This window comes from Pseudomonas sp. NPDC087358, from assembly GCF_044900785.1.
Classification (GTDB): Bacteria; Pseudomonadota; Gammaproteobacteria; order Pseudomonadales; family Pseudomonadaceae; genus Aquipseudomonas.
This window is the reverse complement of the sequence record NZ_JBJDOA010000006.1, coordinates 230,687-271,479: the sequence shown is the minus strand read 5'-3', so window position 1 is coordinate 271,479 and position 40,793 is coordinate 230,687. Positions and strand designations below refer to the sequence as shown.

The window sequence follows — 40,793 nt, the reverse complement described above, 5'->3', positions numbered from 1 at the left end:
CTAGTGAACATAGTTGATTGCGTAGGCCAGATGACGACGGCCCCAAACTTCCAGACGGTGGATCTTGCCGCCGTCTTCTTCGATCAGCTTGGTGTAACGCTCAACCATGCCGCCGACTTGCTCGCTCTGGTCCGGGTGAACCAGAAAGATGATTTCGTAATGACGCATGAATGCTCCTTACGGGTTGTAGCCTGCCGCCAGGGCGGTCAGACAAGGAGTGAATAACACTGGTTTATCTTGCACAGGGACAGGCACATGAGCGCCTGCCATGACAGCAAGGGGCGCAATTGTAGAGAAGGGGCACTGGCGGCGCAAGGCAATTGGTGAATATTTGAACAGCGCCGTTGTAACACTTGCAGCAGCCCGGGTTGCCGGCGGCAGCGATCTCAAAATGCGCTACCGCCGGCAAGCCGGACTGCTACAGGGAATCGATCACGGCTTCTTGGCGGCTGCCTTGGCGCTACGCTGACGCATGGCTTCGAACAGACACACACCGGTGGCCACGGAGACGTTGAGACTGCTGACGCTGCCCGCCATCGGCAGACGTACCAGGTAGTCGCAGTGCTCACGGGTCAGACGACGCATGCCCTTGCCTTCGGCACCCATGATCAGGATGGTAGGCCCGGTCAGGTCCTGCTGATACAGCTCCTGCTCGGCCTCGCCAGCGGTGCCGACGACCCACAGGCCGCGCTGCTGGAGTTTTTCCAGGGTGCGGGCGAGGTTGGTCACCGCCACCAGCGGAATCACTTCTGCCGCACCGCACGCCACTTTGCGCACCGTCGGCGTCAAGGTCGCTGATTTGTCCTTGGGAACGATGACTGCCAGCGCACCCGCAGCGTCTGCAGTGCGCAGGCAGGCACCCAGGTTGTGCGGATCGGTCACGCCATCGAGCACCAGAATCAGCGGTGCGCCTTCGCTACGATCGAGCAGCTCGTCAAGCATCGCCTCACCCCAGACCTGGCTTGGACTGACGTCCGCTACCACGCCCTGGTGCACGCCCTCGACCCAGGCGTCCATTTCACGCCGCTCGGCCTGACCGACCGACACCCGGTTCTGCGCCGCGAGATCGACCAGCACCTGAACTCGCGGGTCACTGCGCCCTTCGGCCAGCCAGATCTGCTTGACCCGCTTGGGGTGGTGACGAAGTAACGCTTCTACGGCATGCACGCCGTAGATCTTTTCCAGCTGACTCATGACTTGGCCTTAGGTTTACGAATCCCGCCGCTTTTCGCAGCTGGAGCCGAGCCCGATTTTGGCGGGCCCTTACGGTGCTTGCTCGGTTTTGCGGACTTGTCGGTCGGAGCGGAATCACTCCTCGCCGGCTTTCCCGACGATGCCTTGCTACCGCCCTTCGCTTCTGCCAGCAAGGCTTTCTTCAACTCACGGCTCTTGCGCACTTCGGCGTTTTTCGCAGCCGCATCGCCTGGACGATAAGCTTCGGCCACCGGCTCCTTGGTCGCACTGCGACGACTTGGGCGCGAGGCAGTGGCCTTTTCCTTCTCGGTGTCCTTGCCCTTCTCGGCAGCTGCCGAGGGCTCGACAGCCCTGCGCTTGCGACCGATCGGCGCGCTCGTGGTTTTTTCCGACATTTCGAAGTCGATCTTGCGCTCGTCCAGATCGACGCGCATCACACGCACTTCCACGGTGTCGCCCAAACGGAAGCTGCGTCCGGTACGTTCACCCGCCAAACGGTGGTGAACCGGGTCGAAGTGGTAGTAATCGCCCGGCAGCGCGGTGACGTGGACCAGACCCTCGACATAGATATCGGTCAGCTCGACGAACAGACCAAAGCCAGTGACGGCGGTGATCACACCGGGGAACGACTCGCCTACGCGGTCTTTCATGAACTCGCATTTGAGCCAGTTCACCACGTCACGGGTCGCCTCGTCGGCACGTCGCTCGCTCATCGAGCACTGCTCGCCCAACTGCTCCAGAGACGCTTCGTCATACGGGTAGATGCGCGCTTTGGGAATCGTCGCAGCGCCGGCGCGGCGAACGTGCGGCGTGTCCTGTTTGGAGCGGATCACGCTGCGGATGGCGCGGTGAGTCAGCAAGTCCGGATAGCGACGAATCGGTGAGGTGAAGTGCGTATACGCCTCGTAATTCAGGCCGAAGTGACCGTGATTGTCGGAGCTGTAAACCGCCTGGCTCAGGGAGCGCAGCATGACGGTCTGGATCAGATGGTAATCCGGACGGTCCTTGATGGTTTCCAGCAGCGCCTGGTAATCCTTCGGCGATGGGCCGTCTTTACCCTTGTGCAGAGACAATCCCAACTCGCCAAGGAAACCACGCAGCTTTTCCAGACGCTCAGGCGGCGGACCGTCGTGAACGCGGTACAGAGCAGGAATCTCGTGTTTCTTGAGGAATTCGGCAGTGGCCACGTTGGCAGCCAGCATGCACTCTTCGATCAGCTTGTGGGCATCGTTGCGCGTGGTAGGGCGGATTTCCGCGATCTTGCGCTCGGTACCGAAGATGATGCGGGTTTCCTGGGTTTCGAAGTCGATTGCACCGCGGGTATGGCGGGCGCCCAGCAACACCTTGTACAACGCGTACAGTTGCTTGAGGTCAGGGACGACTTCGCCGTATTGACCACGAAGCTCCTTGGCCTCGGAGGTTTTCGGATGCTCCAGCATCGAGCTGACTTTGTTGTAGGTCAGACGCGCATGGGAGTGAATCACCGCTTCGTAGAACACGTAGTCGGTCATTTCGCCGGTTTTGGAGATGGTCATCTCGCAGACCATTGCCAGACGGTCCACGTGCGGGTTCAGCGAGCACAGGCCGTTGGACAGCTGCTCAGGCAGCATTGGCACAACGCGCTCGGGGAAATACACCGAGTTGCCGCGCACTTGCGATTCGGTGTCCAGGGCAGAGCCGATCTTCACGTAGCTGGAGACGTCGGCAATCGCCACGTAGAGTTTCCAGCCGCCCGAGAACAGCCGCAGCTTGCCCGGCTTGGCCTCGCAGTAAACAGCGTCATCGAAGTCGCGAGCGTCTTCACCGTCGATGGTGACAAACGGCAGGTGGCGCAGATCGACGCGGTGTTCCTTGTCTTTCTCCTCGACTTCAGGCTTGAGCTTGGCGGCTTCCTTGAGCACGGCCTCCGGCCAGACGTGGGGGATGTCATAGGTGCGCAGCGCGACATCGATTTCCATGCCCGGCGCCATGTAGTTACCCACGACCTCGACCACGTCACCTTGAGGCTGGAAGCGCGGGGTCGGCCAGTGGGTGATCTTCACCTCGACGAACTGGCCGATCTTGGCGTTGGCAGTGCGGCCCGGCGTGACCAGCACTTCCTGCTGGATCTTCGGGTTGTCGGGCATGACGAAGCCGATGCCGGCCTCTTCGAAATAGCGACCGACCAGGGTTTCGTGGGCGCGGGAGATGACCTCGACGATCACCCCTTCGCGGCGGCCACGACGGTCAAGACCGGAAACCCGCGCCAGAGCGCGGTCGCCGTCGAATACCAGACGCATCTGCGCCGGACTCATGAACAGGTCGTCCGAGCCATCGTCGGGCACCAGGAAGCCAAAGCCGTCACGATGACCGCTGATACGACCCAGGATCAGGTCCAGCTTGTCGACCGGCGCGTAGGTGCCGCGACGGGTGTAGATCAACTGCGCGTCGCGCTCCATGGCACGAAGACGGCGGCGCAGGGCCTCGATCTGATCTTCAGTCGTCAGGCCAAATTCTTCCACCAACTGCTCGCGGGCCGCTGGCGAACCGCGGTCGGAGAGGTGGGCCAGAATCAGCTCACGGCTAGGGATGGGGTTTTCGTATTTTTCCGCTTCACGAGCGGCCTCGGGATCGAGGGACTGCCAATCGGCCATTGGAATGAGTTCACCTTATCTGTATGCAATTAGTTTGGCATATACCAGATTGAAACGCGAAGACAGCGTTTGCTGAGTATTTTCGCTATTTCAAAAAAAAATCCTGGCAGGGGGTTTACAGCCCCGATTCTCATCCGTAAGATGCGCCCCACAACGACGGCACTGCCAAGTTGTAGTTGAAATCAAGCGGCTTTTTTTACGATAAGTCGAATGAAATCAACGCTCTGCCCAGATGGTGAAATTGGTAGACACGCCAGCTTCAGGTGCTGGTGACCGCAAGGTCGTGGAAGTTCGAGTCTTCTTCTGGGCACCAATTAAACAAAACCGAGCTTAGGCTCGGTTTTGTGCTTTCTGCGGTTTGAAAAAATCTTTCGCCGTACAAAACAGCCATCAGCGTAGATCAGTTCTCCGGCCCTGTCCTCCCGTCACCGAATCCCTGCGCATGCCCGCAAGAGTGAGCTTTGCTCGCGATCAAGCGCTGCCAGCGAGCAAATCCGTATGAGAGAACCCCCGATCGCGAGCAGGCTCACGCCTACAGGTGGGTCGCCGGACTCAGGGCTTGCTTACCCTCTATCAAAAAATCCGAAAATTCAGTTGCATTCATACGAAAAATCTAATTAAATCAGCGCCATGCCCAGATGGTGAAATTGGTAGACACGCCAGCTTCAGGTGCTGGTGACCGCAAGGTCGTGGAAGTTCGAGTCTTCTTCTGGGCACCAAACAAACAAAACCGAGCCAAGTGCTCGGTTTTGTGCTTTTTGGCGTCTCACTTTTTTACCTGCCGTGAGCCCGCGCGTTACGCCCTGCTCATCGCTTCATGCCAAAGCCGTGTGCGGTGCCTCCACTCTTAACCCCTAAAATGTCGAAATCATCCAACTCCTTCAACTCAAAGCTTGGATAAACGAACGCAATCCTGGTGGGGCCCAGAGGCTTGCGCTTACCGGGAGTAGACGTCCACACCAAAGGAGTCTTGCCCTCGATCAACTCAAGCTGCAGCGTGCCACCGGCGTCCGCGCGCATTCTTTGCCATTCCGCCAAACTCGGAATCGTAACCCCAAGCTCCACCGCCCTTTTGTTACTCAAAAAGTAGATGTTGAAGTTCAGCCCGATGAGTTCCAGAATTCCCTTGATCACAACTTCGATATTCATCACCAACCCGTTCGCGTCCGTAACCACGATGTAGGTCTTGCCATTGCCCCTTGCCATCACCAAGCCGTTGGCGTCCACCTCGGCGACATTGGGGTCGGCGCTTCTATAAGTGTACGGCTGCGTACCGCCGGTAACGGAGATGAGCTGGCTCGACCCTGCAGGCGCCGGGCCACCGTTTTTAGAATAAGCGGCGCTTAGGTTCACATCCGCCACGTCAGCGATTAGCACACCCTCGTTACCCGACGATGCACCTGCACCTGCACCTGCACCTGCACCATCAGCGGGTTTCGCCTGTTTGATGGTGACCGTGGCTACGGGAAACGCTTCGGCATATTCATCGCTGAAATCACCATCGTGAGTCAACGATGCGAACACCTTGAGAGCCGAACCGTCCTTGAAGGCTTCCAGTTTTGCCCGCTCGATGTTGACCCTTACGCCATTTTTTACGTCATCGGCCGACAATGCACGCGCCACCCAGATGACGGTCTGAACCGGATTGCCGTCCTTGCCGGTGCCCTCGATGCGCAACCAGACCCGCTGGCCGGGTGCGATGAAAGGCCACTTGCTGATCGCCACACTGAGGTCGCCTTTTGCGGTACCGAGATCAAGGGTTCCGCCGACGGCTTGCTCTACAACCGGCTCAGGCAAATCGTCGTGACCCAGCAGGTCCACGCCAATGACCGTGTCGTCGGATTCGATTGGCTCAGGCAAGCCAGCTCGTGTCACTTCGTAGTAAACCCAGACCTCTTCAGACCCGATACTGGCGCCGACCGCCGTACCGGGCACCGTGAACTCCAATGCCTTGGCCACATCGCTGACGGTCTGCTCGGCAATGTCAGGCGCCCCTGCGCCGTCCGGGCCAATCCAGAACACCTTCACCTTGTCACCCACCGCAATCGTTGGATAAGGCGCAATCTTCACCAGCGTGCCGTTGATGCCATCCATAGGATCAAGCCAACCGCCTTGTGCCGCGGTAACCAGCGGCGCAGGCAGTTGCGCCGATGGCGCCAGTGCCCCCACGGAGAACGGCAGAGATGTTGATCTGAACTGCTGGGGCTTGCCATCAGGCCCTTTGCGGCTGATCACGTAGTAACCAATGACTTTCTTGTTGAGCGCCGGTTTGATGAGGGTAGCCGGAATCGCGAATGAAAGATCAGCGCTGACATTGGAAGAATCGACCTGTTTGGTTTCAAGCGCGGTCGGCTTCGCTTCACCCACCACCTGCCAGTAGGCGGTGACGCTATCGCCCTCCTGAGTCTCGGCAAAAGGCACAACCATGTCTGCGCCTTTTTCCGCCAGGGACTCGTCCATCACCTCATTTTCTACACCGGCAATCGCCGGAATTGCGAGCGCACGGCCGTCTGCCGCGTCTTTCTCTTCCTGGTTACCGACGAAGAACTTGTAATCAGCAGAGCGATAAGTGGCTTTTTTACCGTTCGCAAGGGTGCGCTCAAGCGTATAGAAAACCGTGACGACCTTGCCCCGGTTCAGGTTGATGGGATTATCCAGATAGATATCGAAGGACAGGTCACCATCGACATTCTGTTGAGTAACGGTCGCGAAATCGGTGAAACTCTGCTTGGAGCTATCGCTCCAGTACAGCGTGATTTTGTCGCCAACGACCGTGCCAGCCGAGGGAATGTGAAGATTGACCGAGTCGGCGATCTGATCGGGATCCAGCAGGGAATTGTGCACCTCGTTAATAAACGGAGGCAGACCCGCGAGGCTCGGCCCCACGCTGAAAACGCGCTTGGGTGAGGTGTACCAGATGCCGTCTCGGTAAACCTTGTAGTAGATCGTCATCACGCCATTGATGAGCGGCTTGATATCCGTGTCATTCCAGGTGATGGTCATCGGCCGGCGCTGAAGATTCGACGCACTGATGGGTCGATCCTTATCGGTAAAGTTGATCGCCTTCTGATTCGCGTCTACGCCCTCGCGCACCAGGCGAACCGTATCGCCCACCGCCATGTCCGGATAATCAAGCTGAACGGTGACGTAGTTCAGTTTGGCTTTGCTGCTGATTTGATCAGGGTCGATGGTGTCGCCAATGGCCTCTACCAGGACGGGCGGCGACAAGGCAATCCCACGCACTTCGAAAATGACCGAGTCGGAGAGTCTGAGCTTGGATTTGCCTTGGGCATCTGTAGACCTGACGGTGTATTTCAACGTCGCTGTCTGGCCGGCCAGCGCCTTGAGCTTGTCAGAGGGTACATAAAATGTGCGCTGATCGGTTGCCGTGGGCACGGTATAGCCTGGACCCCAGCCGACCGCAGTACCGTTACCCGAAACGCCGCGCAGGGTCAGCCGCACCTGCTCATTGGCGCGAAAGTTCAGGAAGTTGCTCGAACCATATTCCGCCGACAGCTGCACTGGCAGATCCCTGTCGCCTAGATAACTCAGGTCCTCGGGTGAAGGCGGTACCTTCGGTTTATCCGGATAGCCCAACTTGATGAACTTGACCTGATTACTGTCAACTTCGGTTTTGACATCAGGGGCCGCCGGCACACTAAATAGAACTTTATCATCAGCCATCGCAATATCCTCTCCTTGGAATGGGTGCGAGCACGAACAATGCGCTCGACCAAGGCAGGTTCACCTGCCTGGGGCCGACATCGACCCCCGGAGATCATGCTAAAGCGTCCACTGACGCTGTCTACTGTCAGTAATGACAGTAGACAGCGTCAAAGCCAGCGGGCAACGATAAAGATTTTTTCAAGCATCATGCCGATATGACCAAAGACCGGCCTGGGGAACAATCTTCATCGCGGTTTCCAATAACTTAGAACCGATCGCGATAGTGACCAGGCTATCGGCCTTGCATGTCATGCGCAGCCAATGGATCACGCGCGAAACTGCCCAAGACTGGCCTTCAACTGCGCCGCCAGTTTATCCAGGGTCTTGCCGCTGGCAGTTGTTTCGATCACCGCCTGTGCCGCTTTCTCTGCCTGCGCGTGAATGACTTCTACCCGCCCCCTCACCGCCTGGGCGCCTTGCGCTTGATGCTCCGCCGCGCGGGTGGCCAACCCGATCGCCGCATGTACTTGCTCGACCGACACTTGTACGGTTTGCTGCAGACGCGCGCTGTCCCGCAGCACGGCAAGCCCTTCCTTGGCCTGACGCCCGGCCAGCCCGATCGTTGTCACGGCTTCTTTGGCGCCGGATTGCAGCTTGGCAATGTGCTCCTGGATATCACCGGTCGAACTTTGCGTTTTGCTGGCCAAGGCCCGCACCTCGTCTGCCACCACGGCAAACCCGCGGCCGGTCTCACCCGCACGCGCTGCCTCGATAGCGGCGTTGAGCGCCAACAGGTTGGTTTGCTCGGCGATGCCGTGGATCACTTCCAGCACAACTTCGATCTGCTCGCTTTGCTGGGCCAGGCGCTCAATGACAAGCGCACCCGCTTCAACCTGACCCGCCAGCGCCTCGATCAGGCTACCGACCTGGTTGGAGGTACGGGTGTTCTCGTCAGTCGCCTGACGAATATCGACCACCTGCTGCAATGCCGCCTGCATGGCTTGGCTCTCGGCCTGCGCCTCGTCGGCCATTTGCGCCAGCGCCTGAAGGCTCGCCGCCACCTCGTCGCGCTGCAATTCGGCTGCGGCGCCCGCACCGGCGTTACGCTTGCTCATGGCGCCGATCTCGACGCCGGTCTGCTGCGCAACGTCTCCGGCCTCGCGCACGATGGGCTGCAGCTTGTCGACGAAGCGATTCACCGCCGCCGCCATGTCGCCGATCTCGTCATTGCTGTTGAGTTTGACGCGCTTGGTCAGATCGCCCTCGCCCGCCGCCAGATCATCAAGCGCACGACTGAGCAGCTGCAGACGCAATACGACACGACGACCCAATACCACTGCCAGCGCCAACAACACGCCAAGCCCCACCAATGCCAGGCCGACACCAATCCTCCAGCGCAGCGTCTGCGCCGCATCCTGGACAGTGGAACTGGTATTGGTGGCCATCGCCGACGCGGCTGCTTGTGCCGCTTGCAGCCGGGAGCGCAGTGCCGCCGAGCTCTCGGCTGCGGCGCCGCCCAGGCTGTCGGAGACCAGTTGCTCGCCATTGCCGATCAGCGCCGTGAAGCGCTTGTCCAGCGCAGCCAGGTCCGTTTCAACGGTCGCCGTCGAGACCCCCATGCGTACTTTGCCGATCTCGACGCCGTTGGGGCTGATGGAAGCTTCTACGTAGTACACCGATGAGTCTTTCTGGGCCGCGTTCAGCACCTTGTCCATCGCCCGCTCGCCTTCGCCTTTGGCCAGCAACAGCTTGATGGAGTCGTTATCGCGATTGAGGTAACGCGTCAGGTGCTCGCCCTGAGCGTCGTCGTACACCACGAACAACACGTTAGGGTTGCGCTGTGCACGACGGGCGAACTCAGACAATGTCGGCGTATCACCATCCCACATGGCTCGCGGCGCGACCGCTGCAAGAAGCTCTGCCATATCGGTGGCCGAATCCTTCAGGTCTTTTTCAAGGGTGGCGCGCAGTTGCTTCTGCTCATCCTTGAGGCGCGCCGACAATCCGGCACTCAGGCGCTGACGGGTGTTTTGCGAAAGCGTGTCCAGACTCGCCGTTACGTCACGGCTTGCCTGCTCCAGTTCGCCCGACAAGTGTTGCGAATCTACACCCAGGCGTGTGGCCAGATCAGCCTCGAGCGCGGTGACAGTGCTCCGGGTCAGGGCGACCGCCACCAGCACTTGCACCAAAAGGGCAATGCCAAGGGCAATGAATACGGGGCGCAGCAGACGGCTGCGAAGAAGCGAAAGGACAGCTGACACAGGAGATTCCCCCACAACAAACGCCATTAAAATGATGGCATCTTTTATGAAGGTATTTACAGCAAGGGCCGTGCCGATCTTGCGATGCTGATCAAGCAGATAAAACAAAGGGCCGCATCAGCGACCCTTTGTTTGTTTTTCAACGACTTATCAAGCGAACGGGTGACGCAGCACGATGGTTTCGTTGCGATCCGGGCCCGTCGAAATAATGTCGATCGGCGCACCAACCAGCTCTTCCAGACGCTTGATGTAGGCGCGAGCGTTGGCTGGCAGCTCTTCAAGAGTCTTGGCGCCCAGGGTCGATTCGGTCCAGCCCGGCACTTGTTCGTACACCGGCTCCAGGCCGATGTAGCTGTCAGCGTCGGTCGGAGCCTCGATCACGGCGCCGTTCTCGTTCTTGTAACCCACACAGATGTTGATGGTTTCAAGACCGTCGAGTACGTCCAGCTTGGTCAGGCAGATGCCCGAGATGCTGTTGACGTCGATGGCACGACGCAGGATGACGGCGTCGAACCAGCCGCAGCGACGAGCACGGCCGGTGGTCGCACCGAACTCGTGGCCACGCTTGGCCAGGAACGCACCGACGTCGTCGAACAGTTCGGTCGGGAACGGACCAGAACCGACGCGCGTGGTATAGGCCTTGGTGATGCCCAGGATGTAATCCAGGAACATTGGTCCTACACCGGAACCTGTGGCGATACCGCCGGCAGTGGTGTTGGAGCTGGTGACGTACGGGTAGGTACCGTGGTCGATGTCCAGCAGCGAACCCTGGGCACCTTCGAACATGATGTCTTTGCCGGCACGACGCATGTCATGCAGCGTCGCGGTGACGTCGAGCATCAACGGCTTGAGCAGCTCTGCGTATTCCATGCACTCGTCGAGTGTCTTCTGGAAATCGATCGCTGGCTCTTTGTAGTAATTGACCAGAACGAAGTTGTGGTAATCCAGCAGCTCGCCCAGCTTGGCGGCGAAACGCTCACGGTGGAACAGATCACCGATGCGCAGGCCGCGACGTGCAACCTTGTCTTCGTAAGCCGGGCCGATGCCACGACCGGTGGTGCCGATCTTGTGCTCGCCACGGGCTTTTTCACGGGCCTGGTCCAGCGCCACGTGATAGGACAGGATCAGCGGGCAGGATGGGCTGATACGCAGGCGCTCGCGCACCGGAATGCCTTTCTCTTCCAGCTTGGTGATTTCGCGCATCAGCGCGTCGGGCGCCACAACCACACCGTTGCCGATCAGGCACTGAACGCCTTCGCGCAACACACCGGACGGAATCAGGTGCAGTACGGTTTTCTCGCCATCGATCACCAGGGTGTGACCGGCGTTGTGGCCGCCTTGATAGCGAACTACCGCGGTAGCATGTTCGGTCAGCAGATCAACGATCTTGCCTTTGCCCTCATCACCCCATTGGGTGCCCAGGACTACGACATTCTTACCCATAACACTTGTCCTCATTCACGCAAACTTGGCGCCGGCAGCGGCCGGCTGGAAAACTCAAGAGGCCAGCGGCATTACCTGCCAAAGCTCGCCATGCTGAATCAATTGCCGATCACAATCGGCTTCTTTCGCCGCCGCGGCCTGCTGGCCTGGCAACGCCTGAACCACGCGCTGACCTTCGCTGCGCAGCTGGCAGACTTTCTGCCAGAGTGCCGCATCGGTGCTGTCAGGCATCCAGATACCGCCAGACGGTAGCTCGATCCGGGCCTGCCCCAGCGTGACCAGGGTTTTCAAATCGGTGGAAAAGCCCGTTGCCGGACGCGCACGACCGAAGTCCGCACCGATGTCATCGTAACGACCACCTTGGGCGATCGATTGACCAACGCCAGGGACGAAGACCGCAAATACCACACCGGTATGGTAGTGATAGCCGCGAAGCTCGCCCAGATCGAAGTACAACGGCAGATCCGGGAAGCGTGCCGACAGACGTTCGGCGATTTCCACCAGATCCTCCAGCGCCTCGATCACCGGCGCCGGTGCATTGGCCAGACGATCACGCGCAGCAGCCAGGACTTCACGTCCACCGCAAAGATCAACCAGCGCGCGCAACATGTCGGCAAGGTCAGCCGGCAGGTTTTGGGTCAGGACCACGACCTCGTCGATTGCCTTGCGCTGCAACGCATCAAACAGCTGTTGCTCGACTTCGCCCGAAAGACCGGCCGCACGGGCCAGGCTTCGGTAGATGCCAACATGACCCAGATCCATATGGACGTCAGGAACGTCAGCCAGTTTCAGCATAGCCAGCATCAGGCTGATGACTTCAACGTCGCTGCTCGGGCTGGCATCGCCGTACAACTCGGCGCCCAGCTGTATCGGGCTGCGCGAGGACGACAGCGCTCGCGGCTGTGCATGCAGCACGCTACCGGCGTAACACAGACGGCTCGGCCCTTCACGACGCAAGGTATGTGCATCTATACGGGCGACCTGCGGAGTGATGTCCGCGCGGAAACCCATTTGCCGACCCGATTGCGGATCGACCACTTTGAAGGTACGCAGATCCAGATCCTGGCCAGCACCTGTGAGCAGTGATTCAAGGTATTCGATGTGTGGGGTGACGACGAACTCATAGCCCCAGCTCTGAAACAGATCCAACACCTGACGACGCGCCACTTCTATGCGCGCAGCTTCCGGCGGCAGTACTTCTTCGATGCCATCCGGCAGCAGCCAGCGGTCAACCGTTGCCATTACGCCTTTCCCCTATGATCCGGGCGGCCAACCCTTGGGCAAGCCTTGAGTGAAGCAGACGGTGGTCATTCGGTCACATGCCAGGGACCTTTGGCTCCCGGACAATGCAACTGACGATAGCGCGATCACCGTCCTCGAAAAAACTGCCGCGCACGAAACACGCCACGGCCAATCAATCGTGTAGACGCAAAAAAGCCGGGAATTTCCCGGCTGCCGCATCATACACACGTTTTGGCGTGTGATCACCCCGCCGGACAGTTTTGCCGCCCGGCGGAGCGCTCAGTCACAGTGTGCGATTACGGTTTGGCCTTTTCCAGATAGCGGAAGAATTCACTGCCCGGGTCCAGAACCATTACGTCACTTTTGTTGGCGAAGCTTTCACGGTAGGCACGCAGGCTGCGATAGAACGCGTAGAACTCCTGATCCTGACCATAAGCCTTGGAGTAGATCGCCGAGGCCTGTGCATCACCATCACCGCGGGCCTCTTCAGACTCGCGATAGGCTTCGGCCAGCAGTACACGACGCTGACGGTCGGCATCGGCACGGATACCTTCTGCCAGCTCGTTACCCTTGGCGCGATGCTCGCGAGCTTCACGCTCACGCTCGGTGCTCATCCGCTCGAACACGCTGCGGTTCACTTCCTTGGGCAGGTCGATAGCCTTGACCCGGACGTCGATGACTTCGATGCCCAGTTCTTTCTCGGCCATCTTGTTCAGCGAAGCGGTGATATCGGCCATCAGCGCGTCACGCTCACCCGACACAGCCTCGTGCAAGGTGCGCTTGCCGAACTGGTCGCGCAGACCGGATTCGAGACGACGCGACAGGCGCTCGTCGGCGATTTGCTTGAGACCCGATGTCGCGGTGTAGAAACGCTCAGCGTCCTTCACGCGCCATTTGGCGTAGGCATCGACCATGACGGCTTTCTTTTCCAGGGTCAGGAAGCGCTGGGTCGGCGCATCGAGGGTCAGCAGACGACCGTCGAACTTGCGCACTTGGTTCACGTAAGGAACCTTCACATGTAGACCCGGTGGAACATCGGCCTGAACCACACGACCGAATTGCAACAGCACCGCACGCTCGGTCTGAGCAACGATATAGAAGCTGTTCCACGCCACCACGGCCAGCACGACGCAAACAATCAGGGCGACCAGAGATTTATTGCTCATCAGCGAGTCTCCCTAGTGCGCGTGTCGCGTTGCTGTTGCATGTCCGCAGCCCGAGAGCCCGGATCGACGACGGTTGCCGAAGCCCCGCCCGACGCCGGTGCAGAACCGTTACGACTGCTTTCGATCATTTTGTCCAATGGCAGGTAGAGCAGGTTGTTCTGACCCTTGTTGCCGGTCACGAGCACCTTGCTGGTGTTGCTGAAGACTTCTTGCATGGTGTCCAGATACAGCCGCTCGCGAGTGACTTCCGGGGCCTTGCGGTATTCGGCCACCAGCTTGGTGAAGCGATCGGCCTCACCCTTGGCCCGAGATACCACTTCGTCGCGGTAGCCGTTGGCATCTTCGACGATGCGCTGAGCCTGACCACGCGCCTCGGGAATCACACCGTTGGCATAAGTTTCGGCCTGGTTACGCGAACGCTGCTCGTCTTCACGGGCACGGATCACGTCATCGAAGGCTTCCTGGACTTCACGCGGCGCCGCAGCGCTTTGTACGTTCACCTGAGTCACGGTGATACCGGTGCGGTAGGTATCGAGGAAACGCTGCAGGCGCTCCTTGATTTCGCTGGCCATCAGCTCACGACCTTCGGTCAGCACCTGGTCCATGGCGGTCGAGCCGACCACATGACGCAATGCGCTTTCGGTTGCATGCTGCAGGCTGACTTCAGGCTGATCGACGTTCAGCACGAAATCCTGCAGGTTGGTGATCTTGTACTGCACGGTCAACGGCACCTCGACGATGTTCTCGTCTTCGGTGAGCATTTGCCCCTGTTTGCTGTACGCACGCTCGCGCGTCACGTTCTCGAGGTACTTGCGATCGAACGGCGGAAAATAGATGTTCAGACCCGAGCCAACCGTTTCGTAGTACTTGCCGAAGCGCAGGACGACTGCCTGCTCTTGCTCGTCAACCACATAGATTGCGTTGTAGAGCCAGATTGCGAGCAGCACGACCAGACCGATGCCGAGCAGGCCGAAACCGCCCTTGCCCGAACCGCCGCCACTGCCGCCGCCATCACCACTGCGTTTCTTGCCACCACCGAACAACCCATTCAGGCTTTCCTGTAGCTTTCGGAAGGCCTCGTCGAGATCTGGTGGCCCCTTGCGGTCGCCGCCCTTGCGCTTACCACCCCAAGGATCCTGATTATTCGAGTTGCCACCCGGCTCATTCCAAGCCATAGCGCTCTCCATCTGATAAAGCAAAGACGCGCCCACGGCGCGCCGACCAATGCTACAGAATGCCTGACAAAGCAGCACAACCGCTTTTCCAGGCTTTTATTGCAAAGTGTGTTGCTCGATGAATTCCAGCGGCTGCAGTCCTTCGCGACTCACCAGGCGATTGAATTCAACTCGGGGTAAACGTACAGCCAACAGGCTCTGACCGTCTTCGTCATGTTCTTCGCTCTGCACCGCTCCCAGCTTGAAAAACTGGGCGCGCAGCCGAGCGAAGCGTTGCGACAGACACAAGGTGCCAACGAACAGATCGTTGCCCAACAGCTCGGCAATGGCTTGCTTGAGCAGATCCAGGCCACGGCCATCACGGGCAGATACCCAGACTCGCTGCGGTTTGCCGTCGGCATCACGCTGAATCTGAGGCTCGACCCCCTCAAGCAAATCGAGTTTGTTATAGACCTCGAGCATCGGCAAGTCCTGGGCGCCAATCTCACCCAGAACCACCATTACTTGCTCGATCTGCTCCAGGCGATCGGGCTCGTGAGCGTCGATGACGTGCAGCAGCAAGTCCGAGTTGCTCGATTCCTCGAGCGTAGCCCGAAAGGCCTCGACCAGCTTGTGCGGCAGATGGCGGATGAAACCCACCGTATCGGCCAGCACGATCGGGCCAAGGTCGTTGAGCTCGAGACGGCGCAGTGTCGGGTCCAGGGTTGCGAACAGTTGGTCAGCCGCGTAGACGTCGGAGTCGGTCACCGCATTGAACAGCGTCGACTTGCCGGCGTTGGTGTAGCCCACGATGGAGACTGTCGGGATGTCGGCACGCGATCGACCCCGACGGGCCTGATCACGCTGACTGCGGACCTTCTCCAGACGCCCCTTGATCTGGCGCAGGCGAACCCGCAACAGACGACGGTCGGTCTCCAGCTGGGTTTCACCCGGACCGCGCAGGCCGATACCACCGCCCTGACGTTCAAGGTGAGTCCAGCCGCGAACCAGGCGCGTACTCATGTGCTCGAGCTGCGCCAGTTCGACTTGCAACTTGCCTTCATGAGTGCGCGCGCGCTGGGCGAAGATGTCCAGGATCAAGCCCGTACGATCAAGCACGCGACACTCGAAAACGCGTTCGAGGTTGCGTTCCTGACTGGGCGTGAGGACATGATTGAAGATGACAATATCGGCTTTTTCGGTCTGGACGAGGTCACGCAGCTCTTCGACCTTGCCGCTACCTACCAGATATTTGGCCGTTGGCCGATGCCGCGGCACGTTGATAAACGCAACGATATCGGCACCTGCCGACAGAGCCAGCTCCCGAAACTCCTGCGGATCTTCGCGCGCCTCAGGGTCCTGACCATCCAAATGAACGAGGATTGCCCGCTCACCACCACCGTGGCGCTCAAAGAACAAGGCAGACTCCTATCAGGCGTTACCTGGCTCAGCGTCACCCTGTTCGGATTCGGTAGCGCTAGGCAGACGAATTGGACGAACTGGAACAACAGTCGAGATGGCGTGCTTGTAAACCATTTGGCTGACAGTGTTCTTCAGCAAAATGACGAACTGGTCGAAAGACTCGATCGTGCCTTGCAGCTTGATACCGTTTACCAGATAAATCGAAACCCCAACCTTTTCTTTACGCAAAGTGTTCAGGTAAGGGTCTTGTAGCGAATGCCCTTTTGACATGTGCCGCACTCCTTTAAGGATCAATAGAATAATTCGAAAACATTGGCTTGGGCCGTTACCCCCCAAGGATAGACGGCTATTGCAAGGACTCAGCTCAATATGGAGACCGAACCCAGGTATTTCAAGGCGCGTGGCAGATTGTCGCAAGCCAGGCTGTCCAACCAGTGTAAATCTTCCCAGCTTCGCAACCAGGTGAACTGTCTCTTGGCCAACTGGCGCGTGGCGATGATGCCGCGTTCGCGCATTTCGTCCCGCGTCAGGTTGCCATCGAGGTGGTCCCAGACCTGGCGATACCCTACAGCTCTTATAGACGGTAAATTCGAGTGCAGGTCACCCCTCGAACGTAACGCTACGACTTCTTCAACGAATCCTTCGTCCAGCATTTGCCCGAAACGCAGGGCGATTCGGTCATGCAATACCTTGCGATCCGTCGGTGCGATCGCCAGATTTGCGACAGTATAGGGCAATTGATGCCGCCCCGAAGCGCCAGCTTGAGCACTTTGCGCACTTTGTTGCTCGCGGTGCGCGGTCATGCTCATCCCGCTGACCCGATAGACTTCCAGCGCGCGAACCAGCCGCTGAGGATCATTGGGATGGATTCTGGCTGCCGACACCGGGTCGACACGGGCCAGTTCATCATGCAACGCCTGCCAGCCACTGCCCAGCGCCTGAGCCTCCAACTGCGCACGCACCTGGGCATCGGCGGGCGGCATGTCTGCCAGACCTTCCAATAGAGCCTTGAAATACAACATGGTGCCACCGACCAGCAGAGGAATTTTCCCGCGGGCGGTGATTTGCGCCATGGCCTCAAGGGCGTCAGTGCGAAAATCCGCAGCCGAGTAGCTTTGCGACGGGTCGAGAATATCGATCAGCCGGTGCGGATACTTGTCCAAAAGCGCTTTTGAAGGCTTGGCGGTGCCAATGTCCATACCGCGATAGACCAGCGCCGAATCGACGCTGATCAACTCGCACGGCAGCACCTTGCTCAGTTCGATAGCCAGATCGGTCTTGCCAGCGGCGGTCGGCCCCATCAGAAAGATGGCCGGAGGAAGAGCACTCATCAGCGACCGCGCAGAAATAGTTTGTCGAGATCGTCCAGACCCAGCTGGGTCCAGGTCGGCCGTCCGTGATTGCACTGACCGCTGCGCTCGGTGTTTTCCATGTCGCGCAACAAGCCGTTCATTTCCGGGATCGCCAGCCGTCGATTGGCGCGGATAGCACCGTGGCACGCCATGGTGCCGAGCAATTCGTTCATGTGTGCCTGAACCCGGTCGCTGGTGCCGTATTCCATCAGATCGGACAGCACGTCGTGCACCAGCCGGTTGGCTTCGGCCTGCTTGAGCAAGGCCGGAATCTGCCGGATCGCCAGGCTCTCGGGGCCCAGGCGCTGCAATTCGAAGCCCAGCTGCTGGAACGTCGCCATGTGCTCCTCGGCGCAATCGGCTTCGCGCTGACTGACCGCGATCGACTCAGGTACCAGCAATGGCTGGCCACTCAAGCCTTCACTGGCCATGGCAATCTTCAGGCGCTCGTACATGATTCGCTCATGAGCGGCGTGCATATCCACCAGCACCAGCCCGTGAGCGTTCTCGGCGAGGATATAAATGCCTTTGAGCTGAGCCAGCGCGTAGCCCAGCGGCGGCACGTCCCCTTGGGATTCAGGCAGCGCAGCGCCGGCGTCCTGGGTCGCAGCCGCCTGTGCCCCTGGCAGCGGGGCGAAAAATTCACTGTAAGCGGCCCGCGTCTCAGCGGCAGGCAACACCGACCCCGGGCGGGGCGTGTACTGATACTGATAGCCCGCCCCGCTGCCGCTGCCGGGAGCGACGCCCGCCGGGGCATTCCAGGCCGGGCCCTGAGGCGTCTCGAGCACGTTGTTGGCAAGACGCATCTCGCCCTGCGGCCCGAATTCACCGGCTTCTGGCCCGGTCGGACGTACCAGCGCAGTGACAGAAGTGGTACCCGCCAGCTGATCCTCCGGGCGCACGTCGCCCAGTGCGCGGTGCAAGGTGCCGTAGAGGAAATCGTGGACCATGCGCCCGTCGCGAAAGCGTACTTCGTGTTTTGTCGGGTGTACGTTGACATCGACCACGGCCGGATCAACCTCGAAAAACAGCACGAAAGTCGGGTGACGGCCGTTGAACAGCACATCCCGGTAGGCCTGACGCACGGCGTGGGCGACCAGTTTGTCGCGTACCGCCCGGCCGTTGACGAAAAAATACTGCAGGTCGGCCTGGCTGCGCGAGAACGTCGGCAAACCGACCCAGCCCCACAGCTTCAAACCGTTACGCTCAACCTCTATGGGCAGCGCCTGCTCGAGGAAACCCGGGCCGCAGATCGCCGACACCCGCCGCGCACGGGCAACGTCGTCGCGTGCTTCATGCAGGCTGAGGATGGTCTTGCCGTTATGCCGCAGGTGGAAGGCCACGTCGAATCGGGCCAGCGCCATGCGCTTGATCACTTCCTGCAGGTGATCGAATTCGGTTTTCTCGGCCTTGAGGAATTTACGTCGCGCCGGGGTATTGAAAAACAGGTCGCGCACTTCCACCGAAGTGCCCACCGGATGCGCAGCGGGCTGAACCCGCGAGGCCATGTCGCGGCCTTCGGTTTCTACCTGCCAGGCCTGGTCGGCGCCACGGGTACGGGACGTCAGAGTCAGGCGGGCAACCGAGCTGATCGACGCCAGCGCTTCGCCGCGAAAGCCCAGGCTCATGACCCGCTCCAGGTCTTCGAGCTCGCGAATCTTGCTGGTGGCATGTCGCGCCAGCGCCAGCGGCAGGTCGTCCGAGGAGATACCCCCGCCATCATCGCGCACACGCAACAGCTTGATGCCTGCTTGCTCGACATCCACATCGATGCGTCGGGCACCGGAGTCGAGGCTGTTTTCCAGCAGCTCCTTGATCACCGAGGCGGGACGCTCGACCACCTCACCCGCTGCGATCTGGTTGGCCAGCCGTGGGCTGAGCAGCTGGATACGGGCCGCCTGGGCCGCAGTAGTCTGCGCGTCCATGTCGGCATCAAGGCCCTGTTCATCCAGCAACAGATCGGTCATGGTTCACCCGCCAGCTCTGCGCTGGGGATTCTCAACTCCTGGCCGACCTTGAGCTCGTCGGAACTGAGGCTGTTGGCTGTGCGCAGCGCCGCCATGCTCATGTCATAGCGCACCGCGATCATGCTCAGCGACTCGCCAGGACGCACGGTGTGCTCACGCGGCCCCATGGCCAGCTTGCCGTTGTCGCGCAACCAGGCGATGTAGGTCCCTTGCGGAGGGTTCTGCTGGAAGAACTGCTTCACACCCGCGGTGATGGAACGTGCCAGCGCCTGCTGGTGGCTGGCACCCCCCAGTTTGTTGGCTTCGGCGGCGTTGGAGATGAACCCGGTTTCGACCAGGATCGACGGAATATCCGGCGACTTGAGCACCATGAAACCGGCCTGCTCGACCCGCGACTTGTGCAGCGACGTTACCCGACCGATGTTGGTCAGCACTTTTTGACCGACATTGAGACTGGAAGTCAGCGAGGCGGTCATCGACAGGTCGAGCAGTACGCCGGCCAGCATGCGGTCCTTGTCGTCCAGACTCACGGCGCCCGCACCGCCGATCAGGTCGGAACGGTTTTCGCTGTCTGCCAGCCAACGCGCGGTCTCGGAGGTCGCGCCGCGCTCGGATAAGGCGAAAACCGAGGCACCGAACGCCGCAGAAGACGGAGCGGCATCAGCATGAATGGAGACGAACAGGTCAGCGCCCTTGGCCCTGGCGATTTCCGTGCGCTTACGCAACGGGATGAAGTAGTCACCGGTCCGGGTCAGCTCCGCGCGATAGCCTTTCTCGGCGCTGATCTGGCGTTGCAACTCTTTGGCGATCGACAGCACTACGTTCTTTTCTTTCTGCCCCTGGCCACCGGAGGCACCCGGATCTTCACCGCCGTGACCGGCATCGATGACCACGACGATATCGCGCTTGCCGTTGGGAACGGGCGTGAGCTTGATTTCAGGCTTGGATGGACTGACAGGCACCGCTGGCGTCGCCGGGGCTGCAGTGGCAGGCGTATCGGCGACCGATGGCGTCGGATTGGCATCGGCAGCGTTGTCGTACAGATCAACCACCAGACGGTTGCCGTACTGCTGGTTGGGCGCCAGGGTGAAGCTCTTGGGGGTCACGGCCTTTTTCAGGTCGATGACCACTCGCAGGTCTTCAGGGGTGCGTTGCGCCGAACGCATGCTGGTAATCGGCGTATTGGCGGTCGGGATGCTCAACGAGCCGCCCAGGGTCGCGCCATTGATATCGATTACCAGACGGTCCGGGGATTGAAGGGTGAACACGCTGTGCTGAACCGGCCCGGACAGGTCAAAGACCAGACGGGTGTTATCCGGAGCACGCCATAAGCGGACACTTCGTACCTGTGTAGCGGCCAACGCGTCGACAGCCAATGTCGCCAGCAACAGTCCTACCACAGTAACCAGCGCGCGCATGCGCATACCTAACCCCATATCTATTTGAATTCCAAAGCCAAAGCGGCACACCACCGCTCGCCGCGCGAGCTTTTCGGGCTAAGCGTCAGCGCTCGACCTTCAGCGTGCGGCCTAATGGTAATGATCAGGTCAGGCTTTGGCAAAAAGCCTGCGCCGAGATTCGGCCACTCGATCAGGCAAAGCGCTTGTGCTTCGAAGTAATCGCGTATGCCGAGGAATTCTAGCTCTTCTGGATCAACAAGTCGGTAAAGATCAAAGTGATACGCGCGATTTCTCCCAATTTCGTAAGGTTCGACCAAGGTGAAGGTCGGGCTTTTTACAGCACCTGTATGGCCAAGGCCACGGATGATGCCCCGGGAAAGGGTGGTCTTGCCCGCGCCGAGATCGCCTTCGAGAAAAATAATGCCATTGCTTTCAGTGACTTGGGCAATCCGTGCGCCGAAGCTCGTCATGGCTTCTTCACCCACCAGATGCAGGGTTAACTCAGACACGGTTGTTGCTCCTCCAGAAGCTGACGGATAACAGGAATCAGATCAGCGGCAGCCATACCCCGCCCGCTCGCGCCGCATTTTTCGCCGGCCAGCGCATGCAGCCACACCGCCAGGCATGCGGCATCGAATGCCGGCATTTTTTGCGCCATCAACGCGCCGATCACACCGGCCAGCACATCGCCCAAGCCCCCGGTCGCCATTGCCGGGTGGCCATGATCCGCCAGTGCCAGCTCGCCGTCGGTATTGGCGATCAGGCTGCCACTGCCTTTGAGTACGCACACAGCGTTATATTTTTCTGCCAGGGCGCGAGCTGCCGCTGGCCGATCCGCCTGGACTTGTTGGGTGCTGATGCCCAGCAAACGCGCAGCCTCGCCGGGGTGCGGGGTAATCACGCAGGCGTCGGGCAAGCTGACGAAACCTTCGGCCAGTTGATTCAGCGCATCGGCATCCCACACCTGCGGCCGCTCGGCGTTGGCGGCAGCGGACAACAGGCTGCGACCCCAGCTGTGCTGACCCAGACCGGGCCCGACGACCAGCACCGTGGCCGGCTCGATTAATGCCATCAGCTGATTGGCCGACTGGATGCCTGCACTCATGACTTCCGGGAAGCGCGCCAGCGCAGCGGTCACATGCTCCGGGCGCGTGCCCAGCGTCACCATGCCAGCACCGCAGCGCAGTGTGCTTTCAGTCGAAAGCAGCGCTGCGCCGCCAAAACCCAGATCGCCGCCGATCACCAGCACCCGCCCGAACATGCCCTTGTGCGCAGTGCGCGGGCGAGGCGCCAGACGGGGCAGATTGAAGGTATCCAGACGCTTAATACTGACCGGCGTCTGCGCAACGATCGCCGGGTCTGCCTGCAAGTCGTCAAACACCAACTCGCCAACCAGATCAGGCGCATCGCCAGTGAACAGGCCTATTTTCAGCCCGATGAACGTCACCGTGAGGTCGGCATGCACGGCCACACCCAGGGTACGGCCGGTATCAGCGCATAGACCTGAAGGGATATCCACCGCCATGACCGGCAGCTGGCTGTCGTTGAGCTGTTTGATGACCGACGCGTAAGGATCGCGCACCTCACCCGCAAGGCCCGTGCCGAGCAGTGCATCGACCACGATGCCGGCCAGCGCTTGCGGCCCCCAGGGCTGCACATCGACGCCAGCGCTGCGTGCCTCTTTATAAGCGGCGTCCGCGTCTCCCGTCAGTGCAGAGCAATCGCCCACCGCCAAGACCTTGACCTGCCAGCCAGCACGCTGCGCCAATGCGGCGATCAGGTATCCGTCGCCGGCGTTATTGCCCCGCCCGGCCAGCACAGTGAGTTGCCGCCCGTCAGGCCAGTGCCGACGCAGCGCCCGCCACGCCGCATGAGCCGCGCGCTGCATCAGTTCCAAGCCGGGCGTGCCGGCGCCAATCAGGCGCGCATCAAGGTCGCGCACCTGGGCTGCGCTATACAGCGCGTCGGGTAATGGGGGTTTACTGTGTAACATGCGTCTTTAAGCTCCGATGTCTGGCAGAATTATACGCACCTGCGCCCCGGTGTCCTCTTTGCATGTCCGCGATAACTGTAGATTCATCCACAAACCCTGTGCCTCTGACGGCTGCCGGGTTGACCGAACTTGCCCAATCGATCAAGGACTGGGGACGTGAGCTCGGCTTCCAGCAGGTGGGCATCTCGGGGCTGGACCTGGCCGAACACGAGCAGCACCTTGAGCGCTGGCTCGAAGCCGGGTATCACGGCGAGATGGACTATATGGCAGCCCACGGCAGCAAACGTTCGCATCCCGACGAATTGGTGCCTGGAACGTTACGGGTTGTGTCACTGCGCATGGACTACTTGCCAGGCGACACGCAAATGGCCCAATTGCTCGCCCAGCCCGAGAAAGCCTACGTTTCGCGCTATGCGTTGGGCCGCGACTATCACAAGCTGATCCGCAAACGCGTGCAGCAGCTGGCCGAGCGAATCCAGCTGGCGATCGGACCGTTCGGGTTTCGCGCCTTCGTCGACAGCGCGCCCGTGCTGGAGAAGGCCATCGCCGAACAGGCCGGCCTAGGCTGGATCGGCAAGAACACCCTGGTGCTCAATCGCAAGGCAGGCAGCTATTTCTTCCTCAGCGAGCTGTTCGTCGACCTGCCACTACCGGTAGATGAGCCCCATGCCAGCGAGCATTGCGGTCGCTGCACGGCCTGTCTGGACATTTGCCCGACCAACGCCTTCGTCGGGCCTTACGTGCTGGACGCGCGCAAGTGCATTTCCTACCTGACCATTGAGCTGAAGACTTCAATTCCCGAAGAATTGCGTTCGATGATCGGCAATCGAGTGTTCGGTTGCGACGACTGCCAGATCGTCTGCCCATGGAATCGATTTGCCCGCCCCACCGACCAGACCGACTTCAAGCCGCGCCATGGACTGGACAACGCCGAACTGAGCACATTGTTCCTGTGGGACGAGGCGACCTTCCTCAGCAACACCGAGGGCTCGCCTTTACGTCGTGCGGGGTATGAGCGCTGGCTGCGGAATCTGGCGGTAGGTCTGGGCAACGCGCCTTCGAGCATTCCCGTTATCGAAGCCTTGAAGGCTCGATCGGAACACCCCTCAGAGATGGTGCGCGAGCATGTGCAGTGGGCGTTGCGCCAGCATGAACTACGCCGGACAACATCGTACCTGTAGGAGTGAGCTTGCTCGCGATGACATTTCGCGCAGGCGCTATCGCATCGCGTTGGCTGGCCAATCGCGAGCAAGCTCACGCCTACGGGGGCTATGTCCTCTCAATGCCCATCCTTGTAAACGAACTTGGGCATCTCCCAGTGAAACCTGATCGCCAGCAAGCGCAGCAACAGCCCGCCGAACAGTGTGATCAGCGTGCCCTGCTCCACCGGCAGCCCCCAGTAATCACACAGCAGAAAACACCAGGCGGCCGCGAACGAGACGCTGGCGTATAGCTCGCGGCGAAAAATCAGCGGGATGTCGTTGCAGAAGATATCCCGCAAGATCCCGCCGAAAACCCCGGTGATCACCCCGCTTACCGCTGCGACCATCATGCTCAATCCCATCTCCAGAGCGGTCATGCAGCCGATCAGGGTGAACGCCACCAGGCCAAGGGCGTCGAGCACCAGAAACAGCGAGCGCAGGTGGCGCATCAGCGGGGCGATGAGGATCGTGAGCAACGCCGCCACACTGGTAAGGATCAGGTATTCCGGGTGTTTGACCCAAGTCAGCGGATAGTGGCCCAGGAGCACGTCGCGCACCGAACCGCCACCCAGCGCGGTGACACAGGCAATCAACACGACGCCGAACCAGTCCATGCCTCGACGTCCGGCAGACAGCGCGCCGGTCATGGCCTCGGCGGTGATGGCGATCAGGTAGAGCATCAACAACATGGCGGCAGTCCCTGCAAGAAAGGCCGCAGTCTAACCACTCGGCCAGAGCACCAAAAGAGGGCATGAGAAGCCACGCCCCTTTTGCCCAGGACGCTTCAGACCTTGATGAAGTGCTCACGATAGAAACGCAGCTCGGCGATGGACTCGCGAATATCATCCAGGGCCAGGTGAGTGCTGCCTTTCTTGAACTTGAGCTCCGGCGACCAGCGCGCGGCCAGTTCCTTGAGCGTCGATACGTCAAGGTTGCGGTAATGGAAGTAGTTTTCCAGGGCTGGCATGCGCTTATAAAGAAAGCGGCGGTCCTGGCAGATGCTGTTGCCGCAGATCGGAGAGCTGCGCTCCGGCACCCACTGCTTGATGAATTCAAGGGTCATGGCTTCGGCTTGTGCGGTAGAAACCTTGCTCTCGCGCACGCGCTGGGTCAGGCCCGAGCCGCCGTGTTGGCGGGTGTTCCACTCGTCCATGCCGTTAAGCAAGTCATCACTCTGGTGCACGGCGATGACCGGCCCCTCAGCCAGGGTGTTCAGCTCGCTGTCGGTGATGATGGTCGCCATTTCGATGATGACGTCGTTATCAGGGTCCAGACCGGTCATTTCCAGGTCGATCCAGATCAGGTTCTGCTTGTTCTGCATATGTCGGCTCCTCAGCATAGGCGCGCAGTTTAGCGCAGGCGGGCATGCTAGACTCCCTCGCGTTTCACCCTTCAGCAGCTTTATGCGACATAGAACGAGACACTGAACACCCATGGCCAAACGCCAACTCAATCGCCGCCAGAACTGGCGCATCGAAAAGATTCAAGGCGAGCGCGCCGCGCGTGCCGCCAAACGCGAATCGCAAGCGCTGGAAACACTGGAAGGCGGCGATCTGGGCCCGGAACAGACGGGCCTGGTGATTGCGCATTTCGGCGTGCAGGTCGAAGTCGAGGCGCAGGAAGGCGAACTGAGCGGTCAGGTGTTCCGTTGTCACCTGCGCGCCAACCTGCCTGCGCTGGTCACCGGCGACAAGGTCGTCTGGCGTGCGGGCAACCAGGGCATCGGCGTGATCGTCGCGCAACTGCCGCGCAGCACCGAACTGTGCCGTCCGGACAGCCGGGGCCAACTCAAGCCTGTCGCCGCGAACGTCGACCTCATCGTCATCGTCTTTGCGCCTGCGCCAGAGCCCCACGCCAATCTGATCGATCGGTACCTGGTTGCCGCCGAGCATGCCGGCATTCGCCCGCTGCTGCTGCTGAACAAATACGACCTGATCGACGAGCAAAACGCCCCCGCGCTCAACGCGTTGCTGGCGGTCTATCGAACACTGGGTTACCCGGTCCTGGAAGTGTCGGCGCATCATGGCAACGGCATGCAGGATCTGCAGGACCAGCTGGACGGCCACATCAGCGTGTTCGTCGGCCAGTCCGGTGTCGGCAAGTCGTCGCTGGTCAATAGCCTGTTGCCTGAAGTCGGCACGCGGGTCGGGCCTTTGTCGGAATATTCCGGGCAAGGCACGCACACCACGACCACCGCCCGCCTGTTCCACTTCCCCCGCGGCGGCGACCTGATCGACTCACCGGGTATCCGCGAGTTCGGCCTGGGCCATGTCAGCCGCGCCGACGTCGAGGCAGGCTTCATCGAATTCAACGACCTGATCGGTACCTGCCGCTTCCGCGACTGCAAGCATGACCGCGAGCCTGGCTGTGCGCTGCTCATGGCCCTGGAAGATGGCCGTGTGCAGCAACAGCGGATGAACAGCTATCGCTCGATCATCGCGAGCCTGCCGGAAAGTAGTTACTAAAACCTGCCACACACAAAAACGCCGCGATCATCGCGGCGTTTTTGTCAGAACCCGATATCAGTTCTTGGTCTCGTCGATCTTCAGTTGCCCTTGATCGAAGATGTTCAGCTTCTGCCGGATCTCGTGTGGCTGCGCATAAGCCTGCGGGTCAACCGCGGGTGCTGCGGTCGAGGCGCCCGGCTTGCCCGCCGGCGCGGTGGGTGATATCGGAGCGGACGGATCCGCCTTGGGTGCCTCGCCAGCGTTCTGGTCGCCTTCGATACGCGCCTGGGCCTTCTTGGTCAGCACCACGATGTCGATGCGGCGGTTGACCGGATTGTTCGGGTTTTCCTTGTCGTACAGCGAGGACGAGGCGTAGCCCACGACACGCGCCACCTGCGGATCAGGATACCCCCCGGCGAGCAGCGCACGACGTGCCGCGTTGGCGCGGTTGGCCGACAACTCCCAGTTACCGAAACCATTGTTGCCGACGTAAGGCGTTGCGTCTGTATGGCCGCTGATACTGACCTTGTTCGGCACCGCCTTGATGGTGTCGGCCATGGCCAGCAGGATGTCTTCGAAGTAAGGCTTCAGACGCGCGCTGCCGATGTCGAACATTGGCCGGTTCTCGGCATCCATAATCTGGATGCGCAAGCCGTCCTGAGTGATCTCGAACAGGATCTGGTCCTTGAACTTGGCCAGTTGCGGGTTCTCGTTGACCTTGTTCTGCAACTCCTGCAGCAGCATCTCCAGACGCTCCTGCTCGACCTGCTCGGCCGCCGCATCCTGTTTGTCGGCATCCACCGGCACCTTGTCTGGCGCGGGGGTGGATTTCACTTCAGGGTTGAGGGTCTGGTCAGGCGACATCTCCGGCGAGCCGCCCAGGTCGATGACGTACGGCGAGCCGCTGTCAGAGAAACCGACGGGGTCCTTGAAATAGCCGGCGATGGCGATCAACTGCTCAGGGGTGGCCGAAGACATCAGCCACAGCACCAGGAAGAACGCCATCATGGCCGTCGCGAAGTCGGCGAAAGCGATTTTCCAGGCGCCGCCGTGGTGCCCGCCACCATAGCGCTTGACGCGCTTGATTATGATTGGCTGATTATTTTCCATGGATCAACGACCGCGGACAGCTTGTTCCAGCTCGCTGAAGCTGGGGCGGTGCGCCGGATACAAGACCTTGCGACCGAACTCGACGGCCAGCGAAGGCGGCACGCCCGAGGCCGATGCCACCAGCGACGCCTTGATCGATTCGTAGACATTCATTTCTTCCTTGGCATCGTGTGCCAGGGAAGTGGCCAACGGGCCGAAGAAGCCGTACGCCGCGAGGATACCGAAGAAGGTACCGACCAGTGCCGCACCTACGTGCATGCCGATGGCCGCCTTGTCGCCCGAACCCAGGGACGCCATGGTGACCACGATACCCAGTACCGCCGCAACGATACCAAAGCCGGGCATGGCGTCCGCCACACCGGTCACCGCGTGGGATGGATGCTCAAGCTCTTCCTTCATGCTGAGCAATTCCATGTCGAACAGGCCTTCCAGCTCATGGGGAGCCATGTTGCCCGAGGACATGATGCGCAGGTAATCGCAGATGAACGCGATCATGCGGGTGTCTTTCAGCACGCCAGGGTACTTGGCGAAGATAGGGCTGTTTTCCGGCTCCTCGATATCGCCTTCGATGGCCATCATGCCTTCGCGACGACTCTTGTTGAGGATCTCGTACACCAGGCCCAGCACTTCGAGGTAATAGCCATGGGTGAACCGGGAGCTGAACATCTTCAAGGATTTCTTGATGACCAGCATGGTCATGTAGCCCGGGTTGGCCTGCAGAAAAGCACCCAGCGCCGCGCCGCCGATGATCATCACCTCGAAAGGCTGGATCAGGGCCGCGATCTGACCGTGGGAAAGTACGTATCCGCCGAGGACGCTCGCGAAAACGACGATGATGCCGATAATTTTTGCCATAGGTAGAAATACTTTACTGAGTCGGGTTCATGGTCATTGTGCGAGAAGCGTTCAAAACTCTTGTTCTACTTATCGGCATGAGTGCGCCAGACTATAGTCAAAACAGGCGAAAATCCTGTCTGGCGTCTGGCTCGGGTGCAGCAGCGCGAAGGCCGGCATGATGCCATCATTGGACGTCGATCTAAACCTCCCAGCCGTACGGGCCTTGTTAATGCCATCAGATAAAGCCTCATCGCTCCCCGTTCCGCAGACACTCGATCACTGGATCAAGCAGCTGGACGGCATTGCCCTGCCCGTGCCCGCCCTCGCCCATGCCAGAGTCAACGCAGCCCTCAATGACAGCCGCCGCTCGTTGCGCGAGATTGCCGACCTGATGCAGGACAGCCCTGCGCTGGTACTGAGCGTGCTGCGCGAAGCCAACGTTCACAGCAGCGGTCTGGCCGAGCCTGCCGAAAGCCTGGAGGTTGCGCTGAACAGACTGGGGCTGGCGCGCACCGCCACCCTGCTGGCACGCCTGCCCAGCGTCGAGCTGCAAAACATCCCGGTGGCGCTGCGCCAGCTGCAGCTGGTCAGCCAGCACGCCACGCAGCAGGCTTACGGCCTGTTCGCCAACCAACTGGCCAGGCTGTGGCAGGACATCCATCTGGGCAGCCTGCTGTTTCTCGCGCCGTTGTGGCCCATGGCGCTGGCGCACCCCAAGCTGCTGGAAGAATGGGAACTGCGGGTGATCCATAAGGGTGAATCGGCAAAGGTCGTGGAAAAAGCCCTGTTTGGCGTGCGCCTGGTGCACTTGTGTCAGGCCCTGGCGCAACACTGGCGGCTGCCGATCTGGGTGACTCAGGGCTATAGCTTGCTGATCGGTGAACAGCGCAATCTGGTAAAGGTGTTGCGCATCGCCCACGAAGAAGCCGACCCGATCAAGCAGCAGCAACACCTGGATGCTGACCTGCCGCTGCAGCGCTGGCTCAATCAGCCAGCCAACACCATTCTGCTGGCCAACGGCCTGGCGCTGTCGGCACAACAAGCCTGGGATACGCCGCACAACCTGCGCTGGCAATTACTGACCAGCCTTTACCTGCAACAGCCATTGATGGACCTGCAGCAACAGGTGCATCAGAACGCTGCCGCCAGTGCGCGCCAGCATGCAGCGCCCGGTGTCTGGCACCCGGCAGAAGCCTTGCTCTGGCCCTGGGATGCACGCCGAGTGCATAAAGGGCTGCTGCCAGCGCCACCCCCATCGGCCGAGGCATTACAGACCTGGCGTAAGTACTGCGGCGATCTGCTGAAGGAGCCGAGCCTGTTCACCAATGCCATGCACCTGACCACCTGCGCGCGTGATGCGCTGCTGGCCTGTGGCATGCAACGGGCGGTACTGCTGATGATCGATCGCAAGAGCGATAGCCTGCGGGTGCATCAGATTGCCGGTGTGGACAAATCCGCCGCCGCACTGCTCATTCCTTATAAAGACAGCACGGTGTTGCAGCGACTGTTGGCGCAAGCCACGCAACTGCGCCTGACGCCCGCCAACAATGCGCAGTTCTCGGCCTTGCTGCCCGCGCAGTTGCGCGGCCTGTTCAGCGGCGAGAACCTGCTGATCCGCTCGCTGGCCAGCAATGGTCGCGTGATCATGCTGGTGATCGCTGATCAGGGCGGCGGACCGTTCTCGGAAGTCAGCGTCCAGGCGTTCGGCAAAACCGGGCAATGCATCGAGAAAGCCCTGACTACCTTTAGCCATCGCAATGGCTGATGGCTGAGCTACAATTCGCCTCTTTTTCATGATCTGGAGACCTCACATGTCTGCCTTCTCAAGCTTGCCGCTGGTGATCGAGCCCGCAGACCTGCAGGCACGCCTCGGCGCTTCAGAACTGATTCTGGTCGACCTGACCAGCCCTGCCCGCTACCAGGCAGGGCATGTGCCCGGCGCGCGCTTTGTCGATCCAAAACGTACGCAACTGGGCCAGCCCCCCGCTCCGGGCCTGCTGCCAACCCAGGCGCAGCTCGAAGTGCTGTTCGGTGAACTGGGCCACAACCCGGATGCTGTCTACGTGGTGTATGACGATGAAGGCGGCGGCTGGGCCGGACGCTTCATCTGGCTGCTGGATGTCATCGGGCATTCGAACTACCACTATCTGGACGGTGGCTTGCTGTCCTGGCAGGCCGAAGGCCTTGCATTGTCCACCGAGGTTCCTGCGCCGGTCGGCGGCCCCGTGCCGTTGACCCTGCATGACGAACCCACCGCCACCCGCCAATACCTGCAAAGCCGTCTGGGCGCCAATGATCTGGCGATCTGGGACGCACGCGGCCCGACTGAGTATTCCGGTGAAAAGGTCGTTGCTGCCAAGGGTGGTCACATCCCTGGCGCGGTGAATTTCGAGTGGACCGCCGGCATGGATCAGGCGCGCAACCTGCGCATTCGCAAAGACATGCCGCAAATCCTCGAAAGCCTGGGCATCACGCCAGACAAAGAGGTCATCACCCACTGCCAGACCCACCATCGCTCCGGCTTCACTTATCTGGTTGCCAAGGCGCTGGGTTACCCGCGAGTCAAGGGCTATGCCGGCTCGTGGGGCGAATGGGGCAATCACCCGGATACACCCATCGAGAAATAACGGGCAGCCCCGGCGACGCCAACCTGCATTTCCCTCTTCAACGTTTTAGGAATCTTGATGAAACAGCGTCTGTTTATTCTTTTTCAATACCTGCTTCCCCACCACCTGCTGTCGCGTCTGGCCGGCTGCGTCGCCGAATGTCGGGTGCGCTGGTTCAAGAATGCGTTCACTCAGTGGTTCGTGCGCCGCTATCAAGTGGACATGTCCCAGGCGCTGGTGGAAGACGTCACCGCGTATCCACACTTCAATGACTTCTTCACTCGCGCTCTTAAACCTGGCGCACGTCCACTGGACGAGACGCCCGGCGCGGTTCTCTGTCCCGCCGATGGTGCCGTGAGCCAGCTGGGCCCGATCGACCACGGCCGGATTTTCCAGGCCAAGGGCCACAGCTACAGCGCGCTGGAACTGCTGGGCGGCGATGCGCGCCTGTCCGCTCCTTTCATGGGCGGCGAATTCGCCACCGTGTACCTGTCGCCCAAGGACTACCACCGCGTTCACATGCCGCTGGCCGGCACGTTGCGCGAGATGGTCTATGTGCCAGGCCGGCTGTTCTCGGTCAACCAGACCACCGCCGAAAACGTGCCTGAACTGTTTGCACGCAACGAACGCGTGGTCTGCCTGTTCGACACCGAGCGCGGCCCCATGGCTGTGGTGCTGGTCGGCGCGATGATCGTCGCCTCCATCGAGACGGTCTGGGCCGGTCTGGTCACCCCGCCAAAACGCGAGCTGAAGACCTTCAGCTACGACGAAGCCGCCCGCGCGCCCATTTATCTGGAAAAGGGCGCGGAGCTGGGCCGCTTCAAACTGGGTTCGACCGCCATCGTGCTTTTCGGGCCGAATCAAGTGAAGTGGGCCGAGCATCTGGTCGCAGCTTCCCCAGTGCGAATGGGCGAGCTACTGGCCATGTCGACACCGGCCTGATTCTTGCCTGACAAACTCTGAAACGTTTTTTTGGCGGTGACTATGACTGCGTTCAAAGTCCCGCCAGCAAGCGTCATGGCACGGAATCACCCGTGTCCGAGAGATGTCATTTTGATACTAAAGGCTGCGATTGCGGATCGATGCTGCTAGAGTCCGTCGTCGGTGTTGTAGGAAACTTCGCTATCAATTGACGTAAACTTGCTCATTTAGCCCGGCGTCTGCGCCACTGCACCGCAGTTTCACGCAGCCATCCGAGCCAGAGCTGTTGGAGTTTGCCTGTCACATGAGTAACTTGAGTCTTCCACTGTTGTTGCGCGCACCTGTGCCGACGCAGTCGAGCCTGTCGTTCTGTGACGCGACCCCGAAAGACTTGAAGCGCTGGATCTCCACCCTCCCCAAAGCCAACCTCGGTGAAATGGCCCGCCAGCTGTATCAAGGCCTGGGTGAACTCAACCAGTTGCTCACCCCCAGCGAAAACCGCATGCAACTCCTCGAGCTGCTGCGCCCCGAAGTATTTTTCGTATGCAAACACCTTGAGCGCCACTTCCTCAACCAGTCGGTTGTGCTGGAAGAACGCCCGCGCAAGGTGGCCAACCTGTGCCAGGCGCTGCAAAACCATCTGGCGATCGGCTACAAGCAGATCATCGCGCGGGTGGCTCCCAGGCTCAGCAGAGACCGTGCGCCGCTGTTGACGACCGCACTGCAACGCGCCCTGCACTGCCTCAATGGTCCACTGATCCGCGCCAACCAGCTCTACTGTCCGGTGCAGGACGGCCTCTGGCTGGAGCTGCATCAGATCTACCAGATCGCCCGCCAGCATCAGCTGCACAATGTGCCAGTGGCGGACGGTCAAGCTCACCACACCCGTACCCTGACGGTCGAACAGACGTATATCGTAGCCCTGCTGATGGGCTGCTCGCGCTGCAACCAGATGCGTCAGCACAACATCGGCAAACTGGCTGATGCACTGGACTCCTGGAGTTCGATGGTCACCCTGCAACAACCCCTCGACGAGGCCAGCCTGTATGCCGTGGCGCACGGCACCGACACAGCGCCGCGTTACACGTCGCTGTACGCCGAAGATCAGCGCGCCAATCTGCTGGGCATCAATCCACGGGCGCTGTCGGCGGCGCTGCAACGCTACATCGAACTGCCGATCGATCAGCGCGCGCAGTCGTACCTGCATGTACCTCCCGGCCTGTCCCTGGATGTGCTGCAGCACCTCGCTGCTGCCTGGGGCGACGTGTCGGAGCGAGCTTTTCAGCGCATGCCGGGGCAAGGCACGCTGACCGTCTGCGTGGGCATGAGCGCCTTGCACTATTTTGTCGGTGGTCAGAAATCCTTCAGCGATCAACTGCTGGTGCCGGCCATGACGGTGAGCAAGATCGCCGACTACACGCTGCAGCCGCTGGAGCCAGCCCGGCATGACCCTTGGGCGCAGGCGATGGACGTACAACGCAGCGGTTCATCGAGCACCATGCTGCCGTTCGAGGAAATCGAATATCAGCGTGACGAGTCCGATGGGGGCGCCTCGGCATCTGACGGGCAGAGAAGCTTTCCTACCTACCCGCTGCACATCGTCAATCACAGCCCGGGCGGTTACTGCCTGGCCTGGCCCAAAGAAGTCCCGGACCAACTGCAGGCCGGGGAGATGATCGGTATTCAGGATCACGGCCATGGCTGGAGCATTGCGGTGGTGCGCTGGGTACGTCAGGTGCGCAGCGGAGGTACGCAGATGGGCGTCGAGCTGATCGCCCCGTTCGCTCAGGCCTGCGGCCTGCAATTGCTGCGTGCCGAACACAGCAGCCAGTACCTGCGGGCGTTGCTGCTGCCGGAGGTGAGGGCGATCGATGTGCCGGCAACCCTGATCGCGCCTCGCCTGCCGTTCGAAGATGGCAGCAAGGTCATGATCAACACCAACGGTGATGAGCGGCGAGCCACCCTGAGCAATCGTCGCGCCACGACCGGCAGCTACAACCAGTTCGAATACCAGGTATTGGAAGGCCCGAAAGATCCCCTGCCCAATGCTGGCCCGGAGCAGGAGTTCGATTCGTTGTGGACGGTGCTGTAGCTCTGTAGGTGTGAGCTTGCTCGCGATAGTGGCGGGTCAGCGATGCGAGTGGCGACTGACACAGCCAATCGCGAACACGCTCGCGCCTACGGGTAATGCCCAGACCCTCCGAAGATCTGTTACGCGCCCCGCCCTTCCCGGTCCCTGAACCCCAACAGATAGAGAACTCCGTCCAGCCCCAGGGTCGAGATCGCCTGCTTGGCAGACTGCTTGACCAGTGGCTTGGCGCGGAATGCCACCCCCAGGCCTGCAATGGCAAGCATGGGCAAATCATTCGCGCCATCACCCACTGCGATGGTCTGCTCCAGGCTCAAACCTTCCCGGGCCGCCAGCTCGCGCAGCAGATCAGCCTTGCGCTGGGCGTCGACAATAGGCTCCACGGCATTGCCGGTGCACTTTCCATCCACCACTTCCAGCTCATTGGCGAAGATGTAGTCGATGCCCAGTTTTGCCTGCAACTGGCGAGCGAAGTAGGTGAAGCCGCCAGACAGGATCGCAGTCTTGTAACCCAGGCGCTTGAGTTCGGCGAACAGGGTCTCGGCGCCTTCGGTCAGGCGCAGCGACGCGCCGATTTCATCCAGCACCTTGATGTCCAGCCCCTTGAGCAGCGCCAGGCGCTCCTTGAAGCTTGCGCGAAAGTCCAGTTCACCGCGCATCGCCCGCTCGGTGATTTCCGACACACGATCGCCCACACCATGGGCCTTGGCCAGCTCGTCGATGACTTCGGCCTCGATGAGCGTGGAGTCCATGTCGAATACCGCCAGTCGACGATTGCGGCGGAACAGCGAGTCCTGCTGAAACGCGATATCGACGTTGAGTTCCTGCGCCACATGCAGAAACTCGGCCTGCATCTGCTGCGGGTCGGCCGGCTCACCGCGCACGGAGAACTCGATGCAGCCTTTGGCCTTGTCGGTTGGCGTGTCCAGCGGCATGCGCCCGGAAAGCCGGTCGATGCGATCGATATTCAGGCCATATCGGGCGGTAATGGCGCTTACGGTCTGCAACTGCTCGGCGGTGACTTTTCGGGTGAGCAACGTGACGATGTGCCGCGCCTTGCCCTGACCGTCCACCCAGTGCTGGTAATCGGCCTCGGAGACCGGAGTGAAACGGACCTGCTGATCCAGTTCATCAGCCTTGGACTGAAGATCCTTGAGCACCGAGGCGCCTTGTTCGGTATCGGGAATTTCAACCAGGATGCCGAACGACAGTGCGTCGTGAATCACCGCTTGACCAATATCCAGAATATTCACGCCACCTTGTGCCAGGACGCCGGTAATGGCCGAAGTCAGGCCCGGACGGTCGAGGCCGGTGATGTTTATCAGGACAATTTCGCGCAAGGCGCACCCCCGCAGTGGAAAAAAACCGCATTCTACTCACTTTCAGTGACCGCCGGGCACAGTGAGCGCTTTGCCGCTACTGGGTCGCTCGCTATACTGCGCGGCAACTTCTCCAAGAGAGCCGTGCTCAGTGAACCGGCCCACGCCAGTAAAAACCGATAATTTCTTCTTGCTGATCTTCCGGGCATTGCGTCATCGACGTGTTCCGATTGCTTTGCGTATCGCCAGCCACAACGTGATCCTCGTCGCGCTGGCTCTGGTGATCTACGCCTGCGTCATGGGTTTGCAGTTCAAGCAAGCCATGCACGAACAGGCCGACGCACTGGGGCAGGCCCTGACCACGCAAACCGCGACCTCCGCCACCGAGCTGCTGGTGTCCAACGACATCCTCAGTCTCAACGTGTTGCTGGGCAATCTGGTGAAGAACCCGCTGGTTGCCCACGCGGCTATCTACAGCGTCGATAATCGCATCCTCGCCGAAGCCGGCCAGCGCCCGAAAAACGGCCTGCTGGGGGAAGCCGAAGGCCTGTACGAGATCAAGGTCACCTTCCAGGACGTGGTCGCGGGCACCCTTCGCATCAGCCTGGACATGACTCAGTTCCAGCAGCCACTGACCATCAGCCTGCAAAGCATGGGCATTCTTGCCGGCATTCTGCTGGCGCTGGCGCTGGCCTTGAGCCTGCGTCTGGGCCGGCACATCTCCACGCCGATGCTGCAACTGCGCATGTGGCTGCGCTACATCGACCCGTACACCCCGGCGACCGACCGCCAGGACGAGATCGGCGACCTGGCCCGCCAGCTCAAGGCTTCGTATGCACCGCCTGAGCCCGAGCCGGAACCAATTCCAGAGCCTGTAGCCGTCGATGATGAAGACGAAACCTCGCCTGAATTCGATACCAGCGACCTGAGCGACCCTGACTTCGACGACGCCCCGAAACCCCGGGCCACGGCGATTCCGGCGCGACGTATCGTGGCCGAGGAAGATGAGGACGATGAGGACGATCCGTTCGCCGACCTTCGCGATCACTCGCCGGTCGCGCAGAAGCCGGCTCCGCGCCCTGCACTGCCAGTAGCACCTTCGCAACCGCAGTACAGCGCCGTGCTGGCAGTCCAGCTTGGCTCGCAGGAGCAACTGCGTCGCCTGCCCCGCACACGCCTGACCGAACTGCTGGAGCGCTACCGCGACTGCATCGATCAGGCGGCATCGCTGTACGACAGCGAACTGCACACCCTCAATGATGGTAGCTCGCTGATGGTGTTCAGCACCCAGGACAGCGGCGACGACTACCTGACCAACGCGATCTGCTGTGGTGAGCTGCTGCGCGCGTTGAGCCATGCCTTGCAGATCGAAGTCGCTGACAGCGGCATCACCCTGCAATTGCAACTGGGCCTGACCCTGGGTGAAGGCCTGCACGGCATGAACCAGATCGACCTGCTGCTGACCGAGACCGCTCAGGACGCCCTGGCCCTTTCGCAACACAGCCGCAACCTGCTGTTGGTGGAGCGCCGGATCAGCGAAGACCACACCATTCGCCAGCGCGCCCGCATTCGTCCGATCGCCAGCCCCGAAGGTGCCAGCTGTGTGGAGCGTCTGATGGAGCCGTATCCGTCAATGCTGGAGCGTCAACTGGCGCGCATGCACGAGGCGCGCAAGGCCTGATCTCCGACGCAAGCAAGTCGCACTCCCCACTGTGGGAGATTGTATGGTTTCAAACAAGCTCCTCAAGCAGCTTTGGACTATTGCGCCGCCTGCTTTTGATTCTGGCCGAAGGCCGTGGGAGCGGGCTTGCCTCTGGGCCGCATCCGGACGACCTGCCGGGCACCGGCAGTAGGATCAGGCGGCTCGGTAGGTCAGGTGCATAGCATTCACAGGGTTTGCTGGCGCTTCGCGCCAGATCGTCGGCAAGGTGGAGCGCCACCCCGGCGGACTCCCACGCCCTTCGGGCAGAAGCGGTCGACCTCTGACGGGCTGCGGGCAGAAGTGATCGGCATCTGTTGCGCCGCCGCTTTTGATTCCCATGCCCTTCGGCCAGAATCGCGATTTCCATACGCCCCCAATGCTGTAGCAGTCCGGCTTGCCGGCAGTGGCGCCTGATGGATCGCTACCGCCGGCCAAGCCGGACTGCTGCAGGGGGCACCGCTGCGACACAGACCATCAGCCACAAAAAAGCCCGCATCGCTGCGGGCTTTTTTGTTTTGCGCAAACCTTAGAAGCGGAACACTTCCAGATCAGTGCGGATCGGCGAGGCCATTGGAATCTTCGGCTTGTCCTGATCGGTACGGGTCTTGGCAGGCTGAGCGGCTTTCTTTGGCTCCTCGGCAACCAGGGGCTGACTGGCAACCGGTTTGACAGCCGCACTCAACTGATCGGCCAGACGCTGCAACAACACACCCTGAGCCTTGACCTGGGCTGCCGAGGTGCCTGCATGCGGTTCTTCCAGGTGAACCAGCTTGGTGTCACGCACAGTGCCGCGGCGATCGAGCAAACGCCACTGAGCGTCGAGAACGGCAGGCTGCTTCTCGCCTGAGTCCAGACGAGTGATCGACAGCACCACCTGCACATCCGGGCTGAAGTTGGCAGCGGCAGGCGCCATCACGACACGCTGGCTGTCGAGCTTCCAGGCCAGTTGACGCAACAGCAATTGATCGATGTCCGACGACAAACTACCCGCCCAACGACCGTCGGTGGCCGCAGTCAGGCTACCGTCGGGTTGACGCTGCAGTAATGTCTCCCGTTGCAGATAGTCGGCAATGGAAACCGGACCCAGCAAGACAGCCACGCCGGCACTTTGTTTCGGTTGCCCCGGATCGCCGCTGTCCAGTTGGTAGAGCGATGTAGGCTGATGAACGCTGCACCCGGCCAAACCCAGAACGCCGGTCAACAACAGAACAAAAGGAACGCGTAGAAAATTCATCATTCCGTCCAAGTGGCCGCCACACGGCGCGCCACGATGTCAAAGACTCAAGAAAACATGAAGGCACTAAGCCACGCCTGCACCTCAAGACGACATATCATCCGTGAATATGCGCAATGACTCCAGCGATTCTGCGTCGATCTTCGTGACGAAACGAAGATCGACAGCCGCAAACGCCGGATTAAGTAGCGCTTTCTACCAACAACGCGTCAACTCGCTGGAAGCCGCGTGGTAGCTTATTGCCACGCCGTCCACGCTCGCCTTTGTAATGTTCCAGATCATCCGGCTTCAGAGAGAGCGTACGCTTGCCGGCCTGAAGCACCAAGGTGCTGCCCTCCGGAATAACTGCCAAGTCGGTCACATATTCTTCGCGACTGGCCACACGCTCGCCCGGGATGCCGATGATCTTGTTGCCTTTGCCTTTGCCCAGCTGTGGCAGATCGCTGATCTTGAACACCAGCAAACGGCCTTCGGTGGTCACCGCCGCCAGCCAGTTATGCTCACGATCAGGCACCGGACGCGGGAGAATCACCTTGGCCCCGCCTGGCAGACTCAACAGCGCCTTGCCTGCCTTGTTCTTCGCTTGCAGGTCTTCGCCTTTGACCACGAAACCGTAGCCGGCATCCGACGCGATGACGTACAGCGCATCATCGTCGGGCAGCAACACGCACTCGAACGTCGCAGCAGGCGGCGGCGTCAGGCGACCGGTCAGTGGATCGCCCTGACCTCGCGCCGAGGGCAAGGTATGTGCGGCCAACGAATAACTGCGCCCGGTGGAGTCGATGAACACCGCGAACTGGTTGGAGCGCCCGGCGGCCAACGCCTTGAAGCCGTCTCCGGCCTTGTAGGAAAGCCCGGTGGCATCGATCTCGTGCCCCTTGGCCGAACGTACCCAGCCTTTTTCCGACAGCACGACGGTGATCTTTTCGTTTGGCAGCAGATCGTGTTCGGTCAGCGCCTTGGCTTCTGCCCGTTCGACAATCGGCGAACGGCGGTCGTCACCATAGGTTTCGGCGTCCTTGATCAGCTCGCTGCGCACCAGCTTCTTGAGCTTGGCTTCGCTGCCCAGCAAGGCTTGCAGCTTGGCCTGTTCCTTGAGCAACTCATCCTGTTCGGCACGCAGCTTCATTTCTTCGAGCCGCGCCAACTGGCGCAAGCGGGTGTCCAGAATGTAGTCGGCCTGGATTTCGCTCAGGGCGAACCGCTCGATCAACCTGGCCCGTGGATGCTCCTCGGTACGGATGATATGGATCACTTCATCCAGATTCAGATAAGCGATCAACAAGCCGTCCAACAGATGCAGACGACGCTCGACTTTATCCAGGCGAAATTGCAGGCGACGCCGTACGGTCTGAGTCCGGAACTGCAGCCACTCGACCAGCAACGCCCGCAGGTTTTTCAGCTGTGGTTTGCCGTCCAGCCCGATGATGTTGATGTTGACCCGGTAGCTGGACTCCAGCTCAGTAGTGGCGAACAGATGCTGCATCAGTGCATCGTGATCGAAGTTCTTGCGCGCGCCCGGGATAATCACGATCCGGCAGGGGTTTTCGTGGTCGGACTCGTCGCGCAGGTCAGCAATTTGCGGGGCCTTGGACGGCTTGGCCTGCATCATGGCAGCGATCTGCTCCAGCACCTTGGCGCCCGAGACCTGGTGCGGCAGCGCGGTGACGATGATGTCGCCGTCTTCGATGTGATACACCGCGCGCATGCGCACCGAGCCACGACCGGTTTCGTAAATCTTCAGCAGGTCGGCGCGCGGCGTAATGATTTCCGCTTCGGTCGGATAGTCCGGCCCCTGGATATGCTCGCACAGCTGCTCGATGGTGGACTTGGGCTCATCGAGCAGGCGCACGCAGGCCGATGCGACCTCACGCAGGTTGTGCGGTGGCACGTCGGTGGCCATGCCCACGGCGATACCGGTGGTGCCGTTGAGCAGGATGTTCGGCAACCGCGCCGGCAGCACCGCTGGCTCATCCAGGGTGCCGTCGAAGTTCGGCACCCAGTCCGCGGTGCCCTGCCCCAACTCGGCGAGCAGCACTTCGGAATAACGCGACAGGCGCGCTTCTGTATAACGCATGGCCGCGAACGACTTGGGATCATCCGGCGCACCCCAGTTGCCCTGGCCATCCACCAATGTGTAGCGATAGCTGAACGGTTGCGCCATCAACACCATGGCTTCATAGCAGGCCGAGTCGCCGTGGGGGTGGAACTTGCCCAGCACGTCACCGACGGTACGCGCCGATTTCTTGTGCTTGGAGTCGGCGTCCAGGCCCAACTCGCTCATGGCGTAGACAATACGCCGCTGTACAGGCTTCAGGCCGTCACCGATATGCGGCAGCGCGCGGTCCATGATCACGTACATGGAGTAGTTCAGATAGGCCTGTTCGGTGAAGTCAGCCAGTGACCGGCGTTCTACGCCGTCCAGGCTGAGGT

The 40,793-nt window shown here is 60.6% G+C and carries 28 protein-coding genes, 2 tRNA genes and 3 pseudogenes (1 of these 33 cut by a window edge); 9 read left to right on the top strand and 24 right to left on the bottom strand.

The genetic code is table 11. From position 1 onward, the window contains the following. The 3 genes and pseudogenes from rpsF to rnr form a co-directional block, all read right to left on the bottom strand. Positions 1–168, bottom strand: a pseudogene (rpsF, locus tag ACI2KS_RS16425) (30S ribosomal protein S6); the annotation flags it as partial. A gap of 264 nt (positions 169–432) precedes the next feature. Next, entirely contained in the window at positions 433–1,194 is a 762-nt protein-coding gene (gene rlmB, locus ACI2KS_RS16420; RefSeq protein ID WP_404622015.1) for a 23S rRNA (guanosine(2251)-2'-O)-methyltransferase RlmB, read from the bottom strand. Next, positions 1,191–3,827 (bottom strand): ribonuclease R, encoded by a 2,637-nt coding sequence (gene rnr / locus ACI2KS_RS16415; protein ID WP_404622013.1) that lies wholly within the window; start codon positions 3,825–3,827, stop codon positions 1,191–1,193. The genes rlmB and rnr overlap by 4 nt, the downstream gene beginning before the upstream one ends. Positions 3,828–4,053: 226 nt before the next feature. On the opposite strand from rnr, the gene ACI2KS_RS16410 reads away from it, so the two are divergent. Further along, a tRNA-Leu gene (locus ACI2KS_RS16410) sits at positions 4,054–4,140 on the top strand. Positions 4,141–4,459: 319 nt separating this feature from the next. Beyond that, a tRNA-Leu gene (locus tag ACI2KS_RS16405) sits at positions 4,460–4,546 on the top strand. A gap of 88 nt (positions 4,547–4,634) precedes the next feature. Here ACI2KS_RS16405 and ACI2KS_RS16400 read toward each other — a convergent pair. The 14 genes and pseudogenes from ACI2KS_RS16400 to ACI2KS_RS16335 all read right to left on the bottom strand — a co-directional run bounded on the left by ACI2KS_RS16400 (position 4,635) and on the right by ACI2KS_RS16335 (position 22,893). Continuing rightward, the gene (locus tag ACI2KS_RS16400) at positions 4,635–7,511 is read right to left on the bottom strand and encodes a hypothetical protein (RefSeq protein ID WP_404622011.1); all 2,877 of its coding nucleotides are present in this window, start codon (positions 7,509–7,511) and stop codon (positions 4,635–4,637) included. Positions 7,512–7,819: 308 nt separating this feature from the next. Further along, positions 7,820–8,308 (bottom strand): annotated as a pseudogene (locus ACI2KS_RS16395) (methyl-accepting chemotaxis protein); the annotation flags it as partial. A gap of 417 nt (positions 8,309–8,725) precedes the next feature. Continuing rightward, positions 8,726–8,938, bottom strand: a pseudogene (locus ACI2KS_RS16390) (methyl-accepting chemotaxis protein); the annotation flags it as partial. A 966-nt stretch (positions 8,939–9,904) separates the two neighbouring features. Beyond that, the gene (locus tag ACI2KS_RS16385; protein WP_404622010.1) at positions 9,905–11,197 is read right to left on the bottom strand and encodes an adenylosuccinate synthase; all 1,293 of its coding nucleotides are present in this window, start codon (positions 11,195–11,197) and stop codon (positions 9,905–9,907) included. Between the two features lie 54 nt (positions 11,198–11,251). Further along, the gene (locus ACI2KS_RS16380) at positions 11,252–12,439 is read right to left on the bottom strand and encodes an ATP phosphoribosyltransferase regulatory subunit (RefSeq protein ID WP_404622008.1); all 1,188 of its coding nucleotides are present in this window, start codon (positions 12,437–12,439) and stop codon (positions 11,252–11,254) included. A gap of 296 nt (positions 12,440–12,735) precedes the next feature. Next, positions 12,736–13,605: a protease modulator HflC gene (gene hflC / locus ACI2KS_RS16375; protein WP_404622006.1), complete on the bottom strand. Its 870-nt coding sequence runs from the start codon at positions 13,603–13,605 to the stop codon at positions 12,736–12,738. Then, entirely contained in the window at positions 13,605–14,780 is a 1,176-nt protein-coding gene (gene hflK, locus ACI2KS_RS16370; RefSeq protein ID WP_404622004.1) for an FtsH protease activity modulator HflK, read from the bottom strand. The genes hflC and hflK overlap by 1 nt, the downstream gene beginning before the upstream one ends. Positions 14,781–14,876: 96 nt before the next feature. Next, complete coding sequence (gene hflX / locus ACI2KS_RS16365; protein ID WP_404622002.1) at positions 14,877–16,178, bottom strand: ribosome rescue GTPase HflX; 1,302 nt, start codon at positions 16,176–16,178, stop codon at positions 14,877–14,879. A gap of 12 nt (positions 16,179–16,190) precedes the next feature. Beyond that, positions 16,191–16,451, bottom strand: coding sequence for an RNA chaperone Hfq (gene hfq, locus ACI2KS_RS16360; RefSeq protein ID WP_010221594.1), 261 nt, complete (start codon positions 16,449–16,451; stop codon positions 16,191–16,193). An 89-nt stretch (positions 16,452–16,540) separates the two neighbouring features. After that, the gene (gene miaA / locus ACI2KS_RS16355; protein WP_404622000.1) at positions 16,541–17,512 is read right to left on the bottom strand and encodes a tRNA (adenosine(37)-N6)-dimethylallyltransferase MiaA; all 972 of its coding nucleotides are present in this window, start codon (positions 17,510–17,512) and stop codon (positions 16,541–16,543) included. Further along, entirely contained in the window at positions 17,512–19,458 is a 1,947-nt protein-coding gene (gene mutL / locus ACI2KS_RS16350) for a DNA mismatch repair endonuclease MutL (RefSeq protein WP_404622188.1), read from the bottom strand. The genes miaA and mutL overlap by 1 nt, the downstream gene beginning before the upstream one ends. A gap of 38 nt (positions 19,459–19,496) precedes the next feature. Further along, a complete protein-coding gene (locus tag ACI2KS_RS16345) occupies positions 19,497–20,936 on the bottom strand; it encodes an N-acetylmuramoyl-L-alanine amidase (protein WP_404621998.1) in 1,440 nt (479 codons plus the stop codon). Between the two features lie 2 nt (positions 20,937–20,938). Beyond that, entirely contained in the window at positions 20,939–21,409 is a 471-nt protein-coding gene (gene tsaE, locus ACI2KS_RS16340) for a tRNA (adenosine(37)-N6)-threonylcarbamoyltransferase complex ATPase subunit type 1 TsaE (protein ID WP_404621996.1), read from the bottom strand. Continuing rightward, a complete protein-coding gene (locus ACI2KS_RS16335; protein WP_404621994.1) occupies positions 21,397–22,893 on the bottom strand; it encodes an NAD(P)H-hydrate dehydratase in 1,497 nt (498 codons plus the stop codon). The genes tsaE and ACI2KS_RS16335 overlap by 13 nt, the downstream gene beginning before the upstream one ends. 62 nt (positions 22,894–22,955) lie before the next feature. Here ACI2KS_RS16335 and queG point away from each other — a divergent pair, with 62 nt between their 5' ends. Continuing rightward, positions 22,956–24,074 (top strand): tRNA epoxyqueuosine(34) reductase QueG, encoded by a 1,119-nt coding sequence (queG, locus tag ACI2KS_RS16330; protein ID WP_404621992.1) that lies wholly within the window; start codon positions 22,956–22,958, stop codon positions 24,072–24,074. Between the two features lie 98 nt (positions 24,075–24,172). On the opposite strand, the gene ACI2KS_RS16325 is transcribed toward queG, so the two are convergent. Further along, entirely contained in the window at positions 24,173–24,784 is a 612-nt protein-coding gene (locus ACI2KS_RS16325) for a trimeric intracellular cation channel family protein (RefSeq protein WP_404621990.1), read from the bottom strand. Positions 24,785–24,879: 95 nt separating this feature from the next. After that, positions 24,880–25,416, bottom strand: coding sequence for an oligoribonuclease (gene orn, locus ACI2KS_RS16320; protein ID WP_404621988.1), 537 nt, complete (start codon positions 25,414–25,416; stop codon positions 24,880–24,882). A 112-nt stretch (positions 25,417–25,528) separates the two neighbouring features. On the opposite strand from orn, the gene rsgA reads away from it, so the two are divergent. Then, positions 25,529–26,560: a small ribosomal subunit biogenesis GTPase RsgA gene (gene rsgA, locus ACI2KS_RS16315; RefSeq protein ID WP_404621986.1), complete on the top strand. Its 1,032-nt coding sequence runs from the start codon at positions 25,529–25,531 to the stop codon at positions 26,558–26,560. A gap of 57 nt (positions 26,561–26,617) precedes the next feature. On the opposite strand, the gene motB is transcribed toward rsgA, so the two are convergent. Further along, on the bottom strand, positions 26,618–27,652 hold the full coding sequence (gene motB, locus ACI2KS_RS16310; RefSeq protein WP_404621984.1) for a flagellar motor protein MotB: 1,035 nt from the start codon (positions 27,650–27,652) through the stop codon (positions 26,618–26,620). Between the two features lie 3 nt (positions 27,653–27,655). After that, positions 27,656–28,507: a flagellar motor stator protein MotA gene (gene motA / locus ACI2KS_RS16305; RefSeq protein ID WP_404621982.1), complete on the bottom strand. Its 852-nt coding sequence runs from the start codon at positions 28,505–28,507 to the stop codon at positions 27,656–27,658. Positions 28,508–28,718: 211 nt separating this feature from the next. Between motA and ACI2KS_RS16300 the strand changes: the two genes are divergently transcribed. The 4 genes from ACI2KS_RS16300 (at position 28,719) to ACI2KS_RS16285 (ending at position 34,108) form a co-directional block, all read left to right on the top strand. Then, complete coding sequence (locus tag ACI2KS_RS16300) at positions 28,719–30,254, top strand: HDOD domain-containing protein (protein ID WP_404621980.1); 1,536 nt, start codon at positions 28,719–28,721, stop codon at positions 30,252–30,254. 46 nt (positions 30,255–30,300) lie between these two features. Beyond that, on the top strand, positions 30,301–31,116 hold the full coding sequence (gene rhdA / locus ACI2KS_RS16295) for a thiosulfate sulfurtransferase (RefSeq protein ID WP_404621978.1): 816 nt from the start codon (positions 30,301–30,303) through the stop codon (positions 31,114–31,116). Between the two features lie 51 nt (positions 31,117–31,167). Further along, entirely contained in the window at positions 31,168–32,037 is an 870-nt protein-coding gene (gene asd / locus ACI2KS_RS16290; protein ID WP_404622187.1) for an archaetidylserine decarboxylase, read from the top strand. A gap of 283 nt (positions 32,038–32,320) precedes the next feature. Then, a complete protein-coding gene (locus tag ACI2KS_RS16285; protein ID WP_404621976.1) occupies positions 32,321–34,108 on the top strand; it encodes a molecular chaperone in 1,788 nt (595 codons plus the stop codon). 119 nt (positions 34,109–34,227) lie between these two features. On the opposite strand, the gene serB is transcribed toward ACI2KS_RS16285, so the two are convergent. Then, positions 34,228–35,445 carry a phosphoserine phosphatase SerB gene (gene serB, locus ACI2KS_RS16280; RefSeq protein ID WP_404621974.1) on the bottom strand — a complete coding sequence of 406 codons (1,218 nt, stop codon included), beginning with the start codon at positions 35,443–35,445 and terminating at the stop codon, positions 34,228–34,230. Between the two features lie 130 nt (positions 35,446–35,575). Here serB and ACI2KS_RS16275 point away from each other — a divergent pair, with 130 nt between their 5' ends. Beyond that, on the top strand, positions 35,576–37,105 hold the full coding sequence (locus ACI2KS_RS16275; RefSeq protein ID WP_404621972.1) for a histidine kinase: 1,530 nt from the start codon (positions 35,576–35,578) through the stop codon (positions 37,103–37,105). A gap of 547 nt (positions 37,106–37,652) precedes the next feature. Here the strand turns inward: ACI2KS_RS16275 and ACI2KS_RS16270 are convergent. Both ACI2KS_RS16270 and parC read right to left on the bottom strand, forming a co-directional pair. Then, positions 37,653–38,360, bottom strand: coding sequence for a membrane integrity-associated transporter subunit PqiC (locus tag ACI2KS_RS16270; protein ID WP_404621970.1), 708 nt, complete (start codon positions 38,358–38,360; stop codon positions 37,653–37,655). Positions 38,361–38,541: 181 nt separating this feature from the next. Then, positions 38,542–40,793 carry the 3' portion of a DNA topoisomerase IV subunit A gene (parC, locus tag ACI2KS_RS16265; protein WP_404621968.1) on the bottom strand. It continues 16 nt past the right edge of the window, so 2,252 of the gene's 2,268 nt are visible here — the last part of the coding sequence; its start codon lies off the right edge, out of view; it ends in the stop codon at positions 38,542–38,544.

Bases quoted from the DNA above. Each gene is read 5' to 3' on its own strand.
- rlmB (WP_404622015.1), bottom strand. From the start codon at position 1,194: ATGAGTCAGCTGGAAAAGATCTACGGCGTGCATGCCGTAGAAGCGTTA.
- rnr (WP_404622013.1), bottom strand. From the start codon at position 3,827: ATGGCCGATTGGCAGTCCCTCGATCCCGAGGCCGCTCGTGAAGCGGAA.
- ACI2KS_RS16400 (WP_404622011.1), bottom strand. From the start codon at position 7,511: ATGGCTGATGATAAAGTTCTATTTAGTGTGCCGGCGGCCCCTGATGTC.
- ACI2KS_RS16385 (WP_404622010.1), bottom strand. From the start codon at position 11,197: ATGGGTAAGAATGTCGTAGTCCTGGGCACCCAATGGGGTGATGAGGGC.
- ACI2KS_RS16380 (WP_404622008.1), bottom strand. From the start codon at position 12,439: ATGGCAACGGTTGACCGCTGGCTGCTGCCGGATGGCATCGAAGAAGTA.
- hflC (WP_404622006.1), bottom strand. From the start codon at position 13,605: ATGAGCAATAAATCTCTGGTCGCCCTGATTGTTTGCGTCGTGCTGGCC.
- hflK (WP_404622004.1), bottom strand. From the start codon at position 14,780: ATGGCTTGGAATGAGCCGGGTGGCAACTCGAATAATCAGGATCCTTGG.
- hfq (WP_010221594.1), bottom strand. From the start codon at position 16,451: ATGTCAAAAGGGCATTCGCTACAAGACCCTTACCTGAACACTTTGCGT.
- miaA (WP_404622000.1), bottom strand. From the start codon at position 17,512: ATGAGTGCTCTTCCTCCGGCCATCTTTCTGATGGGGCCGACCGCCGCT.
- mutL (WP_404622188.1), bottom strand. From the start codon at position 19,458: ATGGACGCGCAGACTACTGCGGCCCAGGCGGCCCGTATCCAGCTGCTC.
- ACI2KS_RS16345 (WP_404621998.1), bottom strand. From the start codon at position 20,936: ATGGGGTTAGGTATGCGCATGCGCGCGCTGGTTACTGTGGTAGGACTG.
- ACI2KS_RS16335 (WP_404621994.1), bottom strand. From the start codon at position 22,893: ATGTTACACAGTAAACCCCCATTACCCGACGCGCTGTATAGCGCAGCC.
- queG (WP_404621992.1), top strand. From the start codon at position 22,956: ATGTCCGCGATAACTGTAGATTCATCCACAAACCCTGTGCCTCTGACG.
- ACI2KS_RS16325 (WP_404621990.1), bottom strand. From the start codon at position 24,784: ATGTTGTTGATGCTCTACCTGATCGCCATCACCGCCGAGGCCATGACC.
- orn (WP_404621988.1), bottom strand. From the start codon at position 25,416: ATGCAGAACAAGCAGAACCTGATCTGGATCGACCTGGAAATGACCGGT.
- rsgA (WP_404621986.1), top strand. From the start codon at position 25,529: ATGGCCAAACGCCAACTCAATCGCCGCCAGAACTGGCGCATCGAAAAG.
- motB (WP_404621984.1), bottom strand. From the start codon at position 27,652: ATGGAAAATAATCAGCCAATCATAATCAAGCGCGTCAAGCGCTATGGT.
- motA (WP_404621982.1), bottom strand. From the start codon at position 28,507: ATGGCAAAAATTATCGGCATCATCGTCGTTTTCGCGAGCGTCCTCGGC.
- ACI2KS_RS16300 (WP_404621980.1), top strand. From the start codon at position 28,719: ATGCCATCAGATAAAGCCTCATCGCTCCCCGTTCCGCAGACACTCGAT.
- rhdA (WP_404621978.1), top strand. From the start codon at position 30,301: ATGTCTGCCTTCTCAAGCTTGCCGCTGGTGATCGAGCCCGCAGACCTG.
- ACI2KS_RS16285 (WP_404621976.1), top strand. From the start codon at position 32,321: ATGAGTAACTTGAGTCTTCCACTGTTGTTGCGCGCACCTGTGCCGACG.
- ACI2KS_RS16270 (WP_404621970.1), bottom strand. From the start codon at position 38,360: ATGAATTTTCTACGCGTTCCTTTTGTTCTGTTGTTGACCGGCGTTCTG.